Below are 55928 nucleotides of genomic sequence, written 5' to 3' on the forward strand. Positions count from 1 at the left end.
TGTGTGAAGGCGGGGTTGGATTCGGCGATCGTGCACGCGAGCAAGATCCTGCCGATCGCGCGGTTCGATGAGGAGCAGGTCACCACCGCGCTGGATCTGATCTATGACCGGCGTGCGGAGGGGTATGACCCGCTGCAGAAGTTGATGGCGCTGTTCGAGGGCGTGAACACGCAGTCGTTGAAGGCGGGGCGCGCGGAGGAGCTTTTGGCGCTGCCGTTGGACGAGCGGTTGCAGCGGCGGATCATCGATGGGGAGAAGAACGGCCTGGAGGCCGATCTGGACGAGGCGTTGGTGGCGCGTCCGGCGTTGGAGATCGTCAACGACACCCTGTTGGAGGGGATGAAGGTCGTTGGTGAGTTGTTCGGGTCGGGTCAGATGCAGTTGCCGTTCGTGTTGCAGTCGGCTGAGGTGATGAAGACGGCGGTGGCCTATCTGGAGCCGCACATGGAGAAGACGGACGCGGAGGGCAAGGGCACGATCGTGCTGGCCACGGTCCGCGGCGATGTCCATGACATCGGGAAGAACCTCGTCGACATCATCTTGTCCAACAACGGCTACAACGTGGTCAACATCGGGATCAAGCAGCCGGTGTCGGCGATCTTGGAGGCCGCGGTGGAGCACCGGGCGGACGTGATCGGGATGTCGGGTCTCCTGGTGAAGTCCACGGTGATCATGAAGGAGAACCTCCAGGAGCTGAACCAGCGAAAGCTCGCCGCGGACTACCCCGTCATCCTCGGCGGCGCCGCCCTCACCCGCGCCTACGTCGAACAAGACCTCCACGAGATCTACGAAGGCGAAGTCCGCTACGCCCGCGACGCCTTCGAAGGCCTCCGCCTCATGGACGCCCTCATGGGGATCAAGCGCGGGGTCCCCGGGGTGGAACTCCCGCCCCTCAAGCAACGCCGGGTCGCCAAACGGCCGGCGGCGCCCGAGGTGGAGATCGAGGACGTCCCCGAGCTGGGCTCCGTACGCTCCGACGTCTCGGTCACGAACCCGGTGCCGACGCCGCCGTTCTGGGGGACGCGGGTGGTCAAGGGGATCCCGCTGAAGGACTACGCGTCCTGGCTGGACGAGGGCGCGCTGTTCAAGGGCCAGTGGGGCCTCAAGCAGGCCCGCGCGGGCGGGGCGACGTACGAGGAGCTGGTCGAGAGCGAGGGACGTCCGCGGCTGCGCGGGCTCCTGGACAAGCTCCACACCGAGAACCTGCTGGAAGCGGCCGTGGTCTACGGCTACTTCCCCTGCGTCTCCAAGGGCGACGACCTGATCATCCTGGACGAGCAGGGCAACGAGCGGACCCGCTTCACCTTCCCCCGCCAGCGGCGCGGGCGCCGTCTGTGCCTCGCCGACTTCTTCCGCCCCGAGGAATCCGGCGAGACGGACGTGATCGGCCTCCAGGTCGTCACCGTCGGCTCCAAGATCGGCGAGGCCACCGCCAAGCTGTTCGCCGCCGACGCCTACCGCGACTACCTCGAACTGCACGGCCTGTCCGTCCAGCTCGCCGAAGCCATGGCCGAGTACTGGCACGCCCGGGTCCGCTCCGAGCTCGGCTACGCCGGGGAGGACCCGGACCGGGTCGAGGACATGTTCGACCTCAAGTACCGCGGCGCCCGCTTCTCCCTCGGCTACGGCGCCTGCCCCGACCTGGAGGACCGCGCCAAGATCGCCGACCTCCTCCAGCCCGAACGGATCGGCGTCCACCTCTCCGAGGAGTTCCAGCTCCACCCCGAACAGTCCACCGACGCCATCGTCATCCACCACCCCGAAGCGAAGTACTTCAACGCACGCTGAGCACCACGAGAAAGGAGACAGACATGTCGGCCACACTCACCGCCACCGCCACCGCCGAGCGCCCCCGCACGTCCGCCCCGGCCACGCTCGGCGTCCGGGAACTACTGGCCCAGGGCCGGCAGAGCTTCTCCTTCGAGTTCTTCCCGCCGAAGACGGACGCGGGGGAGCGGGTGCTGTGGAACGCCATCCGCCGGATCGAGTCCTTCGCCCCCTCCTTCGTCTCCGTCACCTACGGCGCCGGCGGCTCCTCCCGCGACCGGACCGTCGAGGTCACCAAGCGCATCGCCGCCGAGACGACCCTGCGCCCGGTCGCCCACCTCACCGCGGTCGGACACTCGGTGGCCGAGCTGCGCCACATCATCGGGCAGTACGCGGACGCGGGCATCCGTGACGTCCTGGCGCTGCGCGGGGACCCGCCCGGCGACCCCAAGGGGGACTGGACGGCGCACCCCGACGGCCTGCACCACGCCCACGAACTGGTCTCGCTCATCCGCCAGTTGGGGGACTTCACGGTCGGCGTGGCGGCGTTCCCCGAGCGCCACCCCCGCTCACCCTCATGGGACGAGGACATCCGCCACTTCGCCGCCAAGTGCCGGGCCGGCGCGGACTACGCCATCACCCAGATGTTCTTCCACGTCGAGGACTACCTCCGGCTGCGCGACCGGCTGTGCTCGGTGGGCTGTCTGACCCCGGTGATCCCCGAGATCATGCCCGCGACCGACTACCGGCAGATCCGGCGCTTCTCCGAACTGAGCGACGCCCGCTTCCCCCAGGCACTCGCCCAGCGCCTCGAAGCGGCCAAGGACCATCCCGCGGACGGCCACCGCATCGGCGTCGAGTACGCCACCCGGATGGCCGAGCGGCTGCTCGCCGAGGGGGCGCCGGGCCTGCACTACATCACCCTCAACAAGTCCACCGCGACTCTAGAGATCCATCAGAACCTGGACCTGGACCCGGACCGGAACGCCCGAGCCACCGCCACCGCCCCAGCCACAACCGCAGCCACCATCATCACGGAGTAGAACCCCATGGACTTCAAGGTCGCAGACCTCTCGCTCGCGGATTTCGGCCGCAAGGAGATCACCCTGGCCGAGCACGAGATGCCCGGTCTGATGTCGATCCGCAAGGAGTACGCCCCCTCGCAGCCGCTCGCGGGCGCCCGCATCACCGGCTCCCTGCACATGACCGTGCAGACCGCGGTGTTGATCGAGACCCTCGTCGCGCTCGGGGCGGAGGTGCGCTGGGTGTCCTGCAACATCTACTCCACCCAGGACCACGCCGCCGCGGCCGTCGCGGTCGGCCCGACCGGCACCCAGGAGAACCCGGCGGGCATACCGGTCTTCGCCTGGAAGGGCGAGACCCTGGAGGAGTACTGGTGGTGCACGGAGCAGGCGCTGATCTGGCCGGGCCACTCCGGGCCGAACATGATCCTCGACGACGGCGGTGACGCCACCCTCCTCGTCCACAAGGGCGTCGAGTTCGCGAAGGCCGGCGCGGTGCCCGACCCCTCGACGGCCGACAACGAGGAACTGCGCCTGGTCTTCGAGCTGCTCGGGCGCAGCACGATCGACTGGCCGTCCCTCGCGGCCGAGGTCCGCGGGGTCTCCGAGGAGACCACCACGGGCGTCCACCGCCTCTACGAGATGCACCGGGAGGGCGCCCTGCTCTTCCCGGCGATCAATGTGAACGACGCGGTGACGAAGTCGAAGTTCGACAACAAGTACGGCTGCCGGCACTCGCTGATCGACGGCATCAACCGTGCCACCGATGTCCTCATCGGTGGCAAGACGGCGGTCGTCTTCGGCTACGGCGACGTCGGCAAGGGGTCCGCCGAGTCGCTGCGCGGCCAGGGTGCCCGTGTCATCGTCACCGAGATCGACCCGATCTGCGCCCTCCAGGCGGCGATGGACGGCTACCAGGTCGCGACGCTGGACGACGTCGTCGAGACGGCCGACATCTTCATCACCACCACGGGCAACAAGGACATCATCATGGCCGCGGACATGGCCAAGATGAAGCACCAGGCGATCGTGGGCAACATCGGTCACTTCGACAACGAGATCGACATGGCCGGTCTCGCGAAGATCGAGGGCATCGTCAAGGACGAGGTCAAGCCGCAGGTCCACACCTGGAGGTTCCCCGACGGCAAGGTCCTGATCGTGCTGTCGGAGGGTCGTCTGCTGAACCTGGGCAACGCCACCGGTCACCCGTCCTTCGTGATGTCGAACTCCTTCGCGGACCAGACGCTGGCCCAGATCGAGCTCTTCACCAAGCCCGAGGAGTACCCGATCGACGTCTACGTGCTGCCCAAGCACCTGGACGAGAAGGTCGCCCGCCTCCACCTGGCCGCCCTCGGCGTCAAGCTCACCACCCTGCGCCCGGAGCAGGCCTCCTACATCGGCGTGGACGTGAACGGCCCGTACAAGCCGGACCACTACCGCTACTGATCCCTCCGGGCGCGCGACAGGCGTACGGGCAGCCGAACAGAATCCGCCACCGGCCCTTGAAGGACGCTCAAGGGCCGGTGGAAACGCCATGGCCGGGGGTCCCGGGGGATGCCACGATCGGATGTCCGAGCCGAGGGCAGGCACCTCCCCGACCACCACCGAAGGACGCATTCATGAACCCCAATCCGGCCGGTAGCCCGAACCAGTACCAGCAGCAGCCACCGCACCAGGCGTACCCGGGCCAGCCCGTACCGGCGGCGGCCGGCGAGCGCGGTAAGTTCGCCACCGTCGTACTGCTCGTCTCGACCGTCCTGATCGGCCTGATGGCGGGTCTGTTCTTCGCCTTCGACGTCTCGGTGATGCCGGGTCTGGCCAAGGCCGACGACCGGACGTACGTCACGGCGATGCAGAACTTCAACTCGGTCATCGACGGCAGCCCCGTCTTCGGCATGGCCTTCATGCTCGCGCTCGTGGCGGTCGTCGTCTCGGCGATCGTGGAGTTCCGCAAGGGCCGCCGCAACGTGGCGATCTGGGTGGCCGCGGCGGCCGTCGCCTACTTCGTCGTCCTCCTGATCACCTTCAGCGTCAACATCCCGCTGAACAACGAGCTCAAGGATGCCGGCGACGCCGCGAAGATGACCGACTTCTCGATCGTCGAGAAGTTCAAGACCACCTGGGTCTCGACGAACATCGTCCGCACCCTGCTGTGCACGGTCGCCCTCACGGCCCTCTCCCGGGCCCTGATCCTCTTCGGCCGCGCCACCCGCTCGACCACCCGCTGAACCACCGCACACGAAAGTGCCCCGGCCGGGACCGTCGGCCGGGGCACTTCCGCGTGTGGTGCGGGGGTACGTACGTACCTCAGGCGGTGGCGGTTCCGTGCAGCACCAGCGCCCAGGCCAGGAAGCCCAGCGCCGCCGTGCACAGCAGCGTGCGCCACACGTTGGCGCGGGCCCAGGGCCCCTCGAAGGCGCGGCGCACGGCGCCCGGGTCGGCGATCCGCTCGACCGGGCCGGCCTTCTCCAGCGCGTTGTTCAGCGGGATGTTCACCCGGTTCGTCACGCCCATGGACAGGATGTAGCAGGCCAGTGCCCCGATCAGCGGCACGAGCAGGTCGTGCCCGTCGGAGGGGACGTGCAGCCCCAGGGCCAGCGCGGTGAAGAGGAAGGCGCCGATGTAGCCGAGGACGAACCAGCCGTTGAGGATGGCCACGTTGATCCGCTGCATGACCGTGATGAGCGTCCGGTCGTCGGAGCGCTTGAGGCCCGGCATCACCGCCACGGCGAAGCCGTAGAACAGCCCGCTGACCAGTCCCATGGTGACGGTGGCGGCGATGAGCGAGGCCAGACGGGCTGTCTCCACGTGGTTTCCCCCTGCTCGTGGTCATCGACAGGTCATCAGATCGTCAAGTCACGGCGATCATACGGGTGCGGACCGCCCCGGCGGCGTGCGGTTCCAGCGGTCCTCGACCGTTCCTCGATCCCGCCGCGGCCCCACCGCGGCCCCACCTTGATCCGGGCCGCCGCGCGCTACCGGGGAGGCGCGCTCGTCGCCGGCGGCGGGACCTCCCCGACCATGGCCTCGGCCGGGCTGCCCACGATCAGGGTCACCGGGATCCCGCCGCCCGCGGCCCGCTCCAGCCGGGACTTGAACTCCGTGGAGGCGACCCCCTCGGGGCTCGTCTCCACGGTGACCCCGCCCGCGTCCCGGCTCGGGTGGACGGAGTGGACGGGCAGCGCGTCGCGCAGGCGGATGATCCGCTGGGCCGCGGCCACCAGGGTCTTGCGCGTGAAGCGGGCGAGGTAGAGGTCGGCGCGGGCCGGATCGGCCTGCGGGTCCGCCCGGTGCGCGGCCTCGACCAGGCGGCGGCCCCGGGCCAGGTCGGTCACGCAGAGCGTCACCCGGCCGGGCGGTGCGTCGGTGACGTGGGTGGAGTAGACGTCGGCGAACGCGCCCCGGCCCTGCTCCCCGACGGCCTGCGAAAGGCGCGCCCCCTCCGGGGTGTTGGCGGGCGTCCCGTCGATGACGGTCGGCGCCGCCTGCCCGGTGCCCGGTCCGGGGGCGGGGGCGGGGCAGGCGGCGGCGCCGCGGTCGGGACCGCTGCCGCCACCGTCTCCGGTCGTGGTCGTCGTCCCGCAGCCGGTGAGCAGCGCGGCGGTGGCGAGGGCGGCGGCCAGGGCGGTCGCTGCGGTCACTGCGGTCGTTCGGGTGGAGCGCGCGGTGGTACGGCGCATCGTCTCGATCCCCTTCGGAACACGGCGGTGGTCGGCACGGGAGGGACGTGCCGAACGGGCCGCCGGTTCCGCGGGTGCGTTACGTGACGGTGCGTCAGGCCGCGGCGCCGCTGTCGACCGCCGGGGAGCTGCCGAGGGCCTTCACCGCTTGGTAGTAGGTCCACGCCGTGGAATCGCACGAGCCCTTCTTCACGCCCGAGTAGGCGGAGCAGACCCGCTTGAGGTCCGCGTACAAGGCGTCGTCGAGCCGCGACTTGTTCGCGCCGAAGGTGCCCGCCGCCTTGTAGTTGCGGTAGCCGAAGTCGTGGCGCGCGCAGGCCGTCTTGAAGGGGAATCCGAACGGATTGTCGGGGGAGGAGGAGCAGTAGTCCGTGGACCAGTCGAAGCCGTACGCCGCCCAGGCGCCCTGGTTGCCGCGCGCCGACAGCCACGCGTTGTAGCTCGCCGAACTGGTCTGCGTCCAACTGCTCAGCACCTGCGGCTTGTCGGCCGGAGCGGCGACGGCCGACCCCGCGAAGGCGACGAGCGCGGTGACGGCGGTGACGGCGGGAACGAGCGCGGCGGTGAGTCTACGGCGCATCAGGAGCCTCCGGAGGAAGGGGGGCGCGCCGGGGGGAGCGTGGCGCGGGTCCTCAGGATGTACGGCCGGGATAAAGGGCCGGCATCGTCCGGCTGGACGGCCGGCGGATGCCCGGCGGATGCACGGCCACGCGCCGGGCTCCCGTCCTCGGAGGGGCGGGGGTCCGGCGCGTTGGGGGTGCGTGTCGTGCCGTCAGCCGGCGGTGGTCGCCGGGCTATCGGCTAGCGGCCCCTCTTGCCCCAGGACTGGCTGTCGAGGATGCGCTTGTGGTCGTTGCGCAGGGTGGCCGCGTCGCGCTTGTCCCAGATGTAGTCGGTGCGGTTCTGGTAGACGTCGTGGGCGGTGTTCTTGCCCTTGCCCGTGTGCACCTTGACGCTGGAGTGACCGGCGAGCGTCAGGTTGTGGAAGCGGTAGGTGTTGCCCTGCTTGTCCGCGAGGGTGTAACCGCGCAGGTTGACGGGCTTCTTGCCGGTGTTCTTCACCTCGACCCACTCGCCGTTGAGGCTGCGGTTGGAGCGGTCGTCGCGCCCGGGGCTGTCGTACCGCACCTCGCCGATCATGACGGTGGAGTGCTTGCCCGTGCCGTGGCCGCGGTCGTGGTCGTGACCACCGGAGGCGGCCGCGGCCGGGAGGGCGGCGGCGCCGACGACGGCGACGCAGGCCACGACGGTCGCGAGGGCGCGGCGGGTGATGAGAGAAGCAGACATGGAGCTGTCACCTCAAGGACGTGCGGGTCCCCGGCTTGCTGCCGGGGACCACACTCTGTCGTGCCCGGCCTGGTGTTTTCTGGCAAAACGCCCAAGATTACCGAATCGGGACAAATGGCCAATTTCATATGATGAGGCGCTCATGAGGCTTCGGGTCAGCAGATCGGGCGGCGGCCCGTGTCGCGGGCGGCTTCCTCCATCGCCGCTACCGGGGGCGGGAGTTGCGGCACCGGGGCGTCGAGCGGCACCAGCCGGCCCGCCCGCCCCGGTTGTACCGCGGCCCCGCCCTTCGCGGCGACCCGGCCCGTGGGCGCGGCTTCCAGCGTGCCGAGCGCGGCGACGTACGCGGGGAAGCTCTCCACGTCCCGCCGGTGGCGCACCGCGTCCCGGAAGCCGGCGAGCGCCGGGTAACCGTCCTGCCCGGTCAGCGTGTACGACGTGGTCACCACCCGGTACACCCCCTCCGGCCGCAGCGCCGCGCCCCCGATCAGCACGTCGGCCGGCGCGACCCGGTTCCCGACGGACCCCGCCGGATCGAAGGAGTAGCGGACGTTGGCCGACACCGCGAGCGGCGCGTAGGTCAGGGCGCCCCGCGCGTCCACCGCCCACTGCTGTTCCAGCGCGTCGTGCAGCTGCGCCCCGCTCACCGACGCCGTGACCAGCGGGTTCCCGTACCCCACCGCCCACCAGGCCCGTTCGAAGGTGACCGCGTCCTGGCCCGGCGCCGCCACCAGGTCGGTGTTGATCACGCTGCGGCCCAGCCGTGGCGCGAGCGCGATCAGCGCCAGGTCCGCGGGCGCGGGATCGGGCCGCGGGCTGGTGTCGAAGGGGTCGGGCGCCTGCGCGGCCGCCCACAGCGCCCAATCGGCCACCAGGTTCCCCATGGTGCTCTCCCCGACCGCCGAGAGCCGGCGCTGGAAGGGGGTCCGCTGGCGCCCGATGGTCCGGCCGGCCCGTTCGCGCGCGTACCCGGCCCAGTGGTCCACCACGTCCCGCAGGATCGGATGGGCGGGCACGTCCCGGGTGTTGGGGTGGTTGGTCGAGGTGGTCAGCTCGCGCACCACCGCGCCCGTCGTCGGATCGAGCCGCAGGGTGATCTCGTTGACGATCTGCCCGTGACAGCCCGCCTCCACGAAGGGCCGCGGCCGCCCGGTCGGGTCCGGCAGCATCATCGTGAAGGCCCGGTGCCAGTGCCCGGTGACGATCGCGTCGATGTCCGCCGACACCCGCAGCGCCAGCTCGTACGCCGGACCGCTCGGCGCGGTCCCCGCGTCGAAGGCGTCCCCGGCCACCGCCCCGTCGTGCATGCTCAGCACGATCGCGTTGACCCCCTGCGCCTTCAGCAGCGCCGCGCACCGGTTCGCGGCGGCCACCTCGTCCGAGGTCCGCAGCCCGGGCTGGAAGGAGTTCGGGAAGCCCTCGGTGCCGAGCGCCGTCAGGTGGACGAAGCCGACGGGCAGTCGCCGCCCGCCCGGCGCGTCCACCCACTCGACGTGGTACGGGGGCAGTACGGCGACCCCTTCCGTGCCGTCCCGCCCGGTCGTCGTCACGTTCGTGCTGTAGTAGCGGAAGTCGGCGCCGTGGAAGGGCAGTCCGGCCGAGTCGGGGAAGCTGTGGGTGACCCCCGCCCCGTCGAGCCCGGCGTCCGCGCCCCGCTCCATGTGCCGCGTCAGGAAGCCGGGCGTGCGGTCGAACTCGTGGTTCCCGGCGGTCGCGAAGTCCAGGCCCAGCCGGTTCAGCGCCTCGATGGTCGGCTCGTCCGACAGGCTGAAGGCGGGGAACTCCCACCCCGAGAACAGGTCGCCCGGGGCGAAGAAGAAGGAGTTCGTCCGATCGGCCCGCAGCCGCTCCAGATGGGTGGCCATGTAGGCGACCCCGCCGACGGTGTACGTCGCCCCGTCCGCCCCCGCGATCACCGCGTCCCGGGCCGGGGGCGCGCCCAAGTAGCCGTGCAGATCGGTGATGTTGAGCAGCTGTACGTCGACGTAGCCGGCCGCGCTGGTGGTGTCGAGCCCCGCCGCGCTGCCCGCGACCGCGGTCCCGGTGAGCGCCTTGACCCCCACCGCCCCGGCGGCCGTCAGGAACCGCCGCCTGCCCAGAACCGCGCCCGCCATCGCCCCGTCCCCTTCCGGCCGTCCACCGCCCCCCTTCACAACGGGCGGCGGCGGCGACCGTCACGCTCCTATCGGGTCCGGGGCGAGGCCGTCCGCGACCAGGCCCGCCAGTACGGCACGCCCCAGCGTCTGCACCGCCGACTGCGGCCGGACCATCACGGTGAACTCCTTGATCCGCTCCTGCTCGTCCAGGTGCACCAGGTCGATCCCGTGGATCTCCTTGCCCTCCACGGTCGCCCGGAAGACCAGCACCGCCGCCGGGGCCTCGGAGCCGTCGACGCTCGTCTCGCCGGCTCCGTCGAGCCGCCCGACGTAACGGAAGTCCTCGAAGGTCCGCAGCAGCACCCCGAAGAGCCCCAGCACGGCGGGCCGGCCCTCGAAGGGAGTGAACTTCACCGGGCTGTAGAGCCGCACGTCCTCGGTGAACAGGTCCTCCAGCGCGGCGAGGTCACGGCGGTCGACGGCGGTGCGGAAGCGGTCCACGGTGCTGATGGCGTCGCTCATGGTCGTCGCTCTCCTTCATGGTTAATCGCGAATCTGATTACTCAATTTCTTGACTATGATGGCGCAGGGATCCACCCGTGACCAGAGCAGAGGGAGGAGGTGGCCCGATGGCACTGCGCCACGCCGTACTGGCGGCGCTGCTCGACGAGGAGCTGAGCGGCTACCAGCTGGCCAAGGCGTTCGACATGGGGGTGGCGAACTTCTGGCACGCCCTCCCCCAGCAGCTCTACGTCGAACTCGCCAAGCTGGAACAGGAGGGCCTGATCGCGGGCCGCGAGGTCGTCCAGGACACCCGCCCCAACAAGCGGCTGTTCCGGGTCACCCCCGTCGGTCTCGCCGAGCTGGACCGCTTCACCGCCGCCGCCACCAAGCCGTCCTTCATGCGCGACGACCTCGTCGTCAAGGTCCAGGCAGCCGACCACGTCGACGCCGCGGCCCTGATCACCCAGCTCACCGAGCGGGCCATCTTCGCCACCGCCAAGATCGAGCTCTTCGAGGCGATGCTGTGGAAGATGCGCGGCGAGCGCACCGAGGAGGAGTTCCTGCGCCACGGCGAGCGCATCGGCCCGTACCTGACCTGCCTGCGCGGCCTCGACTTCGAGCGCGCCAACCGGGACTGGTACGAGCGCACCATCACGGTCCTGCGCGAAAGGCGGCCCGACCATGGCTGAGGCATCCCCCCTGCGCTACGTGGCGCTCGGCGACAGCCAGACCGAAGGGCTCGGCGACGGCGACGACACCACCGGCCTGCGCGGCTGCGCCGACCGCCTCGCCGAGCGACTGGCCCTGCACCACCCCGGCGTCCTCTACGCCAACCTCGCCGTGCGCGGCCGCCTCGCGGGCCAGGTCAGGGAGGGGCAGCTGGCACCCGCCCTCGCGCTGCGCCCCGACCTGGCCACGGTCGTCGCCGGGGTCAACGACCTGCTGCGGCCCCGCTTCGACCCGGACGAGACCGCCGCCCACCTGGAGGCCATGTTCGCGGCGCTCACCGGTGCGGGCGCCCGGGTCGCGACCGTCACCTTCCCCGACATAGGCCGGCTCGTCCCGCTCGCCCGCCCGCTCGGCTCCCGCGTCACCGCCCTCAACGCCCGGATCCGGCTGGCCGCCGACCGGCACGGGGTGGCCCTCGCCGACACCGCCCGGCACCCCGTGGTCACCGATCCCCGGTTGTGGAGCGAGGACCGGCTGCACGCGAGCCCGCGCGGCCACGCGCTCATCGCCGACTCCGTGGCCCACGCCCTCGGCCTACCGGGCGCCGACGACTCCTGGACCCGCCCCCTGCCGGGCCCCGGAGCGGCCCCCCGCACCGTGGCCGGCGAACTGCGCTGGGCCAACGCCTTCTTGAGCCCGTGGCTCGCCCGCCGCGTCCGCGGCCGCTCCTCCGGCACGGACCGCACCGCGAAGCGCCCGGCCCTCCTCCCGGTGTCCCTCGCGGTCCCGGCCCCCGCCGACGACAGATCGGTCAGGAATCGAGAAGCGCGCGGAGCGCGGCGGGCCTAGCCTGCCCACCATGGACATCACCATTCACACGACCTCCCTCCCGCACGAGGACCCGGACGCGTCGCTCGCCTTCTACCGCGACGTCCTCGGCTTCGAGGTCCGCAGCGACGTCGGGCAGGGCAGGATGCGCTGGATCACGGTCGGCCCGGTCGGGCAGCCGGGCACGTCGATCCTCCTGGCGCCGCCCGCCGTCGACCCCGGGATCACCGAGGCCGAGCGCCGCACGATCACCGAGATGATGGCCAAGGGCACCTACGGCTGGATCCTGCTGGCCACCCCGAACCTCGACGCCCTGTTCGAGAAGGTGCAGGCCGCCGACGCCGAGGTCGTCCAGGAGCCGACCGACCAGCCGTACGGCATCCGCGACTGTGCCTTCCGCGACCCCGCGGGCAACCTCGTCCGCATCCAGCAGCAGCGCTGAGCCACGCCGGTGTTCCACGCAGGACCGGACCCGGGGGAGGGTTCCATGTGCCAGTCCGAATGGCGGCGTGCGCGCGTCGAGGCGCAGCGCCTGGCCGACTTCGCGCGGCTGCGCCGCGTCCGCGACCGGATCGACAGGCAGTACGCGCGACCGCTGGACGTGGTGGCGCTCGCCCACGACGTCCAGCTGCCCGCCGGGCAGCTGAGCCGGCAGTTCCGGGCCGCCTACGGCGAGTCCCCGTACGCGTACCTGATGACGCGTCGCATCGAGCGGGCGACCGCGCTGCTGCGCCGGGGCGACCTCACCGTCACCGCGGTCCGCTCCGCGGTCGGCTGCGCCTCGCCGGGCACCTTCACCGCCCGCTTCACCGAGCTGGTCGGCGTGCCGCCCGAGACCTTCCGGAGCCGGGGGCCGGGGGGCGACGCCCGCGTGCGTGGCGCAGCAGGTCTGGGGGATCGGGGATCGGTCAGGATTCGAGAAGCCCCGGCGGCCTCCCGAGCCCTAGCGTGAGGGACATGGCAACCACCGCTTCCACCGCAGCCCACTCGTCCGTCACGTCGGTCACCCTTGAGGTGGCCGACCCCGAGGCCGCCCGCCGCTTCTACAGCGCCTTCGGCGTGGAGTCGTACGTCCGCCTGCGGGCGTCCGACGCGCACTCCACCGGATTCCGCGGCTTCACCCTGGCGCTCACGGTGTCCGGGCCGGCCACCGTCGACGGCTTCGTGGGCGACGCCGTGGCCGCCGGCGCCACGGTGCTGAAGCCCGCCGCGAAGTCGCTGTGGGGCTACAGTGGCGTCGTCCGGGCGCCGGACGGGACGATCTGGAAGATCGCGACCTCGGCGAAGAAGGACACCGGCCCCGCCACCCGCGAGATCGACGACATCGTCCTGCTGGTCGGCGTCGAGGCCGTGAAGGCCACCAAGCAGTTCTACGTCGACCGGGGCCTGACGGTGACCAAGAGCTTCGGCGGCAAGTACGTCGAGTTCGCCGCCGGCGACTCCCACCCGGTCAAGATGGCGCTGTACAAGCGCCGCGCCCTGGCCAAGGAGGTCGGCGTCCCCGTCGACGGCACCGGCTCGCACCGCCTCGTCCTCGGCAGCACCGCCGAGCCCTGCACCGACCTGGACGGCTTCGTCTGGGAGTCCGCCGCGTAGCGACGTCGCCCGCCCACCCCTCCACCCCGTACGAGAGGAACCGTCATGCCGTCCACGAAGTCGCCCGCCGAGGTCTCCGCGGAAGCCTCCACCACCGAGAAGTACGACGGGTTCACCGCCGAGGAGCGGGCCGCGATGAAGGACCACGCCCGCGAGGAGAAGAAGGCGACCGCTCGGCGCGGCTCGTCCCGGGCGGAGAAGGCGGCGGCGGAGGCGCGGGACGTGCTCGCGAAGATCGCCGAGATGCCGGAGGCCGACCGCGTCCTCGCCGAGCGGATCCACGAGATCGTCACGACCGCCGCCCCGGACCTCGCGCCCAAGCTCTGGTACGGGATGCCCGCGTACGCCAGGGACGGCAAGGTGGTCTGCCACTTCCAGAGCGCGGAGAAGTTCAAGTCGAGGTACGCCACGCTCGGCTTCAGCGACCAGGCGGCCCTCGACGACGGCGCTTTGTGGGCGACGTCCTACGCCGTGCGGGAGCTGACCGCGGCCGACGAGGAGCGCATCGGCGCCCTCGTCAAGAAGGCGGTCAGCTGATCGACGGGCGCTACGCCCCGCGCGCGGCGTCGTGCGCCGTCAGGGCGGCCGCCAGTCTGCGGGCGTCGGCCGGGTCGGTGGCGTCGTGGCCGGTCAGCAGGTGGATCCGGCCCAGGCGGTAGGTCAGGGTGTTGCGGTGCACGGTCAGGGCGTCGGCGGCTTCCGCGCGCCGGTAGCCCGCCGCGATGAACTCCCGCAGGGTCTCCAGCAGATGGGGTTGGTCCGCCAGCGGCTCCAGGGTCCGGGCCAGGGCGTCGCGGGCCGGTCCCGGCTGGACGAGCTGGTACTCCACGGCCAGGTCGGCGAGCCGGTACAGACCGGGTGCCCGCCCCAGGACCTCGGCCAGCGCGAGCACCTCGCCGGCCTCCGTGTGCGCCCGCTCGACGGCCGCGTGCTCCCGCGCGAGGGCGGCCGCCGCGATGCAGGGCAGCCCGGTCGCCGCGTCGAGCCGCGCGAGCAGCCGGCGCGCCGCGCACGGCGGCGACTGCCCCTTGCCGCGCCGCACCGCCCCGTCCCCGCCGCCCCCGCCGTCCTGCGCCAGCGGTACGAGCAGCACCCCGCCCTCGCCCTTGAGCGTGGCCAGCACCTCCGGGTCGCGGTCGAGCTCGCCGCGTACGGCGCGCAGCACGCCCGCGGCGGCGCCGCCCGGGGCGTCGGGCAGCCGGAAGACCACCACGTCGTAGCGCTCCGCGAGCGTGCGCCCGTACCGCTCCGCCGCCCGGCGGGCCGGACGCCCGGCGAGCAGGACGTCGGCCAGGTTCCGGCCGTGCTCGCGCTGCTCCCAGTCCAGGTCGGCCTGTTCGCGCACGTACGCCTCGGCCACCTTGGGCATCACCTCGCCGAGGAAGTCGAGCAGCCGGGTCCCCAGCAGGTACGGGTCGATCCCGGTGCCCGCGTCCGCCGCCGCGGCCAGCGCCAGCTTCCAGGCCCGGCCCGCGCCCAGCGAGTACACCCGTAGCACCGCCTCCAGCGGCACCCCGTCGCGCGCCCGCTCGGCGCCCCACGCGACCGGCGCGGCCAGCTCCGGCGCGGCCGGGAGCCGGCCCTCGGCGAGGGTGGTGAGGAAGAGCCGCAGCACGGCCTCGGTGTTGGCGAGCAGCTCCCCGGCGATGAGGCTGTCGGGCAGCAGCCGGTAGGCGGGTATCTCGGCGGTCAGGTGGGCGACGGTCGCCGCGGCGATCTCCCCGACCCTGGGCAGCAGCGCGGCGGTGAATCCGGACTCGTCCATGCGCGCATTGTCACCGTGCACAAACGCGGGCGGAAGCTTTCTGCGCGTACCGCCAGGGGACACGGGGGTGCGGCCGGAGCATTCTGTGCGGTGCGACCAACGGAACCCGCTACCCACCGACCGTCCGGATGTAGGAGAGTTGCGATGGCATTGACCGCACGGCCCGTCCGCAGGTGGCTCGCCCGGGCCGCCCTCCCGCTGGTGCTCACCCTGGCGGCCACGGCGGCCCCGGCCCAGGCCGCGCCCGCCGCGCCGGCCTCCGCCTCCGCCTCGGCCTCCGGGGGCATCAACGACTTTTCCTGCCGGCCCAGTTCGGCCCATCCGGAGCCGGTGGTCCTGCTCCACGGGACCTTCGCGACCTGGTACGAGGACCTCAACTACCTCCAGGCCGACCTCGCCGCCCGCGGCTACTGCACCTTCGCCCTCACCTACGGCGCCTACGACGGCTTCCCGCTGGTCGGCGGCCTGAAGCCGGTGGCCGTCTCCAACCTGGAGATCAAGGACTACGTCGAGCGGGTGCGCGCCGCCACCGGCGCGGCCAAGGTCAGCGTCGTGGGCCACTCCGAGGGCGGCCTGCAGGCCCTCTACCTCGCGAAGATGCAGGGCATCCAGCCGCACATCAAGGCGGTCGTCGCCATCGCCCCGCCGACCCACGGCGCGGACGCCGCGCGGCTGGTCGACCTCGGCGACGCGGTGCTCGGCCGCGGCACCCTGGACCGCATCGCGGCCACCCTCGGCATCCCGGTGCTGTCCGACGAGTTCCCGGGCGGGCCCGCCATCGTGGCCCTCAATGATGGCCCGGTGGCCCAGCGCGGGATCGCCTACACCATCATCTCGTCCCGCTACGACGAGCTCGTCACCCCGACGGAGACGGCGTTCGTCCGCGAACCGGGCGTCGACAACCGCTACGTACAGGACTCCTGCCCGCTCGACCCGGTGGGGCACATCGGCGAGGCGTACGACCTCAACGTCTGGCACCTGGTCCGCAACGCCCTCGACCCGGGCCGCGCGACCCCGATCCTGCTCTGCGCCGTCGGCTCCCCGGGCTGAGCCGACCGCCGGGCCCTACCGCCCGCAGGCTCCCGCCCGGTGCACCCCACCGGTCGGGAGCCTTCCCACCGGGGTCGGTGGTGCGGGCACCGCCGGACCTGGGGGTACGCGTTCGATCCGGGTCACGGCATCGCCGGGGCAGCTCGACCTACAGCTCGTCGGATATGCAGAGCGCCTGGACCCGGCTCTCGAACTCCCGCTCGCTGAGGTCCTCGACATGGCCGTGCGGGTTGTAGAGACGGACCCTGCCACCTCCGTGGGCGAGCACCGCGAAGGCGTGCAAGCCTTCGTCGGACGGCATGTCGAGTGAGGCGATGACGATCCGCCGGTGCTCCAGGCCGGCCTTCGCCTGCTCCAACGCGCCCTCCAACGGCTCGTCCCCGTCGCTCTGTTCGTAGTACGCGATTCCATATCCCATGGCCTTGAGCGCGGTCGGCGTGCCGCACCCCTCCAACGCTTCGTAGCTGGGTTTGCCCAGGAGCGGCGACTTTCGTTTGGCCAGCGCCTTCTCCATGAGCGCCACCCACGAGGAGACGCCGCCGTCAGCGTACATACCGGTGGAACAGGCGGGACGGGCGTGTACGAGGGGGCCCACTTCGACGCTCCGGTCGAGCTGCACCTTGTAGCGACCGTTCGGGAGCGGGGTGATGCGGCTGCGGAGACCGGCGGGGTCCATGTGGGCGAGGGCCGCCATCGTGGCGAGGTAGCCGCAGTCGCCCAGCGCCCCCTGTCGTACGTCCTCGGGGCGAGGACCCGAGTTCCGGCTCCACAGTGACAGAGCGCCGAGGTCCCAGGTCGTCAGGTGCACGCCGTCGGCCGTCCGCTGCCGTTCCTCCTTCGACTCCCGCACGGACGGCTTGCGCTGGAGGGAGGATGCCGAAGTGGCGGGCCGCCCCTTGAGCCCGCTGAACATCAGGCACCTCCGTTCGACAGCGGCGTCGTGGCTGCCGGGACGGGAGGGACGCACGCCCCGTCCGGGACGACGCGGTGCGGTGCCCGGAGCGGGTGGGGGCCGATGGGGGACGAGAAGAGGATCACCAGGCGACGCTAACAACGCGGATCCGCCGGTCCCCGCATACTTTCAGCGCGTACTCCGCTCCGAAAGGGGACAGTGGGGAGCGCTCGCCCGGCCGACGGGTGGCCCGCGCCACCGGGTACCCGACGCGGATCCGCGTCCGGTCCCGGGCCGGGGCCGGCCACCGCGCACGCGCATCGCGGGGTCAGCCGGCCCCGGCGCGCGGGGTGTGCAGGCCCGCGACGACCATGTGCACCAGCAGGTCGTACGTCTCGTCCAGCTTCTCCGGCAGTTCGAAGGCGCCCCCGGTCTCCAGCGCCGCGAAGCCGTGGACGACCGCCCGCAGGCAACGCGCCGCGTGGATCGCCGCGGAGTCCTCCAGGCCGTACGCGCGCAGCGTGGCCAGCATGATGGCGACGAGCCGCGCCCCCGCCTCGGCGGACCGGGGCTCGGGGCGCTGGAGCAGCGCCGCGTAGCGGTGCGGGTGGCGGCGGGCGTAGTCGCGCCAAGCCCCCATCAGCGCGCGGACGGCCTCGTCGGAGGAACGGCCGAGGACGGCCGCGCCGACCTCGTCCGCCATCTCGTTCATGATCCGGGCCGACAGCAGGTCGCGCAGCTCGGCCAGGCCGCGCACGTGCTTGTAGAGCGAGGGGGTCGCGACCCCGGCCCGGGCGGCCACCGCCGACAGGGTCAAGGCGGCGGGCCCGCCCTCGGGACCCTCGTCGACGAGCTTCAGCGCGACGTCGACCACCGCGTCGGTGGACAGGGCGGCCCTAGCCACGGGCGCCGTCCTTCAGGAAGCCCAGGATCGCGGCGGCGGTCTCGGCGGGGAACTGGACGTGCGGGTAGTGGCCCGCCCCGTCGATCATCGCGAGCCGTCCCACCCCGGCGGGCAGTTCCGCCACGATGCCCTCGCCCTCGGCCCGGGGGTCGGCCCAGTCGGGGTCGAGGGTGCCCTCGACGATCAGCGCCGGGCAGCGGACGTCGGCCAGCCGGGCCCCCGCGTCGGTCGGCGCGGACATCCCCATCGCGGCCACCACGGCCATCCGCCCGGGCCGGCGCAGCTCGGCTTCGAGGGAGGCGAGACGCGGGTCGAGCGCGGCGGCCCCCATCCCCGGGTGCGCGTGGCGCAGGTACCGCGTCCACAGCCCCACGCTGCGCAGCAGCCCCGCACCCATGAGCAACAACATGCCCTTGCGGTAGCGGGCCCGGCTCACCAGCGCGCCGAGGTCGGGCTTCTGCGCGCGGGTGAAGGGGCTGATCTCGACGATCGCGCTGACCAGGTCGGGCTCCTGGGCCGCCGCGATGGTGGCGGAGCCGCCGGCGAAGGAGTGGCCCACGAGGACGGCGGGGCCGCCGCCCAGGTGCCGGACGAGCGCGAGCAGGTCGCCGGCCGTGTCGGTCCGTGTGTACGAGGCCCAGCCGGCGTCCGACGCGCCGTGTCCGCGCAGGTCGGTGCTGGCGACCCGGTGGCCGGCGGCCACCAGGCGCTCGGTCAGCGCGTCGTAGGCCCCGCGGTGGTCGCCCATCCCGTGGGCCAGGACGACCAGCGGGCCCTCGCCCGTGACGTCGTACGCCAACCGCCCGCCGTCGACCTTCAGGAATTCGGTCATCGCCCTGCCCTCTTCCGTCGCCCCGCGCTAATGTCCGTTGCCATTAAGCTAATGGTGTTAGCCGGAGAGGTCAAGGGGTGGGGGAGGTCGAGGGGTTTGCGAAACGGACTGGCGGTCCGTATGGTCGACCCCATGCGGACCGCTGGTCCGTTTCGCCTCGAACAGGACGGACAGCTCGATCATGACGACGACGACAAGGACGACGCCGGTGCCGATGACGGCCGCGGAGCTCTACGGCCACGGTCTGCGGCTGCTGCTGGAGAAGGACATCGCGGGCTGGGTGGACCTGTGGGACGAGGACGGCGTCATGGAGTTCCCCTTCGCGCCGCAGGGCTGGCCCGTACGACTGGAGGGCAAGGCCGAGGTCGCCGCGTACATGCGCCACTACCCCGACCACGTCGACCTGCACGACTTCCCCGAGGTGACGGTCCACGAGACCACCGCGCCGGGGACGATCGTGGTGGAGATGCGCGGGGTCGGGCGCCTGGTGGAGAGCGACAGCCCCTTCGACATGACCTACATCGCCGTGGTCACGGTCCAAGGCGGGCTCATCACTTCCTACCGCGACTACTGGAACCCCCTGGCCGTCCAGCAGTCCGGCGCCGACTTCGTGGGAGCGAACCGATGACCACCACCCACCTCGACGCCACCCTGGTCATCGGGGCCACCGGCACCACGGGCAGCCGCGTCACCGGCCGACTGGCCGCCGAGGGCCACCGCGTCAGGGCCGCCAGCCGCAAGGCCACCCCGGTCGACGGCGCGCAGGCCGTCCGCTTCGAGTGGAACGAGCCCGCGACCTGGGACGCGGCCCTGGCCGGCGTCGATCGCGTCTACCTCGTCCCGCCCATCGGCTCCTCGGACCCGGCCGCGGTCATGCTGCCCTTCCTGCGGCAGGCCCGCGCGAGCGGCGTGCGCCGCGCGGTACTGCTCGGTTCCTCCGCGATCCCGGCGGGCGGCCCCGCGGTCGGGCAGGTCCACGCGGAGCTGCCCGGCCTGTTCCCGCAGTGGGCGGTGCTGCGGCCGTCCTGGTTCATGCAGAACTTCGCCGGCCACACCCCCCACGCGCGCAGCATCCGCGAGGAGGGCGCCATCCGGACCGCCTCGGGGGCCGGCCGCGTCGGGTTCGTCGACGCCGAGGACATCGCCGCCGTCGCCGTGCGCGCCCTGACCGACGAACGGGCCCCCGACACCGACCTGATCCTGACCGGACCCGAGACGCTGAGCTACGACGATGTCGCCGCGATCATCACGGAGGTCACCGGGACGCCCGTGGAGCACCGGCACCTGACCTTCGAGGAGCTGCGCGACCGGTGGGCGGCCGAGATCCCGCTGGAGTTCGCCACCATGCTGGCCGGCATGGACCGTGCCATCGCCGGCGGCGCGGAGGACCGGACCACCGACGCCGTCGCGCGCCTCACCGGCCGGCCCGCGGGCACGCTGCGCGCGTTCGTCGAACGGGAAGTCCTGGGCAACGGTTGATGTTCCCGGACGACCCGACCCCGCCCGCACCGCGCGCTCCTCGGCGTGATCCGCCCCGCCACAGCGCGTATCGTCGACTGGCTCGACGACACGCTCCGGCCGGTCGGACGCCACACCGCGGACGGGCCGAAGACCACGGAGGACCCATGACCCAGCGCCCGGAGCGCCCCGAGCGCGCGGACGCCCTGCGCAACCGCGAGGCCGTCCTCGCCGCCGCCGACGCCCTCTTCGCCACCAGCACCAGCCCCCACAGCGTGTCCATGGACGACATCGCCGCGGCCGCGGGCGTGGGCAAGGGCACCCTCTTCCGCCGCTTCGGCGACCGTGCCGGCCTGATCGGTGCCGTCATCGCGTCCCGCCTCGAACCCCTGCGGCAGGCCGTACGGGAAGCCCAGGAGGCGGACGGATCCTCGGCGCACCGGCGCGTGCGGGAGCTCCTCGACGCCCTGCTGAGCTTCAAGATCGACAACCGGAACCTGATGTCGGCCGCGGAGGACGCCGGACTCAGCAGCCCCTACCAGGCCGACCACTACGGCTGGTGGTACGACACCCTGCGCACGGAGCTGGCCGAAGTGCCCGGCGTCCACCACCCGGACTTCACTGCCCACGCGCTGCTCGCCGCCGTCCGCGCCGACCTCGTCGCCCACCTGATCGACCGCCAGCGGACGACCCCCGACGACCTGCGGGCCGCACTCGCGGCCCACGTCGACAGCGTCCTCGGCGCCACCTCGGGCCCACCCGGGCGCCGCACGCCCGCCGGAGCCTGACCCGCGGCGCCACGCCTCCACCCGATCACCGCAGGCCCTCCCGAAGGGCGGCTTCGAGAAGGGCGCCGTGCCCCGCCACGGTGGGGTCGGCGTAGAACGCGGCGAGCGCGGTCTCCGCACCCAGGTCGCGGCGCAGGTCCTCGACCACGGTGAGGGCGAGGAGCGAATGGCCGCCCAGCGCGAAGAAGTCCGCGTCGGCCCGGTCCACGGGCAGGCCGAGCGCCACGGACCAGGCGTCGGCCACCACCTGTTGCAGTGGTGAGAGGGGTGCCGGCGGCGCGGCCTCGTCGGCGGCGGTTCGGCCGCCGGCGGTGCGGACCGGTGGGAGCGGGTCCCGTGCCAGCGCGCGGCGGTCGGCCTTGCCGCTGCCGGTGAGCGGGAAGCCGTCGGTCAACACCCAGGTGCCGGGCACCAGATGGGCGGGCAGCAGCGCGGACGCGTGATCGCGCAGGGCGACGGTGTCGCAGCGCGCGTCGGCCTCCGGGACGACGAAGGCGGTCAACCGGGCGTCCTGCGCCGACGACCGGCGCACGACGACGACCGCCTCCCGGACCCCGGGATGGCGCAACAGGACGTGCTCCACCTCGCCCGGCTCGACCCGATGGCCGCGCACCTTGACCTGCTCGTCGGTGCGGCCGTGGAAGACGAGCGCGCCGTCGGCGCGGACCGAGACCAGGTCACCGGTGCGGTAGAGCCGGGCGCCGCGCGGGGTCGGCCCGACGAACCGCTCCGCGGTCAGCGCGGGCTGGGCCACGTATCCCGCGGCCAAACGGGCCCCGCTGAGCCAGAGTTCGCCGGTCGCGCCCCGCGGCACCGGACGCATGCGCCCGTCCAGGACGTGCGCATCCGCCCCGGGCAGCGGGCGCCCGATGGGTGGCGCGCCGGCGCAGTCGGCGTCGCGCACCCGGTGGGACGTGGCGAAGGTGGTGGCCTCGGTGGGCCCGTACGCATTGACCAGCTCCAGGTCGGGCCGGACGCGCAGGACCCGGCGGGCGTGGGCGCCGGAGAGCTCCTCGCCGCCGGTCACCACCGTCCGTACGAGCCCGAACAACGCCGAATCCCGCGCGGCCAGGTGGTGGAAGAGGCTGGTGGTGAGGAAGACGACGTCGGCGCCCAGGTGCGCCGCCTCGGTCGCGAGGTGCTCGACGGCGGGCCGCCCGGTCTCGCACACGACGACGGTCGCACCGTGTGCGAGCGGGGCCCACACCTCGAAGGCCGCGGCGTCGAAGGCCATGGGGGAGTGGAACAACATCCGGTCGCCCGGGCCCAGCGGGTCGCAGGGCAGCCCGGTGGCCATCGACTCGACGCCCCGGTGGGTGAGGGCCACCCCCTTGGGCCGCCCGGTGGAGCCGGAGGTGTACAGGACGTAGGCCGTCGCGTCGGGGTCGTACGGCGCGGGCCCCACCACCGCGGCGAGCGCACCCGGGTCGCGCGGGAGGACCGGGTCCGGGGGCAGCGGCAGACGGTCCTCGGCGGCGACGGGGGAGTCGGCGAGCAGACCGGCGTCGCCGACCGTGAGGACGGCGCCGGTCTCCCGCAGCGTCATGGTGATGCGCTCGTCGGGGTGGTCGGGATCGAGCGGTACGTAGTGACCACCGGCCCACCACACGGCGAGCTGGGCCACCACCGCCTGTACCGAATGCGGCACCAGTAGCCCGACGGCCGCGCCCGGGCCGACCCCGCGGGAGCGCAGCGCCTTCGCCAACTCGGCTGCGGAGCCGATGAGTTGGGCGTAGGTGAGGTCGTGCCGGCCGTCGTGCACCGCGAGGGCGTCGGGGGTGGCCAGGGCGTGCGCGACAACCCGGGCCGCGATGCCGGCCGGGGGGAGGGGGTGGTCAGGGGACATGCGGGTTCCTCGGTGACGGGACGGGGGTGGTTCCGTGTGGGTGTGGGTGTGGGTGTGCGTCATGCCAGGCCCATCGCCCGGGCCACGATGACCTTCTGGATCTCCGAGGTGCCCTCGATGATCGTCATCATCCGGACGTGTCGGTACAGGAACTCCAACGGATGGCCGCGCACCCAGCCGCCCGCGCCGTGCACCCGCAGGCTGCGGTCCACCACGCGGACGGCGGTCTCGGAGCTGGTCAGCTTGGCGAGCGCCGCGTGCTCCGGCGCCTCCGTCCCCCCGTCCACCAGCCGGGCGCAGGCCAGCGTGAGCAGCTTGGCCGCCTCCACCTCCGCGCGGCTGGTCACCAGGTGTTCCTGGACGTGCTGGTAGGAGCCGATGCGCGCGCCGAAGGCCCGGCGTTCGCGGGCGTGCGCGACGCCCAGCTCCAGGGCGTACTCGGCGATGCCGTTGCACTGCGCGGCCACCACCAGGCGCCCGCGCGAGAGGCTGTCCATCCCCTGGCCGAGGGCCGCGCCGATGCCCGGCTCACCGCCGACCACCGCGTCGGCGCCGAGCCGTACGCCGTCCAGCAGCAGCTCGAAGAGCGGCTCGCCCGACATGCCCGCGAAGCGCTGCCCGATCCGGAGCCCCGGGGTGTCCATGGGCACGATGAACGCGGTGGGTCCGCCGACCCCGGCGTCTTCCCCGGCGTCTCCCCCGTCGGCTTCCCCGTCGGCGGGGACGGTCGCGACGACCAGGGCGAAGTCGGCGCGGTCGGCGTGGCTCACGAAGGTCTTGCGCCCGGACAGGGTCCAGCCGCCGTCCCCGGTGCGCCGGGCCCTGGTGGCGAGGGAGAAGGCGTCCGAGCCGGCGTCCGGTTCGGTCAGCGCCAGGCACCGCAGCGCCTCCCCCCGGACCAGGGGGGCGAGGTAGCGCTCGATCTGCGCGGGGGTGCCGGCCCGCAGCAGCGGGCTGGGCCCGTCGGAACCGGCCAGGGCGTACGGCGCCAGCCGGCAGCCGCTCGCGCCCGCCGCGTGGTGCAGCTGGACGACGGCCGAGAACGGCAGGTCCGAGCCGCCGAGTTCCTCGGGATGGTCCCCGGCGTAGAAGCCGAGGGCCGCCGACCGCCGCCGCACCCAGTCGCGCAGCTCGGTGGGCGGCAGGTCGCAGTCCTCCGGCAGCTCGGCCGCCAGCGGGACCAACTCCCGGGCGATGAACGACCTGAAGGAGTCGGTCAGTTCGCCGTGCTCGTCCTCCAGGACGGAGGACGGCGACACCGGTCCGCCGGCGCCGGTTCGAGTCCCGCTTCGAGTCCCGCTTCGGGTTCCGCTTCGGGTTCCGCTTCGGGTCCCGGTCGCTCGTGCCGTGGTCATCGTCGTGCCTCCGCGTCGAACTTCCTGAGTGCTTCGGCCTGATCGGTCAGGACCGGGTGGCGCAGCAGGACGTGCAGCGGCGGGCGGCGGTGGCCCAGCCTCGGCGCCAGCCAGGCGGAGAGCCGGGCGACCAGCAGCGAGTGCCCGCCGACCTGGAAGAAGTGGGAGGACGGGGTGAAGCGGTCGTGCCCCAGCACGTGCCGCCAGCCGTCCCCGAGCACCGCCAGCACCGGATCGTCCGTCCCCGCCGTCCGCCCGGCCCGGTCCTGCGCCGCCTCGCTCGCGCGGGCCCGCCCGGCCTCGGCCGCCAGCCGGGCGAGCCGCACCCTGTCGGGCTTGCCGCCCGCCAGTACGGGGATCGCGTCGAGCTCCAGCCACTGGCCGGGCACCAGCGCGGCGGGCAGCCGCGCGCCCAGCGCCCGGTGCAGGCCGGCCTGGTCCACCGCCTCGGCGCCGGCGCGTACGAACCCCACCAGGCGGGGGCCGGCCGGCGGCCCGGGATCCAGGACCACCGCGCACGGCCGCCCCGCCAGCTCGGCCGAGGCGGCGGCCTCGACCTCCTCCAACTCGATCCGGTAGCCGCGCAGTTTGACCTGGTGGTCCCGGCGCCCGAGGAAACGGAACCGGCCGGCGCGGTCGCGGTGACCGAGGTCGCCCGTCAGGTACACGCGGGCGCCGCCGAGCGCGGCGACGGTGACGAAGCGCTCCGCGGTGGTCCCGTCGTCGCCCAGATAGCCGTCCGCCAGGCCCGCACCGCCGATGGCGAGTTCACCGACCGCACCCGGCGGCAGCGGGCAGCGACCCGGACCGTCCAGGACGTGCACGGTGACGCCCGGCAGCGGCGTCCCGAGCGCGACCTCCCCACCCTCCGCGAGGTCCTCCGCCGTGACCTCTTGAACGGTGGACGTGATCGCCGCCTCGGTCACCCCGTAGGCGTTGAGGACGGTGACGGAAGGCGTGCCCGCGCCGCCGGCGGCCGCGAACAGCGGCGCGAGCGAGGCGGCGGGCAGCCGCTCACCGCCGACCACGAGCAGCCGGGGCGTCCACAGGCCGTCCGCGAGCACCGCGCACAGCTCCTCCCGCACGGCCAGCAGGTAACTGGTCGGCAGGTTGGCGACGGTGATCCGGCGCGCGGCCAGTACGGCGCCCAGCTCGGCCCCCGTCGGGACCTTCCGGTGCGGCACCACCAGGCAGGCCCCGGCCAGCAGGGCGGGCAGCACCTCTTCCAGCGCCACGTCGAACGAGGGCTGGGCGAAGAGCAGCACCCGGTCGTCGGCCGTCAACGCGAACCGCCGGGCGACCGCCGCCGCGTGGTGCGCGAGGGCCGCGCGGCCCACCACGACCGGCTTGGGCAGCCCGGTCGAGCCCGAGGTGTGGATGACGTACGCCGCCCCCTCGATCGGCGTCGCCGCCCGTGCGTCCGGGAAGTCCGGGGCCGGGCCGGCGCCGCGCGGGTCGTCGAGCAGCGCCAGCGGGATCCCCCGGGCCGGGAGCCCCGCCGCGCTCTCGCGGGTGGCCAGCACCAGCGCGGGCCGCAGCCGGCCCAGCAGCGCCTCCAGCCGGGCGGCCGGATCGGCCGGGGACAGCGGGCAGTACACCGCGCCCGTCCGCAGGCAGGCCAGCAGGGTGACCACCGAGTCCACCCCGCGCGGCAGTACGGCCGCCACCGGCATCCCCGCGGTGACACCGGCCGCCCGCAGCCGCTCGGCCAGCGCCGCGACCTCGTGGTCCAGGGCGGCGTAGGTCAGCGACCGGGCGCCCGCGACGAGCGCGGTCGCACCGCGCGGGTGCCCGGCCAGCAGGTCGGACAGGTCGGGCAGGTCGGGCAGGTCTGCGGCGGGAGCGGGAGCAGTGGGGGCGGTGGCCGGCTCCCCGGCGGGCTCATCCGGTGCGCTGGGGGAGAGGGCCGCCAAGGCCGCACCGGGTTCGGCGAGGTAGGCGCGCAGCAGGGCGAGGAACCGCTCGGCGAGGAGGGCGACGGTGTCCTCGGCGAAGAGGTCCCGGTCGTAGTCCCACACCAGGGTCATCCCGGCGGCGCCGGGCCGCTGACCGCCGCTGCCGCCGAGCGTGCGGCGGTCGTCGGGCAACAGCACCACGTCCAGGTCGAACCGGGTGGTGCCGGTGTTGAACCCCTCGAAGAGGGTGATCTCCAGCTCCGGCAGGTCGATCCGCGGGAGCGGGGCGTCATGGGCGCTGAACATCACGCTGAAGAGCGGATTGTCCACCCCGTCCGTGTGCAGCCCGAGGTCGCGGGTCAACTCCTGTACGGGCAGCTGCTGGTGGGGCAGGCAGCGCATCAGGGTGTCGGTCACCTCGTCGACGAGCTCGCGCGCCGGGGCGCCCGGATCGGGCCGCAGCCGGACCGGGATGGTGTTGACGAACATCCCGATCGTCTTCTCGTGGCCCTCCGGGCGGTTGCCGACGGCGGTGCCCACGACGAGGTCGGCGCGGCCGCTGTGCCGCCGCAGCAGCTCGGCGAAGAGCGCCATCAGGGTGGTGAAGGCGGTGTGCCCCTCGGCCCTGCTGCGCGCGCGCAGCAGGTCGGCGAGGTCCGCCCCGACCGCCTGGCGCAGCTGGGCCCCCGCGTGCCGGCGCCGTACGCCCGGCCGCGCCAGCCCCGGCAGCGGCAGGTCGAAGGCGGCTCCCGCCAGCTGCTCGCGCCAGAACTCCAGCCCGGCGGACCGCCGTTCGCCGGCGCCTCGGCCGGTGATCCGGTCGAGGTGCTCCTCGTACGAGCGCGTCGCCGGAGGCGTCGGCTCGGCGTCGGGCCGGGGGCCCGGCAGCAGCCGGGTGCGGTAGCCGGTGAACACGTCGTGCAGCAGGGTCGTGAAGGAGTGGCCGTCGTGGATCAGGTGGTGCTCCACGTGGACGATGCGGTGGTGGCGGGCGCCGAGGCGCACCAGGAGCCAGCGCATCAGCGGGGCCTCGGTCAGGTCGAAGGGCCGATCGGCCTCGGCGCGCAGCAGCTCGGCGAAGGCGCCCTCGGGGTCGGTGCGCCCGCTGACGTCGGCGCGGTCCACCCGGGGCCCGGCGTGCTCGTTCACGCGCTGGCGCGGCAGGTCGCCGGGGTCGCCCTGCACCAGTTCGAGGCGCAGGCCGCGGTGGCGGGCGAAGGTCTCGGCCAGGGCGTCGACCAGGGCTTCCTCGTCGAGGGGGCCCCACAGGTCGATGGTGGCGGTGAAGTTGTAGGCGTGGCTGCCGGGCAGCATCTGCTCGTGCAGCCAGACGATTTCCTGGGACGGGGACAGCTCGAACATGGTCGGTTCGCGTTCCTCTACCGGGAGGGATGGATGGACGGATGGCTGGCTGACGGACGGATGGCGGACGGACGGACGCGCATGCGGCGGCGCGCCGGAGGGGACCTCCGGTGGGTCGGAAGTCCGGGGTACGGCGGTGGGGGAGAGGGGAGAGGGGGGAGGGCGGAGCCTCAGGCGCCCGGCGGCAGCGCGGCGAGCAGCGCGGTGAACGCCGCCTCGGGCGCCCCGTCCGGGAAGGCGGCGCGCTCCCATGCCATGCGGACCCGGGCGTCCGCGCCGTGCGCGAGGGCGACGGTCAGCGGGGCCTGGAGCGGCCGCCCGTCGACGTGGATCTCGACGCCGGTCACCCCGCCGAGGCGCAGCGCGGGTCGTAGGTCGCGGTCCTCGAAGGTGAGCAGGCCCTCGAAGCGGCCGCCGGGCCACGGCAGGCCGGCGTGGCGGGCCGCGCGCACGATCTCGTCGAAGGGCGTGTCGGCGTGTTCGAGGTCGGCGCACCACAGCTCGAAGAAGGCGTCCGCGTCCGTGCCCGCGTCCGTGCCCGCGCCCGCGCCCGCCAGGAACGGGAGGGTGTTGAGGAAGGCGCCGACCATGTCCTCGGCGCCGGCCGGGCGGCCGCCCCACGCGTAGCCGAGCAGGGGTGCGGGCCCCCGCGGGCCGCGCCCGTACAGGACCCGCGCGGCGCGGTCGCAGGCGGCGAGCAGGGCGGGGAAGCGCAGGGCCGCGCCGGGGCCCGGGCCGTGCTCGCCCCCGCCCGAGCGCTCGGGCAGTCGCGCGGACAGGACGTCGCTGCCCCCGTCACCCGCCCCGGGCGAACCGCTCCGGCCGCCCGCCGCGGCGAGGCCGGACAACCGCCCTGCCCAATGGGCCAGGGCGGCGGGCCCGGAGGCCGCCTCCTCCACCGCCAACTGGGCGTGCACGGCGTCGCGGTAGGCACGGAGCGCCTCCTCCGCCCGGGCGGGGGGCAGGTCGTCCGGTCCGAGGCCGTGGGCGTAGCCCTCGGAGAGGTCCGCGATGATCCGGCCGATGGACCGCTCGTCGCAGACCGCGTGGTCCATGACGAGGGCCAGTACCTCGTGGTCCGCCCCGCCCTCCGGCCCGTCGGCGGGGGTCAGCAGCAGCCGCAGCGGCGGCCCCTCGCCCCACCCGGCGAGCGCCGCCCGCAGCAGGTCACCGGCACGGCCACCACTGGCTCCACCGCCCGCGCCGTGGCCGCCGGGTGCGTGGTCCGGTCCGCCGAGCTGGGCGACGTACGCCCCCGGCTCCTCCGGGCCGACCGGCAGCAGGACCGGTACGCCGCCCAGGACCGCGGGCCGGGTCCGCAGTACGGGATGACCTGCGGCGACGTACGCGGCGGCCGCGTCGAGGCGGCGCGGGTCGAGGGAGCCGCGGGGGAAGCGGAAGAAGAGCGGGACGAGGTCGGCCCGGCCGTGCGGGGAGAGGTGGCGGGCGAGCAGGAAGCGGCGCTGGGCGCCGGTCACGGGGAGGGGACGGTCGGCGTCGGCGGCGGCGCCGGACGCGCGGGATCGGTAGCGGTCGAGGTACTGGGTGGTGATGGTCCACACCTGTGAACGGGTCGTGAACATGTGACCGACCATTCGCTCGCGCCATGGAATGGTCAAGGCGGACCAGGCGATTCCGGACAGGTTTTCGGCGATCGGCGGCGCGTTCGGGCGCGTCCGGTTCCGGTCGGCCGGAAAGGGACGACCGGGGCCCCGGTGGGCCCGGGGCGCCAAACAGGCCCAAAGGCCTGACCTTTGGCGTAATGCCAACTATGCGGCGATTGGCCGGTATTCACTGCTCTGGCCCGTTTTTGGGTCGCTCCGGCGCAAGATCCAGAAGTCCGTACGTTACGGTAACTTCGCTTTCCGTCACCGGTGAGCACCCCCCACCCCACCCTTTCCGCGCGGCCGTCGCGGCAGTTGACGCTGCCCCGCGGCGACGCGCACGCTCGTCCAGCACTGGAGACCACGTGAGTACGACTGAGCGCAGCAGCCGGTTGGAGGCCCTCGGGGCCCACATACCGGCGGGCACGCTGACCACCCGGGACCTGATCGGACGGACCGAGAGCCTCCACGGCGTGGACGTCCAGCGGATCACCGGAGTCGTGGAACGCCGGGTCGCGGACCCCCGTCCCGCCTCGGGCGAGGACTCCTTCGGGATGGCCCTGTCGGCCGCCCGCGACGCCCTGGCCGTCTCCCGCTACGAGGCCGCCGACCTGGACGTCGTCATATCGGCGTCCATCACCCGCTTCAAGGACGGCGGCCGCTTCGCCTTCGAACCGTCCTTCGCCGGCTCGCTCGCCCGGGAGTTGGGGGCGCGGACCGCGATCCACTTCGACGTCTCCAATGCCTGCGCGGGCATGATGACCGGCGTCTACGTGCTCGACCGGATGATCCGGTCCGGAGCCGTCCGCACCGGTCTGGTGGTCAGCGGCGAGCAGGCGACCCGCGTCGCCGACACCGCCGCCCGCGAGCTGAGCGACTCCTACGACCCGCAGTTCGCCTCGCTCTCCGTCGGCGACTCGGGCGCCGCCGTGATCCTGGACCGGGCCACCGACGAAGCCGACCGGATCCACTACGTCGAGATGCTCACCTGCTCGGAGTACTCGCACCTGTGCATGGGCATGCCCAGCGACCGGACCGAGGGTATCGCCCTCTACACGGACAACAAGAAGATGCACGACAAGGACCGCCTCGCCCTGTGGCCGCGCTTCCACCAGGACCTGTTGGCCAAGGCGGGCCGTGACTTCGCGGCGGAGGACTTCGACTACGTCGTCCAACACCAGGTCGGCACCCGCTTCATCGACTACGTGAACGCCACCGGGGAGCGCGAGTTCGGCGTCCCGATGCCCACCTCCCTCGCGGTCGTGGAGCGGTTCGGCAACACCGCGACCACCTCGCACTTCCTCGCCCTGCGCGAACACCTGCGGGCGGGCACCGCCCGCACCGGCTCCACCTTCCTGCTGGTCCCCGCCGCCTCCGGCGTGGTGACCGGCGCCCTGTCCGCCACGATCACGAACATGGGGGTCTGAGCCATGGGCATGGTCATCACCACCGCGGCCACCGCACGCCCCGACACCGGGGACACGGCCGGCAACACGGCCGGGAGCACTTCCGGTACCAGCACCGTCGTTCTCGCGGGGCGCGCCGCACGCGACTGCATCAGCCGCGCGGGGCTCTCCCCCTCCTCCGTCGGCGTCCTCGTCAACGTCGGCGTCTACCGCGAGTCGAACACCTTCGAGCCGGCCCTCGCCGCCATGGTCCAGAAGGAGGCGGGCATCAGCCTGGACTACCTCGCCGACCCCGCCCCGGCCTTCTCCTTCGACCTGATGAACGGGGTCTGCGGGGTGCTGGGCGCCGTACAGGTCGGCCAGGCGCTCCTCGACACGGGCAGCACCGAACGCCTCCTGATCACCGCGGCCGACGTGCACCCCGGCGGCGACGCGCGCCGCGACCCCGCCTACCCCTACGCCGACCTGGCGGGCGCCTGGCTGCTGGAGCGCGGCGCCGACCCCGACAGCGGGTTCGGTCCCGTACGCCACTACGCGCCCGAGGGCCCGGTCGGCAGCGAGGGCTACCTCGACACCACCCGCATGGGCAGCGGCGGACGTTCCCTGATCACCGTCCGGCGCGAACCCGGCCACGGCGCCCGCCGCAGCGCCCTCGCCGCCACCGCGGTCGCCGACTACGCGCGGGAGTTCGACCTCGACCTCTCCCGCACCCTCGTCATCGGACCGCCCGGGGCGGAGCCCGAGCCGGAGCCGGGGACCGAGCCGCACACCGCCGCCCCCGTGCTCGGCTACCTGCGCGCGCTGGAGGCCGGACGGCCCCGCGACTGCGACCGGTTGCTCTTCGTCAGCGTCGGCGCGGGCCCCGTCGTGGTCTGCGCGAGCTACACCCCCGAGGGCTGGTGAAGCGCGTGCGCGCGGACGCGATCACGGGCGCCGGTCCGCGGGTGGACCTCGCTCCCGAGGGCCTCGCCGACCACCTCGCCCGCAACGCCGCGGCCTTCCCCGACCGGGCCGCCGTCATCCACCCCGAGCCGGGCGCCCGCGACGGCGACGGCCGCCCCCGCTACCGGACCGTCTCCTACGGGCAGTTACAGCGCTCGGTGGAGGACCTCGCCCACGGCCTGGCCCGGGCCGGGATCACCCGCGGCACCAAGACGGTCCTGATGGCACCGCCCGGCCCCGACCTCTTCGCCCTCGCCTTCGCGCTCTTCCGCCTCGGCGCCGTCCCCGTCGTCGTCGACCCCGGCATGGGCCTGCGCCGGATGCTCCACTGCTACCGGGCCGTCGGCGCCGAAGCGTTCATCGGACCGCCGCTCGCCCACCTCGTGCGCGTGCTCGGCCGCCGCACCTTCGCCGCCGTACGGATCCCCGTCACGCTGGGCCGCGGCCTGCTCGGCGCCCGCACGGGCGCCTTCGGCGCGCACGCCCTCGCCCGGCTGCGCACCCTGACCGGACCGCGCACCGCCCCCGCCCCCGTCGGCGGCGACGACCTGCTGATGATCGGGTTCACCACCGGGAGCACCGGGCCCGCCAAGGGGGTCGAGTACACCCATCGCATGGCCCTCTCGATCGCCCGCCAGATCGAGGCCGCCCACGACCGGAGCCGCGACGACACCTCGCTCGTCACCCTCCCCTTCTACGGGCTGCTCGACCTCGTCTACGGCTCCACCCTCGTCCTCGCCCCGCTGGCCCCGGCCAAGGTCGCCCAGGCGGACCCCGAGCTGCTCGTCGACGCGCTGGAACGCTTCGCCGTCACCACGGTCTTCGCCTCGCCCGCCCTGCTGCGCAACCTCGCGGACCACCTCACCGCCCACGAGGGCGAGCACCCCCTGCCCGACCTGCGCTGCGTGGTCTCCGGCGGCGCGCCCGTGCCCGACGCGGTGGTCGCCCGGCTGCGCGCGGTCCTGGACGAGAAGGCCCGTATCCACGTCACCTACGGGGCCACCGAGGTGCTGCCGATCACCTCGATCGAGTCCGAGGACGTCCTGGGCGAGCGGGCGGCCCGGACCGCCGAGGGCGCCGGCACCTGCGTCGGCCGGCCCGTCCCCGGCACCCGGGTGCGCATAGTCCCCGTCACCGACGGCCCGTTGCCCCGGCTGCTGCCCGGCACGCCCCCGCTGCCCGCGGGGCGCGTCGGCGAGATACTCGTCGCGGGGGAGTCCGTCAGCCCGCGCTACCACGGCGACCCCCGCGCCGACGCCCTGCACAAGACGTACGAGGACCCGGCCGACGGCGTCGGGGCGCCCGTCGTCTGGCACCGCACCGGTGACCTCGGCCACCTCGACGCCGACGGCCACCTCTGGTTCTGCGGGCGCAAGGCGCAGCGGGTCCGCACCGACGGCCAGGACCTGCACACCGTGCGCTGCGAGGGGATCTTCAACGCCCACCCGCTGGTGCGCCGCAGTGCGCTGGTCGGGGTGGGCCCGGGCGCGGGGACCGGGGCCCGCCGCCCCGTCATCTGCGTGGAGACCGCGCGGCCGCTCGACCCCGCCGCCTGGCAGGAGCTGACCGCCGAGCTGCGCACCCTGGCCGCCGCCCACGCGCCGACCGAGCCGATCGAGGCGTTCCTGCGCCACCCGGCCTTCCCCGTGGACGTCCGGCACAACGCCAAGATCGGCCGCGAGGAGCTGGCCCGCTGGGCCGAGCGGCGGTTGGCGCCGCCCGCGCCGCCGTGGTCCCGCGAGCGGGCCGCGCGGCTCGTCCCGCTCGCCGGCTGGGCGTACCTGCTGGGCGGCGCCGTCTGGGCGGCCACCGCGGGCGCCCCCGACGTGCCCCTGCTGCGCTGGCTGTGGTGGACCGACGCCGTGCTCAGCACCGCCGGGCACGCCGTCCAGATCCCCCTGGCCCTGCCCCGCGGCCGGGCCGCCGGGTACGGTCCCGCGGCCACCGCCGGGCTCACGATGCTCTACGGCGCCACCTGGTGGCGGTCCCTGTGAGGATCCTGATCACCGGAGCCACCGGCTTCCTCGGCGGCCACCTCGCCGACGCCTGCCTGCGCGAGGGGCACACCGTACGGGCCCTGGTGCGACCCGGAGCCGACACCGAGCGGCTGCGCTCCCTGCCCGGACTCGAACTCGCCATCGGCGACCTCGGCGACCCGTGCTCGCTGCGCGCGGCCGCCGGGGGCCAGGACGTCGTCCTGCACAGCGCCGCGCGGGTCGTCGACCACGGCACCCCCGCGCAGTTCCACGAGGCGAACGTCGCCGGGACCCGGCGGCTGCTCACGGCGGCGCGGGCCGCGGGCGCCCACCGCTTCGTCTTCGTCTCCAGCCCCAGCGCGCTGATGCGCGTCCGCGAGGGCGACCGGCTCGGCCTCGACGAGAGCGCGCCCTACCCCACCCGGTTCCTGCACCCCTACAGCGCCACCAAGGCCCGCGCCGAGCAGGACGTACTCGCCGCCCACACACCGGAGTTCACCACCTGCGCGTTGCGCCCGCGCGGCATCTGGGGCACCCGGGACCGCGCGGGCTTCCTGCCGACCCTGATCGGCGCGATGCACGCGGGGCGGCTGCCCGACCTCTCGGGCGGCAAGCGCGTCCTGGTCTCCCTGTGCCACAGCGACAACGCGGTCGACGCCTGCCTGCGGGCCGCGACGGCCCCCGCCGAACGCGTGGGTGGCAAGGCGTACTTCGTCGCGGACCGCGAGGTGACCGACCTGTGGGCCTTCCTGACCCGGGTCGGCGCCGAGCTCGGCTGCGCGCCGCCGACGCCCCGCGTCCCGCTCGCGGCGGGGCGCGCACTGGCCGCCACCGTCGAAACCCTGTGGCGGCTGCGCCCCGGCCCGGGCCGCACCGCCCCGCCGCTGAGCCGCTACGCCCTGGCCCTCCTCACCCGGTCCACCACCTACGACACCTCCGCCGCCCGCCGCGACCTCGGCTACGAAGCCCCCCGCAGCCAGCCCGAGGGCCTGCGCGACCTCCTGCCCTGGGTCCACTCCCTGGGCGGCCCCCGCTCCTGGAACCGCCCCCGACGAGGAGACACCCCCCGATGACCGAACCGATGACCGACCCGTCGACCGGCCCCGCGACCGATCCGGCCCCCGGGACCGGGTCCCCCGCCGAGCGCGTGTCCGGCGCCGTGGCCCGGCCCGCCCCCGGTCCGGTGGCCGGGCGAGCGGCTGGCCCGGTGACGGACCCCGCGGGCGACACGCCGGCCGGGCCCGTACCCGGGCAGTCGGCCGAGCGGGCGGGGTCGTCGACCGCCCCCGGGGCGGGGGCGTCGGCGGATGCCGAGGCCGCAGGGACGACCGGGCCCTTGGTCGCAACCCTGGACGGGCCGCCGGCCGAGCCCGTGGCCGGGCCGTCGGCGGAACCGGCCGAGTCGGACACCGGGGCCGGGCGGGGCGGTCGTACCGTGCCCGCCGCGGCCACCCCGGCGACCCCGGCCACCGCGCCGCGGGGCCACTGGTACCGGCGGCCCGTTTCCGCTACCGAGCGGCTGTACCTCGCCGCGGGGGATCCGCGGGGCGACATGGCCCTGCGGATCGTCGTCGAGGGGGAGGGGCTGCCCGACCCCGATGACCTACGGGCCGCGCTGGCCCGGGCCGCCGGGTCCTGCCCGGGGTCGGGCCTGGTCGCCGCCGACGGGCTGTGGCGGGCCGAGGGGCCGCCGCCGCGCCTGCGGGTCGCCGCGCCCGCGGACCCGTACGACGGCGTGCTCGACGCCGCGGTGCTCACCGGGCACACGGACCCGACCGATCCGCCCGGCTGCGAGGTCCTCGTCGTCCCCGGCCTGGACCCGGCCCGCTGCACCCTCGTCTTCAGCGCCTCGCACGCGCTGATGGACGGTCACGGCGCCCTGCTCTGGGTACGGGAGGTCTTCCGCGGCCTGCGCGGCGACGCCGCCCGCCCGGCGGCGGACCCCGAGACCGACCAGGGCCTGCTGCGCCGCCTCGGCTGCCGGGACCGGCGCCCGACCCAGGCACCGGACCGCCCCTCGCCGCTGGGCCGCGGCGGCCGGGGCCCCCAGCGCACCCTCTGGTTGCGCCGGACCCTGCCCGGACACCACCCCGCCCTCACCGCCCGCCTCGCGCAGGCCCTCGCCGACGCCACCGGGCGGTCCGCGCGGGTCATGGTCCCGGCCGACCTGCGCCGCTACGACCCCGACCTGGCCGCCACCGGCAACCTCACGCTGCCCCTCTTCCTGGACCTGCGCCCGGGTACCGAGTGGACCGTCGCGCACACGGAGCTGCTGACGGCGCTGGCCGAGGGGCGGGAGTGCGCCACCGGTTTCGAAAGCGCCGCGGCCCGGCTCCCGCAGGCCGTCACCGCCCTGTTGCTGCGGGCCGCCCAGGCCGTCGCGACGCGCACCGACCGGCACCTGGCCACCGCCGTCGTCTCCCACCTCGGCCGCCTGGACCTGCACGACTACCGGGGCGGCGGCTTCACCGCCACCGCCGTCCACGCCCTGCCCGTCCACGCGCCCCTGGTGCCCGTCTCCCTGGTCGCCGCCGAGACCGGTACGGGGTCGACGGGCACGGCCCGCACCGAGGTGACGATGGGCGTGCGCGGCGGCCCCGGTCTCGCCGAGCGCGCGGCCTTCCTCCTCGACGCCACCCTGGCCCGGCTGACCGGCCCGGCCGCGACCCCCGCCGCCTTCGCCCGGCCCGCCACCCCGGAGGTCGACCTCCCGCGGTCCGTGTCCCCGTCCGCGTCCCCCTCCGTGTCCCCGAAGGCCACCTCGGCCGCCGACTCCCGGAGCGCCGATTCCCGGACCCTCGACCCGGCCCCCGGCTCCGGGCCCACCGTCGTGGACCTCTTCCGGGCGCGGGCCGCCCGTACGCCCCACGCCCCCGCCCTCGACGGGCCCGAGGGCCCGGTCGGCTACGCCGCCCTCGACCGCCGTTCCGACGCCGTCGCCGCCGCACTGCACGCCCGCGGCATCGGCCGGGAGGACCGGGTCGCCCTGGTCGTCGACCGTTCCCCGGCCGGGGTCGCCGCCCTGTGGGGGATCCTCAAGGCGGGCGCCGCCTATCTGCCCCTGGATCCGGCCCACCCCGACGCGCGGATCGAGGAGGTCCTGCGGGACTCCGGCGCGCGGCTGTGCCTGACCCAACGTCACTTCCTGGACCGGCTCGACCGGTTCGCCCCCTGCCCCGTCCTCGCGGCCGAGGAGGTGCCCGACCTGCCCGACGGCACACCGCCGCCCGGACCCGGCCCCGCCGCCGGGGACCTCGCCTACGTCATGCACACCTCCGGCTCCACCGGCCGGCCCAAGGGCGTACAGATCGAGCACGGCAGCCTCGTCGGCTTCGTCCGCTGGATGACGGACCTCTGCCGGGTCACCGACACCACCCGCTTCGGCTTCCTCTCCTCCTACGCCTTCGACATCTCCTGCTTCCCGCTGTTCCTGCCCCTCCTCGCGGGCGGTACGGCCGTCCTCGCACCCGGCGCCCCCTCGCGCGCCGCGCTGCGCCGCCTGGTCACCGAACACCGGGCCGACACCCTCGCCCTGACCCCGTCCCACCTGCCGCTGCTCACGTCGGGCCCGGGCGTACGCACCCTGCTGCTCGGCGGCGAGACGCTCACCCCGGCCGCCGCGCGCGCGGCACGGGCCGCCTTCGGCCCGGACTGCCGGATCATCAACGGCTACGGGCCCACCGAGGCCACCGTCGGCTGCCTCGCCCACGTCGTGGGCGACGACGACCTCGCCGAGGGCGCCACGGACGTCCCGCTCGGCACGCCGGGCCCGTACGCCCGCGTCGACCTCGTCGCGGCGGACGGCACCTCCGTCACCAGCGCGTCGGGGGACACCGGCGAGATCGTCGTCAGTGGCCTCCAGGTCGCCCGCGGTTACCTCGGCGCCGCGCCCGACGACCCCGGCTCCCCCTTCATCACCCTCCCCGACGGCACCCGCGGCTACCGCACGGGCGACCTGGGGCGGCGGCTCCCGGGAGGCGCCGTCGCCTTCGCCGGACGGGCGGACGGACAGCTCAAGATCGCCGGGCACCGGGTCGAACCCGCCGAAACCGTCGCCGCGTTGGAGTCCCACCCGGCCGTGCGGCGGGCCGTGGTCACCGCCCGCCGCCGTACGCCCGCCGCCGCGCCGGTGCTGTGCGCGTACGTCGTCCCCCGCGCCCCCGGCTCCGACGTCCCCGGGCTCGCGGCGCTCCTGCGCACCGACCTGACGAGCAGGCTGCCCGCCCACCTGGTCCCGACCCACCTCGTCCTGGTGGAGGAGATCCCGAGCGCGGTCACCGGCAAGGCCGACCTCGACGCCCTCCCCGACCCCTTCGCCGGCCAGTCCCCGGCCCCCGGGCCCGACACCGCGCCGGACGCGGAAGCGGACCACGCCCGGGCCACGGCCACGGCACCCGGGCCCGACGACCTCCGGGTGCGGGTCGCGGGCCATTGGGCGGCGGTGCTCGGGACGGACGCCGGGGCCGCGCTGGCGCCCGGTGCGGAGTTCCAGGACCTCGGCGGCGATTCCCTCTCCCTGATCGAGATGCTCACGGCGGTCTCCTCGGACCTGCTGAACCGGGCCCAGGCCGACCACTTCATGAGCCGACTGGAGTCCCTGGTCCGCGAAGTGACCCTCGATCAGGTATGCGCCCACATCGAGACCGCCCGGGAAGAGGTGCCCGCATGATCTTCATCGGAGACGGAGCCCTGCTGCGTCGGGCCGTGCGGCACGCCGCCGATCGAGGCCATCCCGTCGACCTGGTGTGCTGTACGGACCCCCTCGACGCGGCCGGGGCCCGGCACCTGGACGCGCCGGACATCAACGCGCACGCCGACACCCTCGAGGCCGCCTGCACCGACGGCATCGTCTGGTCGCTCAACAACCGGCGGATCTTCCGCGCCCCGCTGCTCTCGCGTGGCCTGCGCATCCTCAACGTCCACAACGGCCTGCTGCCGCAGCACCGCGGACTGCCCTCCGTAGCACTGCTCTTCGCCCTGCTGCACGGCGACACGGAGTACGGCGCCACGCTCCACGAGGTCGACGCGGGCATCGACACCGGGCCGGTGCTCGCCGAGCGCCGCTTCCCGCTCACCCCCGACACCCGCCACCACCAGGCCATGCTGAGCGGCATCCGTGCCTGCCAACAGCTCTTCGAGGAGCACCTCCCGCACGTGGCCACGGGCACCCCGGCCCCGCCCCCCGCCCACCGCCCATCGGGGCCCTCCGCCTACTACGGCGTGCGCGCCCTGGACCGGCTCGCGGACTTCCAGGGCCACCCGGCCTACCCCCGCGCCACCGACCTGGGCCCCTTCGCCGCCCACGCCCCCGAAGTCGCCCGGGAGGTGGCGGCCGTGGCCGCGCGCCACGGCTGACCGCCGGGGCCGCCGGGGCCGGCGAGGCCGGCGGACGGCACGTCAGGCACCCGCCCCCGGCTGCCCCGCGCCGAGCAGGACGGCGACCAGCCGCGCGGTGTCCACCGCCGAGCCACCGCCCTCGTCCTCGGCGGGAACCCGCGTCATCAGCAGGTGGTGCACGGTACCGACGAGCGCGAGCGCGATCGTGCCCACGTCGGCGCCCGCCGCGACCCGCCCCGCGAGCTGTTCCGCTTCGAGGTACGCGGTGACCGAGCCCTGGATCGCGTCGAAGGCGGGAGCTCCGGACCGGATCCCCTCCCGGGTGTGCATCGCGGCCACGGCCCGGGTCATCGCGAGTCGCGCGACCGCCGGGGGAAGGGAGTCCAGCAGCGCGTCGGCCACCTCCTGGAGGTTGCCCGCGACGGTGCCCCGCCCCACCAGGGCGCCCAGCCCCTCGGCCCGGCGGGCGCTGCGCGCGAACCTGTCCAGCACCAGCTCGGCGACGAACTCGTCCAGGCCGGCGAAGTGCGTGTGCAGGACCCCCTTCCCGCAGTCCGCCTCCGCCGTGACCGCACGGCTGGTCAGGCCCGCCGCCCCGTCGCGGGCCACCACCCGTTCCGCCGCCGCGAACAGCCGCTCACGCAGATCGGGAATCGCCACTCCACGAGGTGACACAACTGCCCCTTTCCTCAAGCCCATTGCAAGTATGGGCGTTCGCCCATACTGTTTGGGCGTCTGCCCATACTAAACAGGAGCCCCCATGGCCCAGCCGCCCGGCACCACACCCACGCCCACGCCCACACCCACCGCCGCACCCACCCCCAACACCGCACAGGCGCAGGCATGGAACGGCTACGAAGGCGCCCAATGGGCCCGCGGCCAGGACCGCTGGGACGCCATCAACGACGGCTTCAACGAGCCGCTGCTGGCCGCCGCGGCCATCGATGACCTCGACCGCGTACTCGACATCGGCTGCGGCGCCGGCCGCACCACCCGCCTCGCCGCCCAGCGCGCCCACCGCGGCCACGCCCTCGGCCTGGACCTCTCCGCCCCCATGCTGGAACGGGCCCGCGCGAGCACCGACCGCGAAGGAGTGCGCAACGCCTCGTTCGTACAGGCCGACGCCCAGGTGCACCCGTTCACGCCGGGATCCTTCGACGCGGCCATCAGCCGCTACGGCATGACGTTCTTCGCCGACCCCGTCGCGGCCTTCGCCAACATCGCCCGGGCCCTGCGCCCCGGCGGTCGCCTCGCCTTCGTCTGCGCCGCCGAACCGGCGGCCAACGAATGGCTCCAGGTCCTGGCCTCCCTGCGCGGCATCCTCCCGCTCGTGGACCTCGGCGCGCCCGGAGTCCCCGGCGTCTTCGCCCTCGCCGACCCCGACCGGACCCTCGCCCTCCTCTCCGAGGCCGGCTACGGAAGCCCCCGCGCGCAGCGCGTGGAGGTGGCCGGAGACTGGGGCGAGGACGCCGGAGCCACGGCCGATTTCCTGCTCTCCTCCGGCCCCGTGCGCCACCACTTCGACCACGTCGGCCCCGCAACCCAGGAGTCGGCCCGCCACACCCTGATCGAGGCCCTCCGCCCCCACCACCACGAGGGCGCGGTCCGTCTGCGCAGCAGCTCCTGGCTCATCACGGCGACCCGCTGACGCCCGGGAGTCCCCGGCGGTCCCACGTGTCCCGCGGCCCCGGCCGCCGAGCCCCCGACCCGGTGGCGACCTAGCATGGACATCATGGACACCACGCGCAGGACAACCTGGCGGCGCCTCGTCCTCTTCGTCCCCGCGGCCGCACTGGCCGCCCAGGCCCCGCTGCTGACCAGCGCTTCCGCGCTGGACGCGCTGGACGCGACCCGGGCCCACACCGCCCCGTCGGCCCCGGTCCGGGCGCCGGCCCCGCCTCAGGACGACAAGCAACCCGCCCTCGACACGCTCGACGAGGTGGTGCAGGGCGACTTCACCGCCGTCACGGCACGCTTCGACGACACGCTCCGCCGACAGGCGCCCCCGGAACTCCTCGCGAAGTCCTGGCAGGACTACCAGCGGGCATTCGGCTCCTACCAGTCACACGGGGACCCCACCCAGGTCACCTCCGGCGACCAGACCGTCGTCCGCGTCCCGCTGAACATGGCGAAGCAGCCCGGCGAGTTCCGCATCACCTTCGCCACGGACGGGCAGGTCACGGGCCTCTACTTCCTCCGAGCGGGAGTCCCGGTCCCGAGCCCTTGAAACGGAGGTCTGCCTGCCTTCACGAGGGCGCGGGCGGTGTGGGCGGTGTCGATCACGGTGGTGCGCGATCGGTGTGCGGCCTCCCGGGCGCGCCCGAGCGAGCGCCGGCCGGGGCCGCGGCGCAACAGCTCTTCGTACAGGCCGAGATGCCGCTCGGCGATGCCCGAGGGATCGAAGCGGGCCGAGTTCTGTCGGGCGGCCTCGCCCATCCGCCGGCGAAGCCGGTCGTCGCCCACCAGTTCGAGCAGGGCGGCCGCGACGGCTCCCGGGTCGCCGGGCGGGACGAGGCGTCCGTCGACGCGGTCCTCGATGATCTCGCGCGGTCCGACGGGGCAGTTGGTGGAGACGACGGGCACGCCGCAGCGCATGGCCTCGACGATGGTCATGCCGAACGACTCCTGGTCGGAGGTGGAGACGGCGATGGAGCCTTGCGCCCACTGCGCGTCCAACCGAGCGGAGTTCCCCATGAGGTGGGCGCTTCCCGTCAGACCGAGCGCACGGATCAGGGCCGTGAGGCGCTCCTTCTCGTCGCCCGTGTGGTCGCCGCTGCCGAAGATCCTTAGCTGCCAGTCGGGGTGGGCGGTGGCGACCTCGGCGAAAGCGCGCAGGAGTACGTCGTACCGCTTCACCGGAGTGAGCCGGCCCGCCGCCACGATGACCTGTGCGGTGCCGTCGGAAGGGACCGCACGGGCCGCGGGCACGCCGTTCGGCACGGCTTCCACCCGCAGGCCGGGCGGCCCGAGCCGACGGTAGGTGCGCGCGTCCGCCTCGGTCACGGTGGTGAGCGCGTCCAGCAGCCGGTAGCGGTGGCGTATCTCGTGGCGCATGCGCAGGCCGTGGCCGGCGAGCGTCAGGTGTTCCTGTCCGACCCGGATGATGCCGGGGCGGGCCTGGCGGGCGATGTGCACGTTCAGTCCCGGCCTGGTTCCCACGACCACGTCGGCCTCCAGGCGCGAGAGGTACCGGCCGATGCGTGCGTCGGTCAGGGCGCTGTACTGCTCGTGCCGGCCGTCGGCGCGGGGGAAGACCTTCGCGGGTTCGGCGTGCCGGGGGTCGTCGCCGTCGCTGCCGGGGACCGCGGCGCGCAGGTCGACCAGCGGGGTCAGACGCACGTCGGGGGGCGCACCCATGGTGGGCACCTCGCGGTGGCGCAGGGCCGAGACGATCTCGACCTCGTGCCGCTCCGCCAGGGCGGCCGCGAGGTTGAACGTCGATCTGATCGTGCCGCCGATGCCGTAGGCGTTGTGGAGGAGGAAGCAGATGCGCACGGGGCGGCCCGCCTTTCGGTCGCCGTCGGGTTCAGGGGTGGTAGACCGTGCCCGGCTTGGGGGTGGCGGGGGCCAGGAGCTGGGGGACGGTGACGAAGGTGTATCCGCGGGAGCGGAGTTCGTCGATGATCCGGGGGACGGCGGGGACGGTGCCGTCGTAGATGTCGTGGAGCAGGATGATGCCGTCGCGGGTGGCCCGCTTCAGGATCCGGTCGCCGATGAGTTCGGTGTCGGTGGTGGCGTAGTCGCTGGCGGTGGCGTTCCACAGCACTTCGGACAGGCCGAGGGACGCGGCGACCGCGTGGACCTTGTCGTTGGTGCCGCCCTGCGGCGGCCGCATGAGGGTGGGCGCCTTGCCGGTGATGTTCTTGATCGCTTCCTGGGTGCGGCCGAGCTCCTCGCGGATCTTGTCGTCGGATATCCGGTCGAGGCGTTCGTGGTCCCAGGTGTGGTTGCCGATCTCGTGGCCTTCGGCGGCTTCGCGCCGCACCAGGTCGGGGTGCGGGACGACGTGGTTCTCGCCGAGGAGGAAGAAGGTCGCGTGCACCTTCTTCTCCTTGAGGACGTCCAGGAGCCGGGAGGTGTGCGGGCCGGGGCCGGCGTCGAAGGTCAGCGCGATGCACTTCGCGGTCCGGCAGTCCACCGCGGCGGCGCCGTCGCCCTCGGAAACGACGGCGGCGGCGCCGGCTCTGCCGTCCGCTTCGGCGCGGGCCTCGGCGGGGGTGGTGCGCCCCTGGCCGCAGCCGGTGAGGAACGCGGCGCTCAGGACCAGCCCGAGGCCCGCGGCGGCGGCCCGGCGGCGGGCCGGCCGGTAGGGACGGGCCGGGTGACGAGGTGTGCGGGGCATGGGAGGACGCTCTCCGGATCTGCTGACGGGAGGGGAGGGGCGGCTGTCGGCCGGCCGGTCAGCAGAATGCGCGAGATGCCCCAAAGGAAACCCAAAGATGCTAAAGATCACCTTCAGGAATCAGGACAAACAGCATGCAAGTCTTGGGCGCATGAACGGCACCCTGGTCGTCGAGGACGATCCCCAGCTCGGCCCCGCCCCGCACCACGGGCCGACCGCCGAGGGCCACCGCGTCGAGCCGGTCGCCGACGGGCGGATGGGCCCGACCCGCCGGGACGCCCACCGTGGCTGACCGCACCCCTCCTGCGGGCGGTCGCCGGACACCGGCGTTCCTGCGACGGTTGCCCGCCCAGCTGCGCACCGCGCTCGTGGCGGGGCTCGCCGCCCTCGTCCTCGCCGGTACCGCCGCGTGGTGGTTCCAGCGCCACGTCTACGACACCGTCTACCAGGAGTCCACCCAGCGCGCGTCCGAACAGTCCCTGCGCCTCGCCGAGCGGGCGGTCGCCGGATGGAAGGACGTCCACGGGAGCCCGCCCGAGGGGCCCTTCCTCCAGATCGACCGCACGGGCCGGGTCGTCACCGGGTCGGGCGGAGCCCTGGACCTCGTGGACCTGCCGAAGCTGCTCCCGCCGCCACCCCCGGGACCGCCCGCCGGCTGGGCCGTCGGCGGGCCGTCGGACAGCACCGTCCACCTCGGAGGCGTCGACGAGCGCGAGCGCGCCCGCTTCCACCTCCCCGACGGCAGCCTGCCGTCGAGTTCCGACGGGTTCCCCGACAGAACGGCCCTGCTGGCCCACGAAGAGGCCCACTACCTCGCACACCGCACCGTCAGGGTCATCGCCACACCCCTGATCACTCCCCGAGGAAAGTGTGAGCACCCCACCGAGCCCGACGGATCGTGCCGGTCCACCCTCTACGTCCTCGTGCCCCCCTACGTGGCCGAGTACGTCGCCGACGCGCTGACCCTCCCGCTCGCGGCCGGGGTCCCCGCCGCCGCGCTCGTGGTCGCCGCGACCGCCTGGGCCACCGGCCGCCGCTCGCTGCGCCCGGTCGAGGCGATCCGCCGCGAGGTCGCCGAGATCACCGACTCCAGCCTGGAGCGCCGGGTGCCGGTCCCCGAAGGCCGCGACCCCATCCGCGCGCTCGCCGAGACGACCAACACCACCCTCGACCGGCTGGAGGACGCCGTCGACCGCCAACGCCGCTTCACCGCCGACGCCGCCCACGAGTTGCGATCCCCCCTCGCGGCCCTGCGCTACCAACTGGAGACCGCCCTCGACCACCCCGACAGCATCGACCCGAACGAGGCGCTCCGGGGCGCCCTCGACACCACCCGCCGCATCCACGGCCTCACCGAGGACCTGCTCCTGCTGGCCCGCCCCGACCGGCCCGCCCCCCACTCCCTGGTCGACGTCGCCGGACTCATCGGGGAACTCGCCACCGAGTACCAGCACATGGGCCATCCCGTCACCCTGGCGAGCGCACCGGACCAGGCGCCGGTCCGCGGCGACGGCCTCCAACTGCACCGGTTGCTGCGCAACCTCCTCGACAACGCCGTACGGCACGCGCGCACCACCGTGATCCTGAACGTCACCGACGACGGTCGGACCACCACGGTCGACGTCCACAACGACGGCGCCTCCCTCACCCCCGACGAGTGCGAGCGCGTCTTCGCACGCTTCACGCGCCTGGACGAGGCGCGCGACCGCGAGGCGGGCGGCAGCGGACTCGGCCTCGCCATCGCCCGTGACATCGCCCAGCGACACCGCGGAACCCTCACCGCACACCCCGGCGAGCCCGGCCCCGGCACCACCTTCACCCTGCGCGTGCCCACGGCCGGTTGAGGGATCTACGGTCCAACTACCCTGCCGTGGCAGGACGTTCGGCCCTGATCAAGATCATCGAGAATTCTTATGCTCAACTCATGGAAAAGATCAAGAACTTCCGGTTAGCCCCCGTCGTTCCCGCCGCCCTCTGCCTGGCCCTGGCCACCGCGGTCGCCGTCGTCCCGGCGAGCGCCCAGGCCGCCCCGAGCGCCGTCGGCACCTCGCTCTCGCCCGCCGGCCACCGCTTCGAGGCGATCGCCGCGCAGCCCGTGGTCTTCGAGGCCGGGCCGATCACCGTGACCTGCGCGCGCTCCTCCTCGCTCCCGGGCGAGGACGCCGTCCACAACACGGTCCCGGCCGGGGCCGCGCGCACCAACCCGACCGGCCCGGTGGCCCTGCGCATCACCCCGCCGGTCTTCCAGGACTGCACCACCGACGCACCGGGCCTGCGCGTCACGGTCGAGACCAACGAGGACCACGGCCCCTGGCAGGTGCTGCTCCAGCACGGCGCCCCGGCCACCGCCCGGCTGTCGATCCCCACGGGCGGCTTCGTCCTGCGGACCAGCGGGCTGCTCTCCTGCTCGGCGACCGCGGCGCCCGGCGGCCCCGCGAGCGCGGAGGGCCGCTGGCGGGCCGGCGCGGCGGAGCCCGCGGTCGTCCTGGGCCGGGCGGCGATCCCGGTGAAGCTGGAGGGCTCGTACTTCTGCCCGACGTCCATCACCTCGGCCGCCATCTCGGCCGAGTACACCGTCCGCGACACCACCGACCCGGCGCGGCACATCACCGTCGGCCCCGCCTGAGGGTGCGGGCCCCGGCCCGGGTCAGGGGGTGAACGGGGGGCGGCGGTGGGGTGCCACCACCCAGGTGGAGCCGCGCAGGATGTGCAGCAGGCCCTGCGAGACGAGTTCGGCGACCGCCCGGTTCACGGTGTACACGCTCACCCCGTAGTCGGCGGCGAGCCGCACGCGCGGGGGGAGGCGGTGGCTGAGCCGGCCGGAGCGGATCCCGCGCCGGAGGTCCGTGGCGACCCGGTGCCACAGCGGGCCTTCGCCGTGGACCAGGACCAGGGCGTGCGTGCTCACGACCCGGCGGCGCCCGACGCCCTGCCGGGTGTGCAGGGCCCGGCGGGCGAACTGCGCGGTGGTGACGGAGACCCCGTAGAGCCGCGCGATCTCCCCGACGCTCGGCGCGGGGCCGCGCGACTGCTGGAGGGCGTCCGCGACGCGCTGGTAGCGGGGGCCCGCCCCCGGCCGGCGCCGGGCGGGGGCGGCGGCGGGGCCGTTCATCGTCCGGCCCCGGTGGCGCAGTTCCGCGGACCGGTGGGCTCGTCGCACACTATTCGTCCTCCCAGAAATCGGGCGATCTGCTCGAATTCCTTACAGGGTGGTGCCGGATTCGAGAGGGGGGAAGGGCCGTAGGTCCTGGATGTGCGACCTCGGTGTCGAATCCCGGCGCAGAATCCCGGTGCCGAATGCGGCGGTTCCATTCAGTGCCGCGCCCTCCCCTTTCGGGCACTCGTGGGCTTTCTGCCGATATGGGCGTTTCTATCCTTTGGTTGACCGGTCCGGCCCTTAGTCGACAGTCCTTTGGTCAGGGGGACGATCGGCCGGCCGATCGTCCGGACCTGCGGCACGTGGAAGGCGGAAAGTCGGGCGGGGATGGCGCGGGATCGCGATGTTCAGGGACTAAAGACCCCGCCCCGGAAGGTCCTTTGGTCCCGCGCCTCGCGGGACCAAAGGGTCGGATCCTGATCCGCAAGGGCCGTACGCCTCTTACTGGCCCGTCGGGATCAATATCGTCTTTATGGACAGTCTTTAGCAGGCTCCTGCGGTCGATTAGTGAGAAAGCTCCCCTGCCGCCGAAGGACCACAGTGGCTGCTGTTATGGTCCTCCTGTTATTCCGGTGTCAATCGAAGATCGTGAATGCACGCGCGGTGGGCGAGGCGCAGAACGCGCACGATCCGAGAGAGCGGACAGGAAGCGTGGCGCCGTCCCGGTCTCGTGACAGACGAACCGGGCGGCGCGCCGCCGACCACCGAAGGTGCTTGTGAAGATCATCTCCGTGGCGACGCAGAAGGGTGGCGTCGGCAAGACGAGCTCCACCGTCAACCTGGGCGCGGGCCTGGCCCTGGCCGGGCAACGGGTCCTCGTCGTCGACCTCGATCCGCAGGCCCAGGCGGGCACCGCGCTCGGGCTGAACCTCTCCAGCGAGGAGCAGCTCGCCCGCTCGCTCGGCTGGGTCATGCAGGGGCGGCTCCAGGGCATGCGCATGGACCTGCCCGCCATCTGGTTCGACCGCAGCGAGCTGCTCGCCGACTTCGAGGGGGCGGGCTCGCTGCACCTGCTGGCCTGCGAGGAATCCACGATGACGGCGGCCCAGGACCTGATCCACAAGAAGGGGTACCAAGCGACCCCCGTGCTGCGGCGGATGCTCCTGGAGGTCGCCTCCGAATTCGACTTCGTGGTGATCGACACCCCGCCCGCGGTGACATCGATGTCGGCCACCGCACTGGCGGCGGCCGACTACGTGCTCACCGTGTGCGTGCCCGAATACCCGGCGCTCAAGGGCGCGGCGGCCACCCGCGGCACGGTGCGCTACGTGAAGGACCGCACCGGGGGCGAGTGCGACCCCCAGTACCTCGGGGCGATCATCAACCGGTCGAATCCGCCGTCCAAGTGGAAGATGCAGGAGGTCAACATCCGCAACGGCATGCTCGACACCGATCTGGCCCCCTTCCGGACGGACATCCGCGTCGACAACCGGATCAGCGACTCGTTCGCCTTCGGGGTCCCCGCCGTCGTCCGCTACGCCAGCTACACCCCGGGCAAGATGTACGGCGAGCTGATGGTGCAGATCCTCCGCAGGATGGGCCAGCCCCCGGAGCAGTGGGAGACGCCCGAACGCATCGAGGGCGAGGTGCCCCGTGTCTGAGGAGTCCACTCCGGGCCGGGCGGCCCGGGGCAAGCGGATGCCACCGTCCTACTTCAGGATCCAGGGGAGTTCCCTGGTCAAGGACCTGCTCGCCGGTGCGGACGCGGTGGCCGGGCGCTCCTTCCTCGGCTCGGGCGGGCAGGCCCCCGGCCCGGCCCCGGCGCCCGCTGCCGCCGCGTCCCACCCGGCCGAGGTGGCCGACGTACCGCGGGCCGACGTACCGCGGGCCGACCTGCCCGCGGCCGACGTGCCCGCGGCGGGAGGCGTACCGGCCTCACCCGCCGCCGTGCCCCTCGGGCCCCCGCCACCCGGGGGCGCCGAGCTCGGCGCGCCCGTCGACCGGCCCACCGGGCCGTGGGCGCATGGGGCCGTCCACCTGAGCTACGCCGACGCCAAGCTCCGCTCCTCGCAGTGGCGCGCGCACGGCTTCCGCATCGCGCCCGACGTGCTCGCCCGCCTCAAGACGAGGGTCAACCAGGACCGGCGCACCACCGGGAACCCGCACCTGGCCATCGGTCACTACGTGGACGCGGCCCTGCGGCACATGCCGGGCGACGTCGGCGCGCTCATCGCCATGGCCGAGGAATTCGGCACCGCTCAGCTCTGGGACCAGGAGCGGACCCAGCCGTCCACCTACCGGGTCGGCCGGCGGGCGTACGCGCTGGCCTCCGGAATGAAGATGCAGCTCCAAGAGGCGGATTTCGGCCGCCGCGGCACCCAGGTGGTCTCCGCCGGAATCGAGACCTTCCTGGACGCCCTGGAGACGGAGGGGCCGTTGCGGCGGCCGGTCAAGAAGGGCTGACCACCGGCCGACCGCCGCGCGGCGGCCCGGGGTCATCCGGCCGCCGGGTGGCCCGGTCGCCCGGTCACTCGGGCCGCCGCACCAGCCCCCGACCTTTGGCTGCAACGATGCCTGCAACGCTGTGACGAACGATCTCTGCGACGATCGCTCCATCGATGTCACCCTCACCTCACAATTCCTTGTGACAGCAGTGCCGAAAAACAATGGAAAAGCGTCTCGCCGGTGATTCCGTGGCCGCTTTCCGGGCCCTGCGCGGGCTCCCGCCAATTGAGCGCCGTCGCCGTTTCTAGTGACGCGAGATCCCATTCCGTTTTGCGTTATGCTCCCGTTAGTGGTGAATCGCGGACATGTGATCGCGGACATGTGACGGAGAGGGCGCTGTATGTCGCTGCCCAGTGGGAAGCTCAGTACCAGTGCTGTTGCCGCCGCGGCCGGGCTCAGTGAATCGTGGGCCTGGAAGGCGCGGGACCAGGGGGTGCTCAGTGAGCCCCATTTCGAGGAGGACGTCGTCGCGCTGCGCGTGTACGCCTTCGTCTGCCAGATCGTCTGGCCCGGTACGCGCCGCCCGCGCAGCGCCCGGCAGGAGCTGGAGCTGTGGCAGCAGTCGGCGGTCGACGCCGCCCGGAGGGCCGCGAGCGACCCCGCCACCACCTCGGAAACGGCCCTGTGGGTCCTGGAGGACTCCGTCCACCTGGTGACCTCGCCCGACCAGCGGGCTTCGTTCGACCTCAAGTACCTCGGCGGGCGCTCCGCCTTCCGCATCCCGGTGGGCCTGTGGGCGTCCCAGTTGCCCGACGCGATGGCCTCGCTGGCCTCGCGGCGCCGCCGCGGCGCAAACTCCGGGTCCGCGCGGTGAGGAAGCGCGGCGTCGCCCCGTACGCGGCGCGGCCGTACGTCATTCCGGTCCCCCCTGTTAACGGGGAGGCCGAAATGACGTAGGACCACGACGGCTCAGCCGTTGGGAAGACACCGGGGTCGGGGTGTTTCGCAGTCACCCGCCCGGTGTTCCAGTCTCCGGAAGGCTTCGCAGGCCTTCCGAAGGAATCCGGCGACCGGCTTGCGCCCGGTCGTCCCGGCATTCGAACCGTTCCTGCCGAACACCCGAGGAGAAGTACGAGAGTCGGCTTTGCCATGCTCTCGTCGTACGAGAAGGCTTCGCCATTTTGCACTACCGCCATGCCATTTTTCAATCAGGCCGTGTCCGGCTTGCCACCATTCGGCCATCGAGGGCCGGGGGAGCGAACCGGTGAGCGCCCCGGGAAGCCCCCGCACCGATGACCTGTTGTGGACCCCGGAAGCCGGGCAGTGGGTGTCGACCACGACGGGCCGGATCGCCCCGGACGGCTACGGCTGGATGCAGGCCGTGCACTGGGTCGCCGACGGCGGTCGCTACCGCCCCCGCCGCGCCCACGGACCCGCCTTCGGCGACACCACCGTGCGGATCGCGAACGAACTCGTCCGCTTCTCCCCCTGCCGCCCCGGGGTCGACCACCTCGCGCGCCGGCTCGGGCTGAGCGAGCGCACCGTCCAGTACCACCTCCAGATGCTCCGGCAGGCCGGTCTGCTCGCCTACGTCCAGCGCGGGACGCGGGTACGGGCCCAGGGCCGCCGGGCGAGCGAGTTCGCCAGGATCGTCCCCGCAGCCTTCGACGACCGCCTCGGCGTCCGTGTCATCGGCACCGGAGTCCGGCGCCGGCCGGTCGGGATGGCCGAAGCGGGGCGGGCCGAGATGGCCGCGCTGGGCCGCAAGGCGGTCCGCAGCGCCCGGCGCCGGCGCTCCCGTCCGGGCCGCCGCAGGACACCTGCCCGTTGCACCCCAATGGGGGTCGCTACTCCTGCTCTTTCCCCCACCGGTGATACTCGTCCGCCCCCTGAGGCGAAGCTCGGTCACGGGAATCCCACCAGCACCACCAGCACCAGCACCAGCAAGACCGGACGGCTCAACGACGTCGGGCGCCGCTTCCGGCTCGCGGCCGAACTGATCCGCCGGGTCGGCTGGCTCGGCCGCAGCTCCACCCCCCGGATCGCCTGGATCGTGCGGCACGTCGCCGACGCCGGCTGGACCGCCGACGAGGTGCTGGCCTGGCTGCACGCCCGCGGCGAGGCCGATCTGGTCCGACGCCCCTCCGGGTTGCTGGCCACCCTGCTCCAGGGCGCCGAAACCCTCCTCGACACCCCGCGGAAGCGGGCCATGGCCGTCGAGGACTGGCGGGACTCCCGGGCCGCCGGGCAGCGCCGCCACCGCGGCTGGCTGCCCGCCACGAACGCACCGCGGTCCCGGGCCGTACGCGAGCTGGTCACGACCGCCCTCGTGCCCCCGCAGCGCACCGACCTGCGCCCCGCCCCCGCCGCGCAGCGGGCGCCGCTCGACGGCCGGCCGCTCGCCCCCGCCCACACGGCCCTGCTGCGCGAGACCGCCCGGGCCGAGTTCATGCTCGGGGACAGCACGCTGGTGCGCTCCGCCGTCCGGGCCTGGGGCAGCGAGCGGGCCGCGGAGGTCTACGGCGAGGAGCTGGTGCGGCGCGTGCTCGGGCTCGCGCGGGCCACCGCCCTGCTGACCCTGGCCGACCCCCGGGCCGCGTCGTGACCCCTGCGGTGGGCCCCGGCTCCGGGGCCGACCTGGCCCGGGTCGCCCTGGAGGCCGCCCGCGCGGCCGCCCGCAGCGCCGCCGAGCCGGGTGCGCGGACCACCGCCCGGCGCGCGCCGTCCGCGGGCGGCGGCGCACGGGACCCCGAGCCGCTGGGGGCGGTGGTGCGCGGGGTGGTGACCGAGCGGGCCTGGGGCCCCGGCCGGGGCCCCGACGGCGTCCTCGCCCGCTGGCCCGGGGTCGCGGCCGAACTGGCCGGCCACGTACGGGCCGTGGGCTTCTCGGAGGCCGAGGGCAGGCTGGACCTGCTGCCCGACGCCCCGGCGTACGCCCTGCACCTGCGGCTCCTCGGGGACGAGTTGCTGCGCCGCTTCGCCGCGCTGCCGGGAGGTGACCGGGTACGGGAGATACGCGTCCTGGAGGCGGCTCCGCCGGAGTCGCCGGAGCTGCCCGACCCGCCGGCCCTCCCGACCCAGCGGGATCCCGCGGCCCCGTCGACCCGACCGCCCACGGACGCGGAACCTTCGGCGGGCTACCGCCGGGCGTTGGCCGCGCACCGGGTGGGCCGCCGAGCCGGTCTACGGGCGCGCGGCGTCGACCCGGCGGGCGGTCCGGCGGGCCGGACGGGCGGAACGGGCGACGCGGTCAGGCGGGATCGGTCGTGATCGTGGGCGCCTGGTCGTGCCAGACGCAGAACACGGAGACCGAGGTGGAGCCGCGGGTGAAGGTCACCCGGATCCACGTGTCCTGCACCCAGCGCTGCACGGACCAGCCGGGCGCGGGCGCGGCCGTGACCAGGCTCGCGGAGTCCTTCCTGACCGAGAAGGTGACGGTGCCCCCCTCGGTGACGCGGGACTGGGTGTCCCCCCGCGGCGTCGACCGCGACGGCGAAGGGGTGTTGCCCGCGCTCCGCGACGGGCCGGGCGTCGGGGTGTTCGTGCCCGGCCGGGTGCCGGGGTCGCCGGAGCGGTCGTCCGGGGAGCGCGCGCCCGAGCCGGACGGAACAGGAGCGGACGGGGTGGGCGAGGACGGGGCGGTGGCGGACGAGGGTTTCGGCGGCGCCGCGGAGGAAGCGGCTCCGCCCGTGATCAGCAGGGCCTGCGGCGGATCGTCGACGGCCCCGTGCATGACGCTCCGGATGCCCCACCAGGAAACCGCGACGGCCGCGCCCATGGCCAACAACCACACGGATCTGCGCAGCAATCCTCTCTCCATTCCGGCAGCGTATCCAGCGCGCTGCGCACGGTGCAAAGAAAGCAATACGCTCGTCCGGATCGGGTTGTGAGGCGTGCGGATCGCGCCGCCCGGGCCGAAGTCCGCATTGCTTTGCCGGCGTTCGCTACCGGGAAGTCGTGTCGTACACTTCGAGCCATGGCATGTGTGCTCGTAGTCGAAGACGACCTGTTCGTGCGCTCGGCCCTCATTCGTCATCTGACCGAAACCGGTCACGTGGTGCGAAGTGCCGGAACGGCGATCGAAGCATTGCGCGAAGTGACCGCCCAGGACATCGACGTCGTCATCCTCGATCTCGGACTGCCGGATCTCGACGGGTCCGAAGTCCTGAAAATGATGCGTGGGATAACCGACGTCCCCGTCATCATCGCGACCGCCCGTGACGACGAATCAGAAATCGTGCGCCTGCTCAACCGCGGCGCCGACGACTACCTGACGAAACCGTTCTCGGTGGAACAGCTCTCCGCGCGGCTCTCCGCCGTCCTGCGCCGCTCCGGCCGCGCCTCGTACGACGACGGCCGCGCCGAGGAGCCGGCCCTCATCTCCGTGGGCGAGCTGCGGATCGACCCGGTCCGCCGCAGGGCGGCCCTCGGCGAGCGGATGCTGGAGCTGACCCGGCGCGAGTTCGACCTGCTCGCCTTCCTCGCGGAGCGCCCCGGCGCCGTGGTGCCCCGGCGGGTCCTGCTGTCGGAGGTCTGGCAGCAGACCTACGGCGACGACCAGACCATCGACGTCCACCTGTCCTGGCTCCGCCGCAAGCTCGGCGAGACCGCGGCGCAGCCGCGCTACCTCCACACCGTCCGCGGGGTCGGCTTCAAGCTGGAGGCGCCCGGCACGTCGGCGTGCTTCGGAGCGGGCGCCCACAGCGCATGAAATGGGCTCTCGTACGGGTGTGCCTCGCGGTCACCCTGATGGTCGTCGCCGCCTTCGCGGTTCCGCTCGCCGTCGCCGTCCGCGACGCGGCCCGTGACCGGGCCTTCACCGCGGCCGAGCGGGAGGGCGCCGCGATCGGTCCGGTGCTGTCCCTCACCACCGAACGCGAGCCGCTCGCGCACGCGTTGGCCAGTACGCGGGCCGGGGCCGAGGGACGGATGTCCGTGCACGTGCCGGACGTACCGGTCGCCGCGCTCGGCGGCACCCGGGTCCGGCAGGCGGACGTCGAGGATGCCGAGCGGCGCCGCCGGATGGTGCGGATCGCGGTCTCCGGCGGATGGGTCGTCCTCCAGCCCACCCTCCTCGGCTCCTCCGGGATGGCCGTGGTGGAGGTGTTCGTGCCCGCCGACGACGTCAGCGAAGGGGTGCGCACCGCCTGGTTGGTGCTGGCCGGGGTCGCCGTCGCGCTCGTCGCCGGTTCGGCCGTCGTCGCCGACCGGCTCGGCGTCCGCATGGTGCGGCCCGCCGAACGGCTGGCCGAGGCCGCGCACGCGCTGGGCGAGGGGCGGCTCGACGCCCGTGTGCCGGAGGCGGGGCCGGCCGAACTGCGCACCGCCGCGCAGGCGTTCAACAAGATGGCCGAGCAGGTGATCAGCCTGCTCGAAGCGGAGCGGGAGCTCGCCGCCGACCTCTCGCACCGGCTGCGGACCCCGCTCACCGCCCTGCGGTTGAACGCGGCCTCGCTGGGCGACGGGCCGCCCGCCGAGCAGACGCGCGCCGCGGTCGCGAAGCTGGAGGGGGAGGTCGACACGATCATCCGCAGCGCCCGCGAGCACCGCCCCTGCGCGGGCACCGGGCCGGTGCCCGGGCTCGGCTGCGACGCGGCGGCCGTGGTCCGCGAACGGCTCGACTTCTGGGGGGCGCTGGCCGAGGACGAGGGGCGGCCGGTCCGTGTCGCGGGCACCGAGGAGCCGGCGAACGTACCGGTGGCTCGGGCGGACCTGGCCGCCGCGCTCGACGTGATGCTCGGCAATGTCTTCCGGCACACGCCCGAGGGCACCGGGTTCTCCGTCGACCTGCACCGCGGCGGTGACGCGCTGATCGTGCTGGTCTCGGATGCCGGGCCCGGCATCGCCGATCCGGAGGCGGCGTTGCGCCGGGGCAACGAGGGGGGCCGGGCCGGGTCCACGGGGCTGGGGCTCGACATCGTGCGCAAGCTTGCCGAGGCCACCGGGGGCGAGGTGAGCATCGGCCGCTCCGTGCTCGGCGGAGCCGAGATCCGCGTCCGCCTCGGCCACGCCCCCCGCCCGACGGGTCGACGCCCCCGCCCCCGCTCCCGCCGCGCGGGCCGCCGCCACGGCTGACGCCCCCGCCCCACCCTCCGGGGGCGCCTCAATCGCCGGCGGGGCTGGTTTTGCCCCCGTCGCGTGTCGGCTGCGGCTGCCGGGGCCGCCTCAAACGCCGGCGGGGCTGGTTTTGCCCCCGTGGTGTGTCGGGTGCGGCTGCCGGGGCGCCTCAATCGCCGGCGGGGCTGGGTTTGCTCCCGTGGTGTGTCGGGTGCGGCTGCCGGGGCGCCTCAATCGCCGGCGGGGCCGGACAATCCAGCCTCGCCGGCGTTTGAGGCGCCCCCGGAGGGATGCTGACGCGGCCGGGGCTGGACAGTTCAGCCTCGCCGGCGTTTGAGGCGCCCCCGGGGGGACCCCACGGGGGCGCCTAGCGGGCCCCGGGGGCCGGGGGTGTGGTTGCCAGGCCCATGCCGTAGGCGACCACCGCGGCCTGGGTGCGGTTTTCCAGGCCCAGTTTGGCCAGGGTGCGCGAGACGTACGTCTTCACGCTCGTCCCCGCCAGGTGCAGCTCCCGGGCGATCTGTTCGTTCGTCATCCCCATGCCGATGAGCCGCAGCACCTTCCGCTCGCTGTCGCTGAGCGAGGCCACCTTCGCGTCGACCCCGTCCACCCGCACCGGAACCCGCCGCATCGCCTGACGCACCAGGCTCCGCAGCACATCGGGGGCGAAGACCCGGCCGCCGGTGGCCACCACCTCCAGCGCGGAGAACAGCTCCTCGCAGCGCAGGTCCTTGAGCAGGAACCCGCTCGCCCCGGCCTCCAGCGCCTCCAGCACCTGGCCGTCACCGCTGTAGGTGCTCAGCACCAACACCCGCGGCGGATCGGGCAGTTCCATCAGCTTGCGCGTCGCGGCGATGCCGTCGACGTGCGGCATCCGCAGGTCCATCAGGACGATGTCGGGCCGGTGCGTCCGTACCTGGACGAGGGCCTCGGCGCCGTCGACCGCTTCGCCGACCACCTCGAAGCCGTCGCCCGATTCGATCATCATCCGCAGACCGGACCGGATGATCGTCTGGTCGTCCACGATTACCACGCGGATGCTCACAGGGCGCGTCCTTCGTTCTCGGTCTGGGTGAGGGTGGCCGGCAGCGGGACCACCGCCTGGACCCGGTAGCCGCCACCGGCC

The 55928-nt window shown here is 73.9% G+C and carries 53 protein-coding genes (1 of these 53 running past the window's edge); 32 read left to right on the plus strand and 21 right to left on the minus strand.

The window, feature by feature from the left end; genetic code table 11:
- The 4 genes from ACZ4UB_RS25920 to ACZ4UB_RS25935 all read left to right on the plus strand — a co-directional run.
- The coding region (locus tag ACZ4UB_RS25920) for a vitamin B12 dependent-methionine synthase activation domain-containing protein (RefSeq protein ID WP_468073561.1) at positions 1-1788 on the plus strand (1788 nt) is incomplete at its 5' end.
- 23 nt (positions 1789-1811) lie between these two features.
- Positions 1812-2810 carry a methylenetetrahydrofolate reductase [NAD(P)H] gene (metF, locus tag ACZ4UB_RS25925; RefSeq protein ID WP_468073563.1) on the plus strand — a complete coding sequence of 333 codons (999 nt, stop codon included), beginning with the start codon at positions 1812-1814 and terminating at the stop codon, positions 2808-2810.
- A 6-nt stretch (positions 2811-2816) separates the two neighbouring features.
- Complete coding sequence (gene ahcY, locus ACZ4UB_RS25930; protein ID WP_468073565.1) at positions 2817-4235, plus strand: adenosylhomocysteinase; 1419 nt, start codon at positions 2817-2819, stop codon at positions 4233-4235.
- Between the two features lie 173 nt (positions 4236-4408).
- Positions 4409-5017, plus strand: a complete 609-nt coding sequence (locus ACZ4UB_RS25935; protein ID WP_468073567.1) for an anthrone oxygenase family protein — start codon at positions 4409-4411, stop codon at positions 5015-5017.
- A 79-nt stretch (positions 5018-5096) separates the two neighbouring features.
- Here ACZ4UB_RS25935 and ACZ4UB_RS25940 read toward each other — a convergent pair whose 3' ends face one another.
- The 6 genes from ACZ4UB_RS25940 to ACZ4UB_RS25965 all read right to left on the minus strand — a co-directional run bounded on the left by ACZ4UB_RS25940 (position 5097) and on the right by ACZ4UB_RS25965 (position 10374).
- Positions 5097-5597: an anthrone oxygenase family protein gene (locus tag ACZ4UB_RS25940; RefSeq protein ID WP_468073569.1), complete on the minus strand. Its 501-nt coding sequence runs from the start codon at positions 5595-5597 to the stop codon at positions 5097-5099.
- 167 nt (positions 5598-5764) lie between these two features.
- The gene (locus tag ACZ4UB_RS25945) at positions 5765-6469 is read right to left on the minus strand and encodes a hypothetical protein (RefSeq protein WP_468073571.1); all 705 of its coding nucleotides are present in this window, start codon (positions 6467-6469) and stop codon (positions 5765-5767) included.
- Between the two features lie 94 nt (positions 6470-6563).
- Positions 6564-7049, minus strand: a complete 486-nt coding sequence (locus ACZ4UB_RS25950) for a phospholipase (RefSeq protein ID WP_468073573.1) — start codon at positions 7047-7049, stop codon at positions 6564-6566.
- Between the two features lie 221 nt (positions 7050-7270).
- Positions 7271-7756, minus strand: coding sequence for a lamin tail domain-containing protein (locus ACZ4UB_RS25955; RefSeq protein ID WP_468073575.1), 486 nt, complete (start codon positions 7754-7756; stop codon positions 7271-7273).
- A gap of 155 nt (positions 7757-7911) precedes the next feature.
- Entirely contained in the window at positions 7912-9870 is a 1959-nt protein-coding gene (locus tag ACZ4UB_RS25960) for a bifunctional metallophosphatase/5'-nucleotidase (protein ID WP_468073577.1), read from the minus strand.
- Positions 9871-9930: 60 nt separating this feature from the next.
- Positions 9931-10374 carry a nuclear transport factor 2 family protein gene (locus ACZ4UB_RS25965; RefSeq protein ID WP_468073579.1) on the minus strand — a complete coding sequence of 148 codons (444 nt, stop codon included), beginning with the start codon at positions 10372-10374 and terminating at the stop codon, positions 9931-9933.
- A 107-nt stretch (positions 10375-10481) separates the two neighbouring features.
- Here ACZ4UB_RS25965 and ACZ4UB_RS25970 point away from each other — a divergent pair, with 107 nt between their 5' ends.
- Genes ACZ4UB_RS25970 through ACZ4UB_RS25995 form a run of 6 tightly spaced genes read left to right on the plus strand, consistent with a single transcriptional unit; the run spans position 10482 to position 13986 of the window.
- Positions 10482-11045, plus strand: coding sequence for a PadR family transcriptional regulator (locus ACZ4UB_RS25970; RefSeq protein ID WP_468073581.1), 564 nt, complete (start codon positions 10482-10484; stop codon positions 11043-11045).
- Positions 11038-11874 carry an SGNH/GDSL hydrolase family protein gene (locus ACZ4UB_RS25975; protein ID WP_468073583.1) on the plus strand — a complete coding sequence of 279 codons (837 nt, stop codon included), beginning with the start codon at positions 11038-11040 and terminating at the stop codon, positions 11872-11874. The genes ACZ4UB_RS25970 and ACZ4UB_RS25975 overlap by 8 nt, the downstream gene beginning before the upstream one ends.
- A 10-nt stretch (positions 11875-11884) precedes the next feature.
- Positions 11885-12295, plus strand: a complete 411-nt coding sequence (locus ACZ4UB_RS25980) for a VOC family protein (protein WP_468073585.1) — start codon at positions 11885-11887, stop codon at positions 12293-12295.
- Positions 12296-12340: 45 nt separating this feature from the next.
- Positions 12341-12805: a helix-turn-helix transcriptional regulator gene (locus ACZ4UB_RS25985; RefSeq protein WP_468073588.1), complete on the plus strand. Its 465-nt coding sequence runs from the start codon at positions 12341-12343 to the stop codon at positions 12803-12805.
- Positions 12806-12810: 5 nt separating this feature from the next.
- The gene (locus ACZ4UB_RS25990; RefSeq protein WP_468073590.1) at positions 12811-13449 is read left to right on the plus strand and encodes a glyoxalase; all 639 of its coding nucleotides are present in this window, start codon (positions 12811-12813) and stop codon (positions 13447-13449) included.
- A 45-nt stretch (positions 13450-13494) separates the two neighbouring features.
- Positions 13495-13986, plus strand: a complete 492-nt coding sequence (locus ACZ4UB_RS25995; RefSeq protein ID WP_468073592.1) for an iron chaperone — start codon at positions 13495-13497, stop codon at positions 13984-13986.
- Between the two features lie 10 nt (positions 13987-13996).
- Here ACZ4UB_RS25995 and ACZ4UB_RS26000 read toward each other — a convergent pair whose 3' ends face one another.
- Complete coding sequence (locus tag ACZ4UB_RS26000) at positions 13997-15214, minus strand: PucR family transcriptional regulator (protein WP_468073594.1); 1218 nt, start codon at positions 15212-15214, stop codon at positions 13997-13999.
- Positions 15215-15358: 144 nt separating this feature from the next.
- Here ACZ4UB_RS26000 and ACZ4UB_RS26005 point away from each other — a divergent pair, with 144 nt between their 5' ends.
- Positions 15359-16264: an esterase/lipase family protein gene (locus tag ACZ4UB_RS26005; RefSeq protein ID WP_468073596.1), complete on the plus strand. Its 906-nt coding sequence runs from the start codon at positions 15359-15361 to the stop codon at positions 16262-16264.
- A 148-nt stretch (positions 16265-16412) separates the two neighbouring features.
- Here the strand turns inward: ACZ4UB_RS26005 and ACZ4UB_RS26010 are convergent, their stop codons facing one another.
- The 3 genes from ACZ4UB_RS26010 to ACZ4UB_RS26020 form a co-directional block, all read right to left on the minus strand.
- Entirely contained in the window at positions 16413-17177 is a 765-nt protein-coding gene (locus ACZ4UB_RS26010) for a C2 family cysteine protease (protein ID WP_468073598.1), read from the minus strand.
- A 307-nt stretch (positions 17178-17484) separates the two neighbouring features.
- Positions 17485-18060 carry a TetR/AcrR family transcriptional regulator gene (locus ACZ4UB_RS26015; protein ID WP_468073600.1) on the minus strand — a complete coding sequence of 192 codons (576 nt, stop codon included), beginning with the start codon at positions 18058-18060 and terminating at the stop codon, positions 17485-17487.
- Positions 18053-18892: an alpha/beta fold hydrolase gene (locus ACZ4UB_RS26020; protein ID WP_468073602.1), complete on the minus strand. Its 840-nt coding sequence runs from the start codon at positions 18890-18892 to the stop codon at positions 18053-18055. The genes ACZ4UB_RS26015 and ACZ4UB_RS26020 overlap by 8 nt, the downstream gene beginning before the upstream one ends.
- Positions 18893-19073: 181 nt before the next feature.
- On the opposite strand from ACZ4UB_RS26020, the gene ACZ4UB_RS26025 reads away from it, so the two are divergent.
- The 3 genes from ACZ4UB_RS26025 (at position 19074) to ACZ4UB_RS26035 (ending at position 21138) form a co-directional block, all read left to right on the plus strand.
- Complete coding sequence (locus tag ACZ4UB_RS26025; protein ID WP_468073604.1) at positions 19074-19520, plus strand: nuclear transport factor 2 family protein; 447 nt, start codon at positions 19074-19076, stop codon at positions 19518-19520.
- Positions 19517-20371, plus strand: coding sequence for an NmrA family NAD(P)-binding protein (locus ACZ4UB_RS26030; protein WP_468073606.1), 855 nt, complete (start codon positions 19517-19519; stop codon positions 20369-20371). The genes ACZ4UB_RS26025 and ACZ4UB_RS26030 overlap by 4 nt, the downstream gene beginning before the upstream one ends.
- A 146-nt stretch (positions 20372-20517) precedes the next feature.
- Entirely contained in the window at positions 20518-21138 is a 621-nt protein-coding gene (locus ACZ4UB_RS26035) for a TetR/AcrR family transcriptional regulator (protein ID WP_468073608.1), read from the plus strand.
- 25 nt (positions 21139-21163) lie between these two features.
- Here the strand turns inward: ACZ4UB_RS26035 and ACZ4UB_RS26040 are convergent, their stop codons facing one another.
- The 4 genes from ACZ4UB_RS26040 to ACZ4UB_RS26055 form a co-directional block, all read right to left on the minus strand.
- Positions 21164-22984 carry a non-ribosomal peptide synthetase gene (locus ACZ4UB_RS26040; RefSeq protein WP_468073610.1) on the minus strand — a complete coding sequence of 607 codons (1821 nt, stop codon included), beginning with the start codon at positions 22982-22984 and terminating at the stop codon, positions 21164-21166.
- A gap of 59 nt (positions 22985-23043) precedes the next feature.
- Entirely contained in the window at positions 23044-24243 is a 1200-nt protein-coding gene (locus ACZ4UB_RS26045; protein WP_468073612.1) for an acyl-CoA dehydrogenase family protein, read from the minus strand.
- A gap of 92 nt (positions 24244-24335) precedes the next feature.
- A complete protein-coding gene (locus ACZ4UB_RS26050) occupies positions 24336-27596 on the minus strand; it encodes a non-ribosomal peptide synthetase (protein WP_468073614.1) in 3261 nt (1086 codons plus the stop codon).
- A gap of 170 nt (positions 27597-27766) precedes the next feature.
- Positions 27767-29179, minus strand: a complete 1413-nt coding sequence (locus tag ACZ4UB_RS26055) for a non-ribosomal peptide synthetase (RefSeq protein ID WP_468073616.1) — start codon at positions 29177-29179, stop codon at positions 27767-27769.
- 386 nt (positions 29180-29565) lie between these two features.
- Between ACZ4UB_RS26055 and ACZ4UB_RS26060 the strand changes: the two genes are divergently transcribed.
- From ACZ4UB_RS26060 to ACZ4UB_RS26085, 6 genes are read left to right on the plus strand one after another with little or no spacing between them, the layout of a single operon-like run.
- Positions 29566-30627: a 3-oxoacyl-ACP synthase III family protein gene (locus tag ACZ4UB_RS26060; protein ID WP_468073618.1), complete on the plus strand. Its 1062-nt coding sequence runs from the start codon at positions 29566-29568 to the stop codon at positions 30625-30627.
- Positions 30628-30630: 3 nt separating this feature from the next.
- On the plus strand, positions 30631-31509 hold the full coding sequence (locus ACZ4UB_RS26065) for a hypothetical protein (RefSeq protein WP_468073620.1): 879 nt from the start codon (positions 30631-30633) through the stop codon (positions 31507-31509).
- Between the two features lie 5 nt (positions 31510-31514).
- Complete coding sequence (locus ACZ4UB_RS26070) at positions 31515-33542, plus strand: fatty acid CoA ligase family protein (protein WP_468073622.1); 2028 nt, start codon at positions 31515-31517, stop codon at positions 33540-33542.
- Entirely contained in the window at positions 33539-34597 is a 1059-nt protein-coding gene (locus ACZ4UB_RS26075; protein WP_468073624.1) for an NAD-dependent epimerase/dehydratase family protein, read from the plus strand. The genes ACZ4UB_RS26070 and ACZ4UB_RS26075 overlap by 4 nt, the downstream gene beginning before the upstream one ends.
- On the plus strand, positions 34594-38193 hold the full coding sequence (locus ACZ4UB_RS26080) for an amino acid adenylation domain-containing protein (RefSeq protein WP_468073626.1): 3600 nt from the start codon (positions 34594-34596) through the stop codon (positions 38191-38193). The genes ACZ4UB_RS26075 and ACZ4UB_RS26080 overlap by 4 nt, the downstream gene beginning before the upstream one ends.
- Entirely contained in the window at positions 38190-38879 is a 690-nt protein-coding gene (locus tag ACZ4UB_RS26085; RefSeq protein WP_468073628.1) for a formyltransferase family protein, read from the plus strand. Before ACZ4UB_RS26080 ends, ACZ4UB_RS26085 begins: the two co-directional genes overlap by 4 nt.
- A 42-nt stretch (positions 38880-38921) precedes the next feature.
- Here the strand turns inward: ACZ4UB_RS26085 and ACZ4UB_RS26090 are convergent, their stop codons facing one another.
- Positions 38922-39536 (minus strand): TetR/AcrR family transcriptional regulator, encoded by a 615-nt coding sequence (locus ACZ4UB_RS26090; RefSeq protein ID WP_468073630.1) that lies wholly within the window; start codon positions 39534-39536, stop codon positions 38922-38924.
- An 85-nt stretch (positions 39537-39621) separates the two neighbouring features.
- Here ACZ4UB_RS26090 and ACZ4UB_RS26095 point away from each other — a divergent pair, with 85 nt between their 5' ends.
- Both ACZ4UB_RS26095 and ACZ4UB_RS26100 read left to right on the plus strand, forming a co-directional pair.
- Positions 39622-40509, plus strand: a complete 888-nt coding sequence (locus tag ACZ4UB_RS26095) for a class I SAM-dependent methyltransferase (protein WP_468073632.1) — start codon at positions 39622-39624, stop codon at positions 40507-40509.
- 84 nt (positions 40510-40593) lie between these two features.
- Positions 40594-41088, plus strand: a complete 495-nt coding sequence (locus ACZ4UB_RS26100) for a DUF3887 domain-containing protein (RefSeq protein ID WP_468073634.1) — start codon at positions 40594-40596, stop codon at positions 41086-41088.
- Here ACZ4UB_RS26100 and ACZ4UB_RS26105 read toward each other — a convergent pair.
- Both ACZ4UB_RS26105 and ACZ4UB_RS26110 read right to left on the minus strand, forming a co-directional pair.
- Positions 41049-42356 (minus strand): glycosyltransferase family 4 protein, encoded by a 1308-nt coding sequence (locus ACZ4UB_RS26105; RefSeq protein WP_468073636.1) that lies wholly within the window; start codon positions 42354-42356, stop codon positions 41049-41051. The genes ACZ4UB_RS26100 and ACZ4UB_RS26105 overlap by 40 nt on opposite strands.
- A gap of 31 nt (positions 42357-42387) precedes the next feature.
- A complete protein-coding gene (locus ACZ4UB_RS26110) occupies positions 42388-43203 on the minus strand; it encodes a polysaccharide deacetylase family protein (protein WP_468073638.1) in 816 nt (271 codons plus the stop codon).
- A gap of 151 nt (positions 43204-43354) precedes the next feature.
- Here ACZ4UB_RS26110 and ACZ4UB_RS26115 point away from each other — a divergent pair, with 151 nt between their 5' ends.
- The 3 genes from ACZ4UB_RS26115 to ACZ4UB_RS26125 all read left to right on the plus strand — a co-directional run bounded on the left by ACZ4UB_RS26115 (position 43355) and on the right by ACZ4UB_RS26125 (position 45829).
- The gene (locus tag ACZ4UB_RS26115) at positions 43355-43495 is read left to right on the plus strand and encodes a hypothetical protein (protein WP_468073640.1); all 141 of its coding nucleotides are present in this window, start codon (positions 43355-43357) and stop codon (positions 43493-43495) included.
- The gene (locus tag ACZ4UB_RS26120; protein WP_468073642.1) at positions 43488-45047 is read left to right on the plus strand and encodes a sensor histidine kinase; all 1560 of its coding nucleotides are present in this window, start codon (positions 43488-43490) and stop codon (positions 45045-45047) included. The genes ACZ4UB_RS26115 and ACZ4UB_RS26120 overlap by 8 nt, the downstream gene beginning before the upstream one ends.
- Before the next feature lie 80 nt (positions 45048-45127).
- Positions 45128-45829: a hypothetical protein gene (locus ACZ4UB_RS26125; protein WP_468073644.1), complete on the plus strand. Its 702-nt coding sequence runs from the start codon at positions 45128-45130 to the stop codon at positions 45827-45829.
- 21 nt (positions 45830-45850) lie between these two features.
- Here the strand turns inward: ACZ4UB_RS26125 and ACZ4UB_RS26130 are convergent, their stop codons facing one another.
- Entirely contained in the window at positions 45851-46363 is a 513-nt protein-coding gene (locus ACZ4UB_RS26130; RefSeq protein WP_468073646.1) for a GntR family transcriptional regulator, read from the minus strand.
- A gap of 728 nt (positions 46364-47091) precedes the next feature.
- Here ACZ4UB_RS26130 and ACZ4UB_RS26135 point away from each other — a divergent pair.
- The 5 genes from ACZ4UB_RS26135 to ACZ4UB_RS26155 all read left to right on the plus strand — a co-directional run bounded on the left by ACZ4UB_RS26135 (position 47092) and on the right by ACZ4UB_RS26155 (position 52015).
- Positions 47092-47961 carry a ParA family protein gene (locus ACZ4UB_RS26135; protein WP_385781466.1) on the plus strand — a complete coding sequence of 290 codons (870 nt, stop codon included), beginning with the start codon at positions 47092-47094 and terminating at the stop codon, positions 47959-47961.
- Positions 47954-48763 (plus strand): hypothetical protein, encoded by an 810-nt coding sequence (locus ACZ4UB_RS26140; RefSeq protein ID WP_468073649.1) that lies wholly within the window; start codon positions 47954-47956, stop codon positions 48761-48763. The genes ACZ4UB_RS26135 and ACZ4UB_RS26140 overlap by 8 nt, the downstream gene beginning before the upstream one ends.
- A 382-nt stretch (positions 48764-49145) precedes the next feature.
- Positions 49146-49619 carry a hypothetical protein gene (locus ACZ4UB_RS26145; RefSeq protein WP_468073651.1) on the plus strand — a complete coding sequence of 158 codons (474 nt, stop codon included), beginning with the start codon at positions 49146-49148 and terminating at the stop codon, positions 49617-49619.
- 390 nt (positions 49620-50009) lie between these two features.
- A complete protein-coding gene (locus ACZ4UB_RS26150) occupies positions 50010-51350 on the plus strand; it encodes a helix-turn-helix domain-containing protein (protein WP_468073653.1) in 1341 nt (446 codons plus the stop codon).
- Positions 51347-52015, plus strand: coding sequence for a DciA family protein (locus tag ACZ4UB_RS26155; RefSeq protein ID WP_468073655.1), 669 nt, complete (start codon positions 51347-51349; stop codon positions 52013-52015). The genes ACZ4UB_RS26150 and ACZ4UB_RS26155 overlap by 4 nt, the downstream gene beginning before the upstream one ends.
- Here ACZ4UB_RS26155 and ACZ4UB_RS26160 read toward each other — a convergent pair.
- Positions 51996-52565, minus strand: coding sequence for a hypothetical protein (locus tag ACZ4UB_RS26160; protein WP_468073657.1), 570 nt, complete (start codon positions 52563-52565; stop codon positions 51996-51998). The genes ACZ4UB_RS26155 and ACZ4UB_RS26160 overlap by 20 nt on opposite strands.
- 156 nt (positions 52566-52721) lie before the next feature.
- On the opposite strand from ACZ4UB_RS26160, the gene ACZ4UB_RS26165 reads away from it, so the two are divergent.
- Positions 52722-53456, plus strand: a complete 735-nt coding sequence (locus ACZ4UB_RS26165) for a response regulator transcription factor (RefSeq protein ID WP_468073659.1) — start codon at positions 52722-52724, stop codon at positions 53454-53456.
- Positions 53453-54820, plus strand: coding sequence for a HAMP domain-containing sensor histidine kinase (locus ACZ4UB_RS26170; RefSeq protein ID WP_468073661.1), 1368 nt, complete (start codon positions 53453-53455; stop codon positions 54818-54820). The genes ACZ4UB_RS26165 and ACZ4UB_RS26170 overlap by 4 nt, the downstream gene beginning before the upstream one ends.
- Positions 54821-55169: 349 nt before the next feature.
- On the opposite strand, the gene ACZ4UB_RS26175 is transcribed toward ACZ4UB_RS26170, so the two are convergent.
- On the minus strand, positions 55170-55847 hold the full coding sequence (locus tag ACZ4UB_RS26175) for a response regulator (protein ID WP_468073663.1): 678 nt from the start codon (positions 55845-55847) through the stop codon (positions 55170-55172).
- A protein-coding gene (locus ACZ4UB_RS26180) for a sensor histidine kinase (RefSeq protein ID WP_468073665.1) crosses the window boundary here: on the minus strand, positions 55844-55928 show its 3' portion. It continues 1148 nt past the right edge of the window; only the last 85 of its 1233 coding nucleotides appear in the window; its start codon lies beyond the right edge, outside the window; its stop codon occupies positions 55844-55846. The genes ACZ4UB_RS26175 and ACZ4UB_RS26180 overlap by 4 nt, the downstream gene beginning before the upstream one ends.

The organism is Streptomyces sp. NPDC028419, from assembly GCF_055565515.1.

Excerpts from the sequence above, each read along its gene's own strand:
- metF (WP_468073563.1), top strand. The coding sequence starts at position 1,812 with ATGTCGGCCACACTCACCGCCACCGCCACCGCCGAGCGCCCCCGCACG.
- ahcY (WP_468073565.1), top strand. The coding sequence starts at position 2,817 with ATGGACTTCAAGGTCGCAGACCTCTCGCTCGCGGATTTCGGCCGCAAG.
- ACZ4UB_RS25935 (WP_468073567.1), top strand. The coding sequence starts at position 4,409 with ATGAACCCCAATCCGGCCGGTAGCCCGAACCAGTACCAGCAGCAGCCA.
- ACZ4UB_RS25945 (WP_468073571.1), bottom strand. The coding sequence starts at position 6,469 with ATGCGCCGTACCACCGCGCGCTCCACCCGAACGACCGCAGTGACCGCA.
- ACZ4UB_RS25950 (WP_468073573.1), bottom strand. The coding sequence starts at position 7,049 with ATGCGCCGTAGACTCACCGCCGCGCTCGTTCCCGCCGTCACCGCCGTC.
- ACZ4UB_RS25955 (WP_468073575.1), bottom strand. The coding sequence starts at position 7,756 with ATGTCTGCTTCTCTCATCACCCGCCGCGCCCTCGCGACCGTCGTGGCC.
- ACZ4UB_RS25960 (WP_468073577.1), bottom strand. The coding sequence starts at position 9,870 with ATGGCGGGCGCGGTTCTGGGCAGGCGGCGGTTCCTGACGGCCGCCGGG.
- ACZ4UB_RS25965 (WP_468073579.1), bottom strand. The coding sequence starts at position 10,374 with ATGAGCGACGCCATCAGCACCGTGGACCGCTTCCGCACCGCCGTCGAC.
- ACZ4UB_RS25970 (WP_468073581.1), top strand. The coding sequence starts at position 10,482 with ATGGCACTGCGCCACGCCGTACTGGCGGCGCTGCTCGACGAGGAGCTG.
- ACZ4UB_RS25975 (WP_468073583.1), top strand. The coding sequence starts at position 11,038 with ATGGCTGAGGCATCCCCCCTGCGCTACGTGGCGCTCGGCGACAGCCAG.
- ACZ4UB_RS25980 (WP_468073585.1), top strand. The coding sequence starts at position 11,885 with ATGGACATCACCATTCACACGACCTCCCTCCCGCACGAGGACCCGGAC.
- ACZ4UB_RS25985 (WP_468073588.1), top strand. The coding sequence starts at position 12,341 with ATGTGCCAGTCCGAATGGCGGCGTGCGCGCGTCGAGGCGCAGCGCCTG.
- ACZ4UB_RS25990 (WP_468073590.1), top strand. The coding sequence starts at position 12,811 with ATGGCAACCACCGCTTCCACCGCAGCCCACTCGTCCGTCACGTCGGTC.
- ACZ4UB_RS25995 (WP_468073592.1), top strand. The coding sequence starts at position 13,495 with ATGCCGTCCACGAAGTCGCCCGCCGAGGTCTCCGCGGAAGCCTCCACC.
- ACZ4UB_RS26000 (WP_468073594.1), bottom strand. The coding sequence starts at position 15,214 with ATGGACGAGTCCGGATTCACCGCCGCGCTGCTGCCCAGGGTCGGGGAG.
- ACZ4UB_RS26005 (WP_468073596.1), top strand. The coding sequence starts at position 15,359 with ATGGCATTGACCGCACGGCCCGTCCGCAGGTGGCTCGCCCGGGCCGCC.
- ACZ4UB_RS26010 (WP_468073598.1), bottom strand. The coding sequence starts at position 17,177 with ATGTTCAGCGGGCTCAAGGGGCGGCCCGCCACTTCGGCATCCTCCCTC.
- ACZ4UB_RS26020 (WP_468073602.1), bottom strand. The coding sequence starts at position 18,892 with ATGACCGAATTCCTGAAGGTCGACGGCGGGCGGTTGGCGTACGACGTC.
- ACZ4UB_RS26025 (WP_468073604.1), top strand. The coding sequence starts at position 19,074 with ATGACGACGACGACAAGGACGACGCCGGTGCCGATGACGGCCGCGGAG.
- ACZ4UB_RS26030 (WP_468073606.1), top strand. The coding sequence starts at position 19,517 with ATGACCACCACCCACCTCGACGCCACCCTGGTCATCGGGGCCACCGGC.
- ACZ4UB_RS26035 (WP_468073608.1), top strand. The coding sequence starts at position 20,518 with ATGACCCAGCGCCCGGAGCGCCCCGAGCGCGCGGACGCCCTGCGCAAC.
- ACZ4UB_RS26040 (WP_468073610.1), bottom strand. The coding sequence starts at position 22,984 with ATGTCCCCTGACCACCCCCTCCCCCCGGCCGGCATCGCGGCCCGGGTT.
- ACZ4UB_RS26050 (WP_468073614.1), bottom strand. The coding sequence starts at position 27,596 with ATGTTCGAGCTGTCCCCGTCCCAGGAAATCGTCTGGCTGCACGAGCAG.
- ACZ4UB_RS26055 (WP_468073616.1), bottom strand. The coding sequence starts at position 29,179 with ATGTTCACGACCCGTTCACAGGTGTGGACCATCACCACCCAGTACCTC.
- ACZ4UB_RS26065 (WP_468073620.1), top strand. The coding sequence starts at position 30,631 with ATGGGCATGGTCATCACCACCGCGGCCACCGCACGCCCCGACACCGGG.
- ACZ4UB_RS26080 (WP_468073626.1), top strand. The coding sequence starts at position 34,594 with ATGACCGAACCGATGACCGACCCGTCGACCGGCCCCGCGACCGATCCG.
- ACZ4UB_RS26085 (WP_468073628.1), top strand. The coding sequence starts at position 38,190 with ATGATCTTCATCGGAGACGGAGCCCTGCTGCGTCGGGCCGTGCGGCAC.
- ACZ4UB_RS26095 (WP_468073632.1), top strand. The coding sequence starts at position 39,622 with ATGGCCCAGCCGCCCGGCACCACACCCACGCCCACGCCCACACCCACC.
- ACZ4UB_RS26100 (WP_468073634.1), top strand. The coding sequence starts at position 40,594 with ATGGACACCACGCGCAGGACAACCTGGCGGCGCCTCGTCCTCTTCGTC.
- ACZ4UB_RS26110 (WP_468073638.1), bottom strand. The coding sequence starts at position 43,203 with ATGCCCCGCACACCTCGTCACCCGGCCCGTCCCTACCGGCCGGCCCGC.
- ACZ4UB_RS26115 (WP_468073640.1), top strand. The coding sequence starts at position 43,355 with ATGAACGGCACCCTGGTCGTCGAGGACGATCCCCAGCTCGGCCCCGCC.
- ACZ4UB_RS26125 (WP_468073644.1), top strand. The coding sequence starts at position 45,128 with ATGGAAAAGATCAAGAACTTCCGGTTAGCCCCCGTCGTTCCCGCCGCC.
- ACZ4UB_RS26145 (WP_468073651.1), top strand. The coding sequence starts at position 49,146 with ATGTCGCTGCCCAGTGGGAAGCTCAGTACCAGTGCTGTTGCCGCCGCG.
- ACZ4UB_RS26160 (WP_468073657.1), bottom strand. The coding sequence starts at position 52,565 with ATGGAGAGAGGATTGCTGCGCAGATCCGTGTGGTTGTTGGCCATGGGC.
- ACZ4UB_RS26165 (WP_468073659.1), top strand. The coding sequence starts at position 52,722 with ATGGCATGTGTGCTCGTAGTCGAAGACGACCTGTTCGTGCGCTCGGCC.
- ACZ4UB_RS26170 (WP_468073661.1), top strand. The coding sequence starts at position 53,453 with ATGAAATGGGCTCTCGTACGGGTGTGCCTCGCGGTCACCCTGATGGTC.